The organism is Ruegeria sp. HKCCD7255, assembly GCF_013031565.1.
In the GTDB taxonomy this organism is placed as follows: domain Bacteria; phylum Pseudomonadota; class Alphaproteobacteria; order Rhodobacterales; family Rhodobacteraceae; genus Ruegeria.
On the sequence record NZ_WQAG01000001.1, the window covers coordinates 575331 to 632221 of the forward strand.

Annotated in this window: 55 protein-coding genes and 1 pseudogene (2 of these 56 cut by a window edge); 36 read left to right on the top strand and 20 right to left on the bottom strand. The window is 57.0% G+C overall.

The features are described 5' to 3' along the window. The 3 genes in view from nirB to GOX45_RS02740 are tightly spaced (each overlapping or abutting the next) and all read left to right on the top strand, a layout consistent with a single transcriptional unit that may run on beyond the window. Positions 1 to 2141, top strand: partial view of a nitrite reductase large subunit NirB gene (nirB, locus tag GOX45_RS02730; RefSeq protein WP_171097725.1) — the 3' portion only. The gene continues 295 nt to the left of window position 1, outside the view; only the last 2141 of its 2436 coding nucleotides appear in the window; its start codon lies off the left edge, out of view; the stop codon is at positions 2139 to 2141. Further along, positions 2138 to 2470: a nitrite reductase small subunit NirD gene (nirD, locus tag GOX45_RS02735; RefSeq protein ID WP_171097727.1), complete on the top strand. Its 333-nt coding sequence runs from the start codon at positions 2138 to 2140 to the stop codon at positions 2468 to 2470. Before nirB ends, nirD begins: the two co-directional genes overlap by 4 nt. Continuing rightward, positions 2470 to 5121: a nitrate reductase gene (locus GOX45_RS02740; protein WP_171097729.1), complete on the top strand. Its 2652-nt coding sequence runs from the start codon at positions 2470 to 2472 to the stop codon at positions 5119 to 5121. The genes nirD and GOX45_RS02740 overlap by 1 nt, the downstream gene beginning before the upstream one ends. Before the next feature lie 64 nt (positions 5122 to 5185). Here the strand turns inward: GOX45_RS02740 and GOX45_RS02745 are convergent, their stop codons facing one another. Beyond that, entirely contained in the window at positions 5186 to 6844 is a 1659-nt protein-coding gene (locus GOX45_RS02745) for an LTA synthase family protein (RefSeq protein ID WP_171097731.1), read from the bottom strand. 398 nt (positions 6845 to 7242) lie between these two features. On the opposite strand from GOX45_RS02745, the gene GOX45_RS02750 reads away from it, so the two are divergent. Together GOX45_RS02750 and GOX45_RS02755 are read left to right on the top strand one after the other, a co-directional pair. Next, positions 7243 to 8349 carry a saccharopine dehydrogenase family protein gene (locus tag GOX45_RS02750; protein WP_171097733.1) on the top strand — a complete coding sequence of 369 codons (1107 nt, stop codon included), beginning with the start codon at positions 7243 to 7245 and terminating at the stop codon, positions 8347 to 8349. A gap of 3 nt (positions 8350 to 8352) precedes the next feature. Continuing rightward, a complete protein-coding gene (locus GOX45_RS02755; RefSeq protein WP_171097735.1) occupies positions 8353 to 9864 on the top strand; it encodes an aldehyde dehydrogenase family protein in 1512 nt (503 codons plus the stop codon). 35 nt (positions 9865 to 9899) lie between these two features. Here the strand turns inward: GOX45_RS02755 and GOX45_RS02760 are convergent, their stop codons facing one another. Continuing rightward, positions 9900 to 11477: a DUF5928 domain-containing protein gene (locus GOX45_RS02760; protein WP_171097737.1), complete on the bottom strand. Its 1578-nt coding sequence runs from the start codon at positions 11475 to 11477 to the stop codon at positions 9900 to 9902. Between the two features lie 141 nt (positions 11478 to 11618). On the opposite strand from GOX45_RS02760, the gene GOX45_RS02765 reads away from it, so the two are divergent. Then, entirely contained in the window at positions 11619 to 12437 is an 819-nt protein-coding gene (locus GOX45_RS02765; RefSeq protein WP_171097739.1) for a sulfotransferase family protein, read from the top strand. Positions 12438 to 12868: 431 nt separating this feature from the next. On the opposite strand, the pseudogene GOX45_RS02770 reads toward GOX45_RS02765, so the two are convergent. Next, positions 12869 to 13168 (bottom strand): annotated as a pseudogene (locus tag GOX45_RS02770) (transposase); the annotation flags it as partial. 395 nt (positions 13169 to 13563) lie between these two features. On the opposite strand from GOX45_RS02770, the gene GOX45_RS02775 reads away from it, so the two are divergent. The 12 genes from GOX45_RS02775 to GOX45_RS02830 all read left to right on the top strand — a co-directional run bounded on the left by GOX45_RS02775 (position 13564) and on the right by GOX45_RS02830 (position 24486). Further along, positions 13564 to 13734: a Flp family type IVb pilin gene (locus GOX45_RS02775; RefSeq protein ID WP_171097742.1), complete on the top strand. Its 171-nt coding sequence runs from the start codon at positions 13564 to 13566 to the stop codon at positions 13732 to 13734. Between the two features lie 143 nt (positions 13735 to 13877). Further along, positions 13878 to 14693 (top strand): Flp pilus assembly protein CpaB, encoded by an 816-nt coding sequence (gene cpaB, locus GOX45_RS02780; protein WP_171097744.1) that lies wholly within the window; start codon positions 13878 to 13880, stop codon positions 14691 to 14693. A 23-nt stretch (positions 14694 to 14716) separates the two neighbouring features. Further along, positions 14717 to 16285 carry a Tad domain-containing protein gene (locus GOX45_RS02785; protein ID WP_171097746.1) on the top strand — a complete coding sequence of 523 codons (1569 nt, stop codon included), beginning with the start codon at positions 14717 to 14719 and terminating at the stop codon, positions 16283 to 16285. 5 nt (positions 16286 to 16290) lie between these two features. Then, positions 16291 to 16797 carry a TadE/TadG family type IV pilus assembly protein gene (locus GOX45_RS02790; protein WP_171097747.1) on the top strand — a complete coding sequence of 169 codons (507 nt, stop codon included), beginning with the start codon at positions 16291 to 16293 and terminating at the stop codon, positions 16795 to 16797. Continuing rightward, positions 16794 to 17489 carry a TadE/TadG family type IV pilus assembly protein gene (locus GOX45_RS02795; RefSeq protein WP_171097749.1) on the top strand — a complete coding sequence of 232 codons (696 nt, stop codon included), beginning with the start codon at positions 16794 to 16796 and terminating at the stop codon, positions 17487 to 17489. The genes GOX45_RS02790 and GOX45_RS02795 overlap by 4 nt, the downstream gene beginning before the upstream one ends. A gap of 24 nt (positions 17490 to 17513) precedes the next feature. Beyond that, positions 17514 to 18722: an AAA family ATPase gene (locus GOX45_RS02800; protein ID WP_171097751.1), complete on the top strand. Its 1209-nt coding sequence runs from the start codon at positions 17514 to 17516 to the stop codon at positions 18720 to 18722. A gap of 14 nt (positions 18723 to 18736) precedes the next feature. After that, positions 18737 to 20125 carry a CpaF family protein gene (locus GOX45_RS02805; RefSeq protein ID WP_171097753.1) on the top strand — a complete coding sequence of 463 codons (1389 nt, stop codon included), beginning with the start codon at positions 18737 to 18739 and terminating at the stop codon, positions 20123 to 20125. A 3-nt stretch (positions 20126 to 20128) separates the two neighbouring features. Then, on the top strand, positions 20129 to 21100 hold the full coding sequence (locus GOX45_RS02810) for a type II secretion system F family protein (RefSeq protein WP_171097755.1): 972 nt from the start codon (positions 20129 to 20131) through the stop codon (positions 21098 to 21100). Between the two features lie 10 nt (positions 21101 to 21110). Continuing rightward, positions 21111 to 22112, top strand: coding sequence for a type II secretion system F family protein (locus GOX45_RS02815; protein ID WP_171097757.1), 1002 nt, complete (start codon positions 21111 to 21113; stop codon positions 22110 to 22112). Between the two features lie 235 nt (positions 22113 to 22347). Then, a complete protein-coding gene (locus GOX45_RS02820; protein WP_217350248.1) occupies positions 22348 to 23193 on the top strand; it encodes a LuxR family transcriptional regulator in 846 nt (281 codons plus the stop codon). Next, positions 23183 to 23668: a prepilin peptidase gene (locus tag GOX45_RS02825; protein WP_171097761.1), complete on the top strand. Its 486-nt coding sequence runs from the start codon at positions 23183 to 23185 to the stop codon at positions 23666 to 23668. Before GOX45_RS02820 ends, GOX45_RS02825 begins: the two co-directional genes overlap by 11 nt. A 407-nt stretch (positions 23669 to 24075) precedes the next feature. After that, the gene (locus tag GOX45_RS02830) at positions 24076 to 24486 is read left to right on the top strand and encodes an ester cyclase (RefSeq protein WP_171097763.1); all 411 of its coding nucleotides are present in this window, start codon (positions 24076 to 24078) and stop codon (positions 24484 to 24486) included. A 119-nt stretch (positions 24487 to 24605) separates the two neighbouring features. Here GOX45_RS02830 and ilvD read toward each other — a convergent pair whose 3' ends face one another. Further along, entirely contained in the window at positions 24606 to 26438 is a 1833-nt protein-coding gene (gene ilvD / locus GOX45_RS02835; RefSeq protein ID WP_171097765.1) for a dihydroxy-acid dehydratase, read from the bottom strand. Positions 26439 to 26545: 107 nt separating this feature from the next. Here ilvD and GOX45_RS02840 point away from each other — a divergent pair, with 107 nt between their 5' ends. The 4 genes from GOX45_RS02840 to GOX45_RS02855 all read left to right on the top strand — a co-directional run bounded on the left by GOX45_RS02840 (position 26546) and on the right by GOX45_RS02855 (position 29493). Beyond that, positions 26546 to 27127, top strand: a complete 582-nt coding sequence (locus GOX45_RS02840; protein ID WP_171098144.1) for a helix-turn-helix domain-containing protein — start codon at positions 26546 to 26548, stop codon at positions 27125 to 27127. Next, positions 27111 to 27383, top strand: a complete 273-nt coding sequence (locus GOX45_RS02845) for a hypothetical protein (protein WP_171097768.1) — start codon at positions 27111 to 27113, stop codon at positions 27381 to 27383. Before GOX45_RS02840 ends, GOX45_RS02845 begins: the two co-directional genes overlap by 17 nt. A 71-nt stretch (positions 27384 to 27454) precedes the next feature. After that, on the top strand, positions 27455 to 28309 hold the full coding sequence (gene sseA, locus GOX45_RS02850; protein WP_171097770.1) for a 3-mercaptopyruvate sulfurtransferase: 855 nt from the start codon (positions 27455 to 27457) through the stop codon (positions 28307 to 28309). Beyond that, a complete protein-coding gene (locus GOX45_RS02855; protein WP_171097772.1) occupies positions 28309 to 29493 on the top strand; it encodes an amino acid aminotransferase in 1185 nt (394 codons plus the stop codon). The genes sseA and GOX45_RS02855 overlap by 1 nt, the downstream gene beginning before the upstream one ends. 78 nt (positions 29494 to 29571) lie before the next feature. Here GOX45_RS02855 and GOX45_RS02860 read toward each other — a convergent pair whose 3' ends face one another. The 3 genes from GOX45_RS02860 to GOX45_RS02870 all read right to left on the bottom strand — a co-directional run bounded on the left by GOX45_RS02860 (position 29572) and on the right by GOX45_RS02870 (position 32082). Further along, a complete protein-coding gene (locus tag GOX45_RS02860; RefSeq protein WP_171097774.1) occupies positions 29572 to 30261 on the bottom strand; it encodes an aspartate/glutamate racemase family protein in 690 nt (229 codons plus the stop codon). A gap of 137 nt (positions 30262 to 30398) precedes the next feature. Then, positions 30399 to 31709: an ammonium transporter gene (locus tag GOX45_RS02865; protein ID WP_171097776.1), complete on the bottom strand. Its 1311-nt coding sequence runs from the start codon at positions 31707 to 31709 to the stop codon at positions 30399 to 30401. A gap of 34 nt (positions 31710 to 31743) precedes the next feature. Then, positions 31744 to 32082 carry a P-II family nitrogen regulator gene (locus GOX45_RS02870; protein WP_039525370.1) on the bottom strand — a complete coding sequence of 113 codons (339 nt, stop codon included), beginning with the start codon at positions 32080 to 32082 and terminating at the stop codon, positions 31744 to 31746. 259 nt (positions 32083 to 32341) lie between these two features. Between GOX45_RS02870 and GOX45_RS02875 the strand changes: the two genes are divergently transcribed. Beyond that, positions 32342 to 34525 carry a transglycosylase domain-containing protein gene (locus tag GOX45_RS02875; RefSeq protein WP_171097778.1) on the top strand — a complete coding sequence of 728 codons (2184 nt, stop codon included), beginning with the start codon at positions 32342 to 32344 and terminating at the stop codon, positions 34523 to 34525. A gap of 83 nt (positions 34526 to 34608) precedes the next feature. Here GOX45_RS02875 and leuB read toward each other — a convergent pair whose 3' ends face one another. After that, on the bottom strand, positions 34609 to 35712 hold the full coding sequence (gene leuB, locus GOX45_RS02880) for a 3-isopropylmalate dehydrogenase (RefSeq protein WP_171097780.1): 1104 nt from the start codon (positions 35710 to 35712) through the stop codon (positions 34609 to 34611). Positions 35713 to 35802: 90 nt separating this feature from the next. On the opposite strand from leuB, the gene GOX45_RS02885 reads away from it, so the two are divergent. Further along, positions 35803 to 36330 carry a redoxin domain-containing protein gene (locus GOX45_RS02885; RefSeq protein WP_171097781.1) on the top strand — a complete coding sequence of 176 codons (528 nt, stop codon included), beginning with the start codon at positions 35803 to 35805 and terminating at the stop codon, positions 36328 to 36330. A 74-nt stretch (positions 36331 to 36404) separates the two neighbouring features. Here the strand turns inward: GOX45_RS02885 and GOX45_RS02890 are convergent, their stop codons facing one another. Then, complete coding sequence (locus tag GOX45_RS02890) at positions 36405 to 37340, bottom strand: hydrogen peroxide-inducible genes activator (RefSeq protein WP_171097782.1); 936 nt, start codon at positions 37338 to 37340, stop codon at positions 36405 to 36407. 104 nt (positions 37341 to 37444) lie between these two features. On the opposite strand from GOX45_RS02890, the gene katG reads away from it, so the two are divergent. Next, entirely contained in the window at positions 37445 to 39625 is a 2181-nt protein-coding gene (katG, locus tag GOX45_RS02895) for a catalase/peroxidase HPI (RefSeq protein WP_171097785.1), read from the top strand. 76 nt (positions 39626 to 39701) lie between these two features. On the opposite strand, the gene GOX45_RS02900 is transcribed toward katG, so the two are convergent. The 8 genes from GOX45_RS02900 to GOX45_RS02935 all read right to left on the bottom strand — a co-directional run bounded on the left by GOX45_RS02900 (position 39702) and on the right by GOX45_RS02935 (position 45439). Beyond that, positions 39702 to 40727: an endonuclease/exonuclease/phosphatase family protein gene (locus GOX45_RS02900; protein ID WP_171097787.1), complete on the bottom strand. Its 1026-nt coding sequence runs from the start codon at positions 40725 to 40727 to the stop codon at positions 39702 to 39704. Next, positions 40724 to 41539, bottom strand: coding sequence for a hypothetical protein (locus GOX45_RS02905; protein ID WP_254445910.1), 816 nt, complete (start codon positions 41537 to 41539; stop codon positions 40724 to 40726). Before GOX45_RS02905 ends, GOX45_RS02900 begins: the two co-directional genes overlap by 4 nt. Before the next feature lie 342 nt (positions 41540 to 41881). After that, a complete protein-coding gene (gene leuD / locus GOX45_RS02910; protein ID WP_171097792.1) occupies positions 41882 to 42487 on the bottom strand; it encodes a 3-isopropylmalate dehydratase small subunit in 606 nt (201 codons plus the stop codon). A 42-nt stretch (positions 42488 to 42529) separates the two neighbouring features. Next, the gene (locus tag GOX45_RS02915) at positions 42530 to 43084 is read right to left on the bottom strand and encodes an HdeD family acid-resistance protein (RefSeq protein WP_171097794.1); all 555 of its coding nucleotides are present in this window, start codon (positions 43082 to 43084) and stop codon (positions 42530 to 42532) included. Between the two features lie 36 nt (positions 43085 to 43120). Continuing rightward, entirely contained in the window at positions 43121 to 44524 is a 1404-nt protein-coding gene (gene leuC / locus GOX45_RS02920; protein ID WP_171097796.1) for a 3-isopropylmalate dehydratase large subunit, read from the bottom strand. A gap of 46 nt (positions 44525 to 44570) precedes the next feature. Next, complete coding sequence (locus GOX45_RS02925; protein WP_171097797.1) at positions 44571 to 44678, bottom strand: isopropylmalate isomerase; 108 nt, start codon at positions 44676 to 44678, stop codon at positions 44571 to 44573. Between the two features lie 12 nt (positions 44679 to 44690). Then, positions 44691 to 44933 (bottom strand): helix-turn-helix transcriptional regulator, encoded by a 243-nt coding sequence (locus GOX45_RS02930; RefSeq protein ID WP_171097799.1) that lies wholly within the window; start codon positions 44931 to 44933, stop codon positions 44691 to 44693. Further along, positions 44933 to 45439 carry a DUF2975 domain-containing protein gene (locus GOX45_RS02935; protein WP_171097801.1) on the bottom strand — a complete coding sequence of 169 codons (507 nt, stop codon included), beginning with the start codon at positions 45437 to 45439 and terminating at the stop codon, positions 44933 to 44935. Before GOX45_RS02935 ends, GOX45_RS02930 begins: the two co-directional genes overlap by 1 nt. A gap of 65 nt (positions 45440 to 45504) precedes the next feature. On the opposite strand from GOX45_RS02935, the gene GOX45_RS02940 reads away from it, so the two are divergent. The 4 genes from GOX45_RS02940 to GOX45_RS02955 all read left to right on the top strand — a co-directional run bounded on the left by GOX45_RS02940 (position 45505) and on the right by GOX45_RS02955 (position 47558). Further along, on the top strand, positions 45505 to 46038 hold the full coding sequence (locus GOX45_RS02940) for a hypothetical protein (RefSeq protein WP_171097803.1): 534 nt from the start codon (positions 45505 to 45507) through the stop codon (positions 46036 to 46038). A gap of 155 nt (positions 46039 to 46193) precedes the next feature. Beyond that, complete coding sequence (rsfS, locus tag GOX45_RS02945) at positions 46194 to 46556, top strand: ribosome silencing factor (RefSeq protein WP_171097805.1); 363 nt, start codon at positions 46194 to 46196, stop codon at positions 46554 to 46556. Positions 46557 to 46600: 44 nt separating this feature from the next. Next, on the top strand, positions 46601 to 47071 hold the full coding sequence (rlmH, locus tag GOX45_RS02950; protein ID WP_171097807.1) for a 23S rRNA (pseudouridine(1915)-N(3))-methyltransferase RlmH: 471 nt from the start codon (positions 46601 to 46603) through the stop codon (positions 47069 to 47071). Position 47072: 1 nt separating this feature from the next. Then, positions 47073 to 47558: a flavodoxin family protein gene (locus GOX45_RS02955; protein WP_171097809.1), complete on the top strand. Its 486-nt coding sequence runs from the start codon at positions 47073 to 47075 to the stop codon at positions 47556 to 47558. A gap of 3 nt (positions 47559 to 47561) precedes the next feature. On the opposite strand, the gene GOX45_RS02960 is transcribed toward GOX45_RS02955, so the two are convergent. Together GOX45_RS02960 and GOX45_RS02965 are read right to left on the bottom strand one after the other, a co-directional pair. Further along, the gene (locus tag GOX45_RS02960; protein WP_171097811.1) at positions 47562 to 47909 is read right to left on the bottom strand and encodes a hypothetical protein; all 348 of its coding nucleotides are present in this window, start codon (positions 47907 to 47909) and stop codon (positions 47562 to 47564) included. Positions 47910 to 47944: 35 nt separating this feature from the next. Then, the gene (locus GOX45_RS02965; RefSeq protein ID WP_171097813.1) at positions 47945 to 48655 is read right to left on the bottom strand and encodes a DUF599 domain-containing protein; all 711 of its coding nucleotides are present in this window, start codon (positions 48653 to 48655) and stop codon (positions 47945 to 47947) included. A gap of 82 nt (positions 48656 to 48737) precedes the next feature. Here GOX45_RS02965 and GOX45_RS02970 point away from each other — a divergent pair, with 82 nt between their 5' ends. The 7 genes from GOX45_RS02970 to GOX45_RS03000 all read left to right on the top strand — a co-directional run bounded on the left by GOX45_RS02970 (position 48738) and on the right by GOX45_RS03000 (position 55681). After that, complete coding sequence (locus tag GOX45_RS02970) at positions 48738 to 50177, top strand: FAD-linked oxidase C-terminal domain-containing protein (RefSeq protein WP_171097815.1); 1440 nt, start codon at positions 48738 to 48740, stop codon at positions 50175 to 50177. Positions 50178 to 50240: 63 nt separating this feature from the next. After that, complete coding sequence (glcE, locus tag GOX45_RS02975) at positions 50241 to 51341, top strand: glycolate oxidase subunit GlcE (RefSeq protein ID WP_171097818.1); 1101 nt, start codon at positions 50241 to 50243, stop codon at positions 51339 to 51341. 4 nt (positions 51342 to 51345) lie between these two features. Beyond that, the gene (gene glcF, locus GOX45_RS02980; RefSeq protein ID WP_171097820.1) at positions 51346 to 52668 is read left to right on the top strand and encodes a glycolate oxidase subunit GlcF; all 1323 of its coding nucleotides are present in this window, start codon (positions 51346 to 51348) and stop codon (positions 52666 to 52668) included. A 132-nt stretch (positions 52669 to 52800) separates the two neighbouring features. Then, the gene (locus GOX45_RS02985; protein WP_171097822.1) at positions 52801 to 53541 is read left to right on the top strand and encodes a serine protease; all 741 of its coding nucleotides are present in this window, start codon (positions 52801 to 52803) and stop codon (positions 53539 to 53541) included. A 23-nt stretch (positions 53542 to 53564) separates the two neighbouring features. Further along, the gene (locus GOX45_RS02990; protein WP_254444516.1) at positions 53565 to 54347 is read left to right on the top strand and encodes a serine protease; all 783 of its coding nucleotides are present in this window, start codon (positions 53565 to 53567) and stop codon (positions 54345 to 54347) included. A 121-nt stretch (positions 54348 to 54468) separates the two neighbouring features. Next, a complete protein-coding gene (locus GOX45_RS02995; protein ID WP_171097826.1) occupies positions 54469 to 54936 on the top strand; it encodes an Hsp20 family protein in 468 nt (155 codons plus the stop codon). Positions 54937 to 55243: 307 nt separating this feature from the next. Beyond that, entirely contained in the window at positions 55244 to 55681 is a 438-nt protein-coding gene (locus tag GOX45_RS03000) for a CBS domain-containing protein (protein WP_171097828.1), read from the top strand. On the opposite strand, the gene GOX45_RS03005 is transcribed toward GOX45_RS03000, so the two are convergent. After that, positions 55659 to 56891, bottom strand: partial view of an Hsp70 family protein gene (locus tag GOX45_RS03005; protein WP_371808944.1) — the 3' portion only. Its footprint extends 69 nt past the window's final position; the window shows 1233 of its 1302 coding nt (coding positions 70–1302); its start codon lies beyond the right edge, outside the window; it ends in the stop codon at positions 55659 to 55661. The two genes, GOX45_RS03000 and GOX45_RS03005, sit on opposite strands and share 23 nt — an antisense overlap.

Consider the following 56891-nt stretch of genomic DNA (forward strand, 5'->3'; position numbering starts at 1 on the left):
CCTACGACAAACTGGTGATTGCCACCGGGTCAAACCCGTTCATCATCCCTCTGCCCGGTCATGATCTGGACGGCGTGATTGCCTATCGCGATCTGGAAGATACGCAGCAGATGATGGGTATGGGTCCCGATAACAAGGTTGTCGTGATCGGTGGCGGCTTGCTGGGCCTTGAGGCCGCAGCGGGCATGGCCGCGCATGGGGTGGACGTGACCGTGGTGCACATCATGGGCCACTTGATGGAACGTCAGCTGGATGAGGCCGCCGGTTACCTTCTGAAGAAGTCGCTGGAGGAGAAGGGCATCAAGATCTGCCTGCAGGCGAACTCGAAGGAGATCCTGGGCCAGGACGGCAAAGTACGGGCGTTGCTGTTGGAGGACGGCACGGAATTGCCCTGCGACCTGCTGGTGATGGCGGTGGGTATCCGGCCCAACACCACACTCGCGCAGGAGGCCGGCCTGGCCACGGGGCGTGGTATTCATGTTGATGACCAGATGCTCACCTCGGACCCGGATGTGTATGCGGTGGGCGAATGTGTCGAACATGATGGTGCGGTCTTTGGCCTTGTGGCGCCTCTTTATGATCAGGCGAAGGTGGCCGCGCAGGCTCTGATGGAACAAGACGCCGCGTTTGTTCAGAAGACACTTTCGACCAAGCTGAAGGTCACCGGGTGCGACCTGTTCAGCGCGGGTGATTTTGCCGATGGCCCCGGGCGCGAAGACATCGTGTTCCGCGATCCGTCGCGCGGCGTCTACAAGCGGTTGGTGATCGAAGAGGACCGGCTGGTTGGCGCGGTCATGTATGGCGACACGGCCGATGGCAGCTGGTTCTTTGGCCTGATCAAAGACGGCACAAACATTGACGAAATGCGCGAGACGCTGATCTTCGGCCCGGCTTATCAGGGGGGCGATACCGCGGACCCTCTCTCAGCCGTTGCAGCATTGCCGCCTGAGGCGGAGATTTGCGGCTGCAACGGCGTATGCAAGGGCGAGATTGTCGCAGCGATCACAGCAGGGGCCGGTGATCTGGGCGCGGTGCGGGCCAGCACCAAGGCCAGCGCATCCTGCGGGACATGCACCGGGCTGGTCGAGCAATTGTTGCAGGTTACACTGGGTGATGAGTTCCAGATGCCAGCGGCGCAGCCGGTATGTGGCTGCACTGATCTGACCCACGAGGATGTGCGCCGTCTGATCAAGGGGCAGGAGTTGAAAAGCCAGGCTGCCGTCTGGCAGGAGCTGGGTTGGACAACACCCAATGGCTGTCATATCTGCCGCCCGGCGATCAACTATTACCTGCTGGCCGATTGGCCGCTGGAATATCAGGACGACCCGCAAAGCCGGTTCGTGAACGAACGCAAACACGCCAATATCCAAAAGGACGGTACTTTCAGCGTTGTGCCGCGTATGTGGGGTGGGATCACCACGCCGGATGAGCTGCGTGCCATCGCAGACGCCGCCGACAAATACGATGTGCCCACCGTCAAGGTGACAGGCGGCCAGCGCATCGACTTGCTGGGTGTTAAGGGTGAGGACTTGCCCGCGATCTGGTCGGACCTGAACGATGCGGGTTTGGTCTCGGGCCACGCCTATTCCAAGGGTCTGCGCACGGTGAAAACCTGTGTTGGCACTGATCACTGCCGGTTCGGCACGCAAGACAGCACCGGGCTTGGCATCAAGCTTGAGAAAACCCTGTGGGGGTCCTGGACGCCTCATAAGCTCAAGCTGGCTGTCTCGGGCTGTCCACGCAACTGTGCTGAAGCGACCTGCAAGGATATCGGCGTCGTCTGTGTGGACTCAGGCTATCAGATCAGCATCGGCGGGGCTGCCGGGATGGATGTGAAAGAGACAGAGCTGCTGTGTCAGGTCCCCACCGAGGATGAGGCGATTGAGGTCGTCATGGCCGTCACGCAAGCCTATCGCGAAGGCGGCAAGTATCTGGACCGCCTGTATAAATGGCTGGGCAAGGTCGGCATGGACTGGGTCAAGGCGCAGGTCGTCGACGACCTGGACAACCGCGCCGCACTGGTTGCGCGGTTTGAGCTGTCGCAAAGCATCTACCGCAAGGACCCCTGGGCCGAGCATGTGCGTGACAAGGCCAAGACCTATACACCGATTGCAGATTTCACATTGGAGGCCGCGGAATGAGCTGGATAGACATTGGAAGCCTCGAAGATGTGCCCCTGCGCGGCGCGCGTCTGGTGAAAACCCATATCGGCTGCATCGCGGTGTTTCGCACCGCCGAGGCCGAAGTTTTCGCCGCAACCAACAGCTGCCCGCATAAGGGCGGGCCTTTGTCCGAGGGCATCGTGCACGGGCAATCCGTGACCTGCCCGTTGCACAATTGGGTGTTCGATCTGAACACTGGTCAGGCGCAGGGCTCGGATGAGGGGCGGATCGACACGTATTCGGTACGCATCGAAGACGGCCGCATACTGCTGGACGACAGCGCCGTCACCCGGCGGAGCGCGGCCTGATGGACGGAACCGGCCTGCCCGAGACCCGGTCAACCTGTGCCTATTGCGGTGTCGGCTGTGGCGTCTTGCTGCGCCCGGACGGGGCCGGGGGGCTGGCCGTGCGTGGAGACCCGGAGCATCCGGCAAATTACGGGCGTCTATGCTCGAAAGGCATGGCCTTGGGGGAAACTGTCGGACTGGATCACCGCCTGCTAGCCCCGCGCGTGTCGGGGCAGGACGCCTCATGGGATGACGCGTTGCAACTGGTGGCGGATCGCTTTGCCACAACGATCAGGGATCACGGGCCCGACAGCGTCGCCTTTTATGTCTCGGGCCAGTTGCTGACCGAGGATTACTACGTCGCCAACAAGCTGATGAAAGGGTTCATCGGCTCGGCCAATATCGACACCAATTCGCGGCTTTGCATGGCCTCCACCGTGGCCGGGCACAAACGGGCCTTTGGGACGGATACGGTTCCGGGCACCTACGAGGACCTGGATAAGGCCGACCTGATTGTTCTCGTGGGGTCAAACCTGGCGTGGTGTCACCCGGTTCTCTATCAGCGCGTAGTCGCCGCGCGACAGGCGCGGGGCACCAAGATCGTTGTCATCGACCCGCGCCGGACAGCCAGTTGCAGCCAGGCCGATCTGCACCTTGCCTTGCAGCCCGGCAGCGATGTGGCCTTGTTCAATCACCTGTTGACGCAAATCCATGCAGGCGGGCATGCCGCGCCTGAGTTTCTGGACCACACCGTGGGCTTCGCCGAAGCGCTTGAGGCCGCCCAACGGGATGATCCGGCGGTCACCGGTTTGGACCCTGACGACATCGAACGGTTTTGCACGCTTTGGACCCAAACCGAACGCGTGGTGACGATCTTCAGCCAGGGCGTGAACCAATCCTCCAGCGGAACGGACAAGGTCAACGCGATCCTGAACTGCCATCTGGCGACCGGACGGATCGGGCGCGAAGGCATGGGGCCGTTTTCGGTCACCGGTCAACCCAACGCGATGGGCGGTCGTGAGGTGGGCGGCTTGGCCAATATGCTGGCCTGCCATCTGGACATCGAAAACGAAGACCATCGCGCCGCGGTGCAGGGGTTCTGGAACGCGCCGACTCTGCCGCAAAAACAGGGTCTGAAAGCGGTCGATCTGTTTCGATCAATCGAAGAAGGCAAGGTCAAAGCTCTGTGGGTCATTCACACTAACCCGGCGGTCACCATGCCGGATGCAGACCGGGTCAGCGCGGCGATCAAAGATTGCCCCTTTACGGTGGTCAGCGATCTGACCGCGCAGACAGATACCGCGCGCCTCGCGGATGTGGTTCTGCCTGCGGCAGGCTGGGCTGAGAAATCCGGGACCGTTACCAACTCGGACCGCACGATCAGCCGGCAACGCGCGGTTCTGACGCCACCCGGTCAAGCCCGCGCCGATTGGGACATCCTGGCTGAGGTCGGACGCCGTATGGGCTGGGACGAGGCGTTCAGTTTTGACTCTCTGGCGCAGATCTTTCGCGAATATGCAGCCATGTCGTCGCTCGCGGGGTCTTTCGGCAAGGATTTCGACATTTCTGGCCTCACGGATATCACCGAGGATGACTATGCCGAGCTTGCGCCTACACGCTGGCCCGTATCTGCGAAACGAACCGGTGGACGTTTCTTTGAGGATGGGGCGTTCTTTCACCCCGACGGCAAGGCGCGTCTTCTTCCCGTTTCCCATCGCCCGCCTCAGAAAGCGCCTTCCGAGACCTATCCATTTGCGCTGAACACCGGACGCAACCGCGATCAATGGCACACGATGACCCGATCGGGCCTGTCGCCGCGCTTGTCGGCCCATCTGGCGGAACCTTATGTCGAGGTGAATCCGGAGGACGCGAAGAAATTGGGCCTTGCCCCAGCAGATCTGGTCGAGATCACTAGCGCGGTTGGCAAAGGTATCTTCCGGCTGCGGATCACCGATGCGGTCACGCCGGGGCAGGTCTTTGCCCCCATCCACTGGACGGGTGAAACCGCGCCTGCTGCGCGTGTCGATGCCTTGGTGCCCAGCGTGACAGATCCGATCTCGGGTCAGCCGGAAAGCAAAGCGGCGGCTGTGTCCGTAAAGCCCATGCTAGCGGCATGGTATGGGTTCGCAGTATCGGTTTCGGCGCCTGCTCCATCTTCGGATTATTGGGCTTTGGCAAAAACCGACATCGGGTACAGAACCGAATTGGCGGGATGTCATGTGATCGATGATTGGGAAGGTACCGCACGCGCGTGGTTTGACTTGCACGATGCCACGGCAACCGTGATCGAAGATCCGAAACGCGGCGCGTTTCGGATTGTGTTGTCCAATGAACACGGGGTTTTGGCCGCACTTTATGTCTCGTCGCAACCGATTTCGTTGATGCGGGATTATCTTGCAACCCTGCCAGATGTGGCCCCCTATCAACTGCTGTCGGGACGCGCTGCGCTGGATCAGGTCGATTGCGGGCCGGTTGTCTGTTCATGTTTCGGCGTTGGGCTGAAGACCATCATCAGCGCGATACAAGACGAGCGCCATCTGAGCGTCGCTGAAATCGGCGAAGCGCTTCAAGCAGGCACCAATTGCGGCTCGTGCCGGCCCGAGCTTGCGGATCTGATCACCGAATATTCGACGCCAGAGGCCAAGACCCCAAAACGCCGCGCACAGGTCTGAGGTCTATGGCTTTGGCGCTCAGTTGATCGGCGTGGAGATCTTCCCAACGACATCTAGGCTGCGATCACTGCTGTGAGTTTGCGGCGTCGGCCTGAACACGTTTGAAGTTGAGGAACTGCACGATGTCGGCAGCTTCGTTTTCCTCGAAATCGGCACCCTCAAAATGGGTTCTGTCACCGTTCAACGTAACGACCCCCAACCGATCACCTGAAAAAACGCTGAACTGGTTTCGATGGTCTCCGCGGCGATGCAGCGTGTATTTGGGCGCCGACGCGTTTTCGCCCCAGATCATGCCTCGGACCGGGCTGGTACAGGCTTTGGCATCAGCCAATGCCACGAGGCTGTTGGCAATGTCGACTTGGCTGAATTGCGTATCGACACGTTTAGGCTCGGGGGCAAGAACCGGCCCGATCACAACAGCGGGTATTTGGGTATAGGCTTTTTCGTACCCGTATCTGTCGACCTCTTGGCCGAGTAACGGGCGCATCGCGCGATGATCACCCAAAACTATCAGATGGCCTGTTTCGAAAAAGCCAGCTTCTGAAAGATGGCGGTATAGCGCGCCGATTTGCCGGTCGACATAGCGGATAACCTGTTCTTCCGAGCGGATACCACTGTCTGGCGCGACGAACGGATGATGGCTGGAAGCCGTTTTCGCAAAGATCAACGTTGGCACGGTGGCGCCTTGTATGACGTCGATGATCCGCTCGACCAAAGCGGCATCGGGTGCCGCATCAAAATGATAGCGGGGCCATCCTTCATAGAATTTGGCTTCACTGCCATGGACTGTCTCGAACCCCAATGCGTCGGCCCATTCTCCGGTTGATGAAAACTCGAGATCAGAGGTGGTCAGGAAATAGCTGTCATAATTGTTTGCAGCGTATGCCGATACCACCGAGTCTTTTGCAGCCCAATATCCGGCGAAATGGGTGTTTCCTCCGTCGGTCAGGGTGTTCGGAGGATAGATCGGGTATTCGGCGGTCAACAGCGAAAGCTCGGCATCTTCGGTTGTAAAGCCGTTGGCCAGGAAATTGCCCAAGGCAAGGTTTTCACGCGCCAGTTTGTCAAGCTCTGGTGTCCAGTCATTCAGTCCGCTGAAAAACCCGGAATGATAAGACGAAAGGGATTCGACCATGTAGATAACCAAAGGCCCGGCAAGCCTTGGGGCGTCAGAGCATATCGGTTCGAATGGATCAGAAAGAGTGCCGCGAAACTCGGCACTATAGGCCCGAAACTCGCTGAGATCTGTCTGGTTGTTGGAAATGACGTTCTGGAAAAGACGGTAATGCACATATCCGGTCTCGCGCATGTTCCAGACGAGGATGCCCGCGACCGCGACGACAATCCCCAAAGCTGTTGCCGTATGGTGACTGATCCTAGTACTTTGCAACAGGCGCCAGACACAGAAAACCGCGCAGCAAAACGTCACCAAAGTCGATGCAATCGCGATCAGCGTAAGAGGTTTGAAGTCAAACAGGTAGGTCAGCGAGTAGGAACCAAACTTTCCAATGTCGGATACGGTCAAACGCTGCCCAAATTGCTGCGAGATGAGGACATCGAGGAAGATCAAGCTCAGCAAGAAGATGGCCACCAGAAAGCACCCGACCGCTATGTTTTTCCGCCTCGATGCCGCGGAAACCAGCAGCAAAAGCAAAATCGGCACCAGCAGAATAAAGTCGTTTCGAAGCGTTTCAACGAACGCATGGCGTGGCGTTGAAGTCATGCTGGAAACAAGGAGCTCGACTTCAAGGGCGCGATAAAGGCTTGGGCCAAAGATGGCGCCCAAAACAATAATAATTCTTAACATATTCAGTTTTTTAATTCGATCTAACGTTTGGTTTCTAAAATCTGTGTTGCAATGGGATGCGCCGAAAAAAGACACGTTTACGCAGGGTTAGATTAATCAGGCCACGCATTGGTCAATAGTTAACTTTCAACGATTAGGTGAAAAATTTTTGTGGTGATGTCTTATTGCGATACTTGCGTGACGGCGTAGGCGAGATGACATAAAGTCGAAAAATCCGACATAGTGACGTTATTACCGACCAATTCGTCACTGTGGTCCCTGCACCTCGGACATTTCGCGTCTCATACTGGAGTAAACGCGTAAGGAGGCAGCGCATGACCTGGAATATCTGTGTTCTTGGCGGTGGTAAGATTGGGCAGATGATCGCCACTTTGCTGAAGCAATCCCGCAATTATTCGGTGACGGTGGCAGACCATGATTTGTCGGCGCTTGCGGCGTTCAAAACCATGGGCGTTCCCACTCGCCAGATTGACGCGACGGACGAGACCGGGCTGAAAGCGGCGCTGGAAGGGTTTGACGCGATCATCTCGGCGGCTCCGTTCTTTCTTACTCCGGCCATTGCAGCGGCTGCCAAGGCTGTAGGGGCACATTATTTCGATCTGACCGAAGATGTCGCGGCAACTGCCACCGTGCGCGCGTTGGCCGATGGCAGCAAATCCGCCTTCATGCCGCAATGTGGTCTGGCCCCGGGCTTTGTTGGTATCGCGGGCGCTGCGTTGGCGGCTGAGTTTGACCAGATCGACAGCCTGCATATGCGTGTTGGTGCCTTGCCGATGTTCCCGACCAATGCGTTGAAATACAATCTGACTTGGTCGACAGACGGGTTGATCAATGAATATTGCAACCCGTGCGATGCCATCGTGAATGGTGAACGCGTCAAGACCGCGCCGCTCGAAGATTATGAACGGATCGGTCATGACGGGGTTGAATACGAGTGTTTCAATACTTCGGGCGGGCTCGGGACTTTACCGGAAACGCTGGAAGGAAAGGCGCGGGCGGTGTCCTACCGATCGATCCGCTATCCCGGTCACTGTGATATCCTCAAACTGTTGTTGCATGATCTCGGGCTCGCGCAGCGTCGGGATCTGCTGAAAGGCATATTCGAGACGGCATTGCCACGCACCGATCAAGACGTGGTTCTTGTCTATTGTACGGCCAAAGGCAAAATCGACGGGACCCTGCGCGAAAAGTCTTTGATCAACAAAAGCTTTGCGCGCGACATCCACGGTCAAACCTGGAGCGCCATTCAGATCACAACAGCTGCAGGCGTGCTGGGCGCGGTTGATCTGATGCGCACAGGCAAGCTGCCGCAAAACGGGTTTGTGCGGCAAGAGCAGGTCCGGTTGGACGACTTCCTGAACACCGAATTTGGTCAGCTCTATCGGGCTGGCGCTGTCACCGAACAGAACAAGGCGGCCTAAGCGATGAAAGATGTTGTTATGACGGCAGAGCAGATTTTGCAGAATTTGGGGTTGAGCGCAGCAGAGCTGACGGGTGGAACACTGGCCGTTACCTCTCCGATCGATGGCAGCCTGCTGGGTGAGGTGCATGAAACACCTCTGTCCGAGATAGATGCCGTGTTCGACCGTGCCAAGGCGGCGTTCAAATCCTGGCGCATCGTGCCTGCGCCCCAGCGCGGTGAGCTGATCCGCCTGCTGGGCGAAGAGCTGCGCGTGGCAAAGGATGATCTGGGCGCGCTGGTCAGTTGGGAGGCGGGCAAGATCACCTCGGAAGGTCTGGGCGAAGTGCAAGAGATGATCGACATCTGCGACTTTGCAGTGGGTCTGTCCCGGCAGCTTTATGGCCTGACCATCGCATCTGAACGCCCGGGCCATCGGATGATGGAAACCTGGCACCCTGCCGGGCCGGTTGGTGTGATTTCGGCGTTTAACTTCCCTGTTGCCGTCTGGTCTTGGAACGCGGCGCTGGCGCTTGTCTGCGGGGATCCGGTGATCTGGAAACCGTCAGAAAAGACTCCACTGACGGCGATGGCCTGCCAAAAGATCTTTGAGCGTGCAGTGGCGCGATTCGGCGATGCGCCCGAGGGTCTGCTACAGACACTCATTGGCGGTACGCAACTGGGCGAGGCGTTGGTGGCCAGCGAACATGTCCCGGTGATTTCGGCAACCGGCTCAACCCGGATGGGCCGTGCGGTGGCCCCGGTTGTAGCATCGCGTTTCGGCAAATGCATTCTGGAATTGGGCGGCAACAATGCAATGATCGTCGGCCCCTCGGCTGACCTTGAAATGGCGGTGCGGGCCATTGTGTTCTCGGCGGTTGGTACGGCCGGTCAGCGCTGTACCTCGCTGCGGCGGTTGATCGTCCACAACTCGATCAAGACCGATCTGGTTGCGCGTTTGAAGAAGGCCTATGCCGGATTGCCCATCGGCAACCCGTTGGCCCAGGGCACATTGGTTGGTCCTTTGGTTGACGAGGCCGCAGGAGCCGCGATGACCGCCGCGCTGGAGGCTGCCAAAGCCCAAGGCGGCACCGTTTTTGGCGGCAATCGTGTCACCAGCGGTGTGCCGGACGGGGTCTATATGGAACCTGCGATTGTCGAGATGCCAGGCCAGACCGAAGTGGTTAAGACCGAGACCTTTGCACCGATCCTTTATGTCATGGGCTATGACGATTTCGATCAGGCCATCGACATTCAGAATGACGTACCGCAAGGCCTTTCATCTTGTGTTTTCACCCTGAACATGCGCGAGGCCGAGCAATTCCTGACTGCCGCCGGGTCTGATTGCGGGATTGCCAACGTCAATATTGGTCCATCCGGGGCCGAGATTGGCGGCGCGTTTGGCGGTGAGAAGGAAACTGGCGGGGGACGCGAAAGCGGCTCGGACGCCTGGAAAGCCTATATGCGGCGGCAGACAAATACGGTGAATTATTCAGCCGAACTTCCGCTGGCCCAAGGGGTCAAGTTCGACATCTGAACCAATGGCCCGACCGATTTGGACATGGTCGGGCCTTAGTCGGCAAATAGATAATCCAGGCGCATGATGGCCTGCGCTGTGTCAGATGGCAGGCCCAGAAATCTGGCAACCGCGCGTTCATTCTCGGCGCGATTCGCGGTTTCGCGCAGGCGCAAATAGCCGTCAAACTCGGCTCGCCGGATCAATTCGGATTCGTATGCGATATCGTTGCGCAGTGTCGGCAGCAGGTGGGCCACCGTTTCGGGCCGGCTGTTTTCACCGGTCAAGCCGACCCTTCGGGCATGCCCGGTCAGGTAGTCATCGGAATAGCTGCATTCGACCTCGAGGATATGTGTGCGGACTTGGTCGGCACAAAAGTCCTGAATGACGTCCAGATTGGCGGGATCGAGGCAAATCACCAGTTGATCAGACTTGAAATTCTCAAACAGCATACGCACAACGGCGCGCCGATGCCGCGAGCGTTTCAACAGAGTAGTCTCGATTCCGCCCAGATCGGGTAGGGGCGTTTCCCCTTCGTCGAACAGGTATTCGATACAGGGAATGTTGGTTTCAGAAGCGATCTGATCGACCAGCCTTTTGGCGACGTGCCACTTCTTGCAAACTACAAGATACAGATCCCGTTCGGGCCCGAGTGTGTTGTTCGCTTCCCAGAACCGTTGGCCAAAGCGCCGCCCAACCCTGCCGCGACCGGTAAGAAAGGCGTGTAGATTTCGCCCTTCGTTCGAGATCTGAAAACTGACCCCTTCCTGCGCATAAAGCTGGCCCAACCGTTCTTTCATCTCGCGTGCTTCAGGACTGATCTTTCGGGCGAACAGATAGTCCTGGCTGAGCAGTAAATCGTAGTGATCGTTGTAGAAAGTAACCGGCATACCATAGTCGGAGAACATCAGGAACGTCAGCGTGCGGTTCTCGATTTCCTGTTTCGGAACCTGATGGCGGACCAGGGTTTGAAAAAACGTCTCGTCCGGTATCCAGGTGGTCGAGAAAAAGCGGATGATATCGCGGCGTTCGCGCAGCAGCTTTTGGATCATCTCGATTGTTCGGCGCCGCAGACACCACCATTGGCTGCCAATCATCACTTTCAAATCACCGGGTATTTCACGTGTCAGGCCCAGTTTCTTTTGTGCCTCATAGCTCGCGTAAAACCGGCCTGCTTGTGTTCGTTCGTTGAAGTAGTGGCGATAGATCAGCCGGTCTTCCTTCATTCCGGTCTTGATCCAGTTGCTTTTGAAAAAGTCGTGGCTTTCGATAAAGTCGAGATCGTGCCGGTCCAGAAAATCATGCGTATATTCTGCCGTCTTGATGGCCATGCAATCGCCGGACAACATGTAGAAATGCGTGGCCCGGGGGAACGCTTCGGTCGCCGCATCTATGGCATGAAGCGTGGCTTGTACCAAAGACCACGCGCCCCAGCCGCATTTGATCCGTTTGGCCGCAAACGCAACATTCGGGTTTTCACGCAATGCGTCGCGGATGCGTTGATAATCTTTGGCGGATGCGCGCGCATCGAAATGGATGGAGATGCAGTCCCCCACCGCCGTCAGTTGCTGAGCCTGAGCAATGATAGCGTCGGGGTCTTTGTGGCATAACAAGATAAAGGCAATTTTTGCCATTGGTTTGCGCTATTTCCGTTTCTGCCCGTTTGCACCCGTGATACTGAGGATGAGCGATTGAATAAACAGAATATTTTTGATTTTTTGTGTGTATAGGCCAAGTGTCGGACTGAGATCCGGTGGCATAAGGAGGCGCAGTTAATGGGGTTTCCCGGGACATGGATGACCGAAAGTCAAAGCATGGTCTACCGTGTGGTGCCCAAATGCGCCTGCTCGACCATTGGTCAGATCATGTACTATTCGGATCATGGTGTCTTTTTCGACGGCGACATCCACGATGCATCGGAGGGGCTGCACAAGTGGTCCTTTGAGAACAGCAAATCCCCGATTGCCGAGAATGTCCGTGGGCATAGCTCGTACACATTTACCTGTGTGCGCAATCCCTATACGCGGATCCTGAGTTCGTTCTTCGACAAGATTTGCGGCATTCAGCGCAACGGCAAGCGATACCGGGGCAATCTGGTGCCCAGCCTGATCTATAACTATGGGATTGAGGTTGGCGGGGATGACGGCAAGGGCGAGTTCGACCAGATCGCCAGCTTTCGTCGGTTCCTTCTGTTTGCGCGCGATACCATCCGGTGGCGCCGCCCGATGGATCCCGACATTCATTGGTCGGCCATGTCGGGCCATGTCTCGACGCTGATCGTGAATGGCGGGCGCTATGACCGGATCTTTTGGACTGAAAAGTTCAACGACGGCATGCAGGGCGTTTTGGATCAGGTGCAGACCGAGCATACAATCACCTTGTCAGATGTTCCGCGTTTCAACGAATCCGAAGGTCATGGGCCAAAACGCGCACATCCGGTTGAGGATTTCTTTGACGATCTGTCCATGCATCTGGTCTACGAGATCTACAAACAGGATTTCGAACTGTTCAAATACGATTTCGAAAACCCGGCGAACAAATTGCCAATCGGTGAAATCGACCTGGAAGAGATTCACGCCAAACTGGGGGACTGAGAAGCACTAAGTGTCCGCGGCAGAGATTTATCTGCGTAGAACACGATTTGCAGGTGAGTGTCCGCTTGGAGTCCAGCTTGGCCAATGCTGCGCGATGCCCCAATTACCGCAACGCAGGGGCAAGCAGACTTTGAAAAGCCGACTGCAGACCCAATGCGTCCGGATAGAAAGAGTCATGGATCCGCGTCAGCTCCAACGTTCAATGACATTCGCATCTCGCGTGGCTTTATAAGCTTGAAACTCCCGTAGGCCCGAGAGATGAAACCTGCTTCTTTGAGTTGACCGAGATGCAATGCATTCGTAGACCGCGCAAGGTTCGAAAGGTGAGCGAGGTCGGACCGTGTCGCATCAACTTCGGGCTGCCGATCAAAAGGAATGTCTTTCACACGCACATCTGCGAGCCGCAAGAGAAAATAGTGAGGCGCTGAGTAGATCAGAAGATGCGGCGGGCCGCTTCCCGCCACGATATCGAAGACTCACGTTCAGCGTTCCTTGACGGCGACACAGGGTACAGAAATCAGGCACTGCACAGTCCAAGCCAGTCAGCCGCAGGTGACTACCCACGAAGCTCGTGTTTTGCCTCAGCGGCAACCCGACTAAACTTTTAGGGTCAAACACGCTTGGAATGCGGATTCGCTGAAACTGTGGCGACGGTCGCGCTTGCCTTAAGGTAGCGGTGTCCAATCCACCTCTGGATCAAACCAGATCGAGAGCAATCCTCGTGTTTTCAATGCGGCATTGTACGATGGCCAGTTCCCGGTCTTCTACTTCGACCGGGCCCAACTGGTCGTAGTCTCAGCTATCATGCTGGATTCATGAGGTGAATCCTTCAGCCCATTTGTGCAGCAAAGCAGCTTGGCTCCAGAATTGCGACCCGTCAGTTGGGAGAGAATCACGAATCTAGCCATTCGGATACCAGTAAGGAATCAGGCAATTTCGTGACACAGAATCGACCAAACCGCCAAATCTTTCAATCTAAGCGTGTATTTCTCCGTGGTTTGGAGGATGCGGCGCCCTGATCGCGGGACCTAACCTTGTGGAAGGCTCCGTCGGTATGGAGGGGGTTAGAACGCCGCAAATTTGGGCGGCATCCACGAGTAACTAGTGAGTTAACTAGGAGAGTATGATGTTGAAGCTTTATGTAATGATGAAGACCATGGCACGTGACGAAAACGGCGCGACCATTGTGGAATATGGCGTCGCTCTGACAATCGTCACGGCGATTGCAGTTGCTACCCTGACTGCTTTGGGCAACGACGTTAACGCTCAGTTCACAGACGCTGAAACCCTGATGTAATGAACTGACCGAAGACAAAGCACGCGGTGCGCTCAGCCCCGCGTGCTTATCGTCCCGGAATATTTTCTTGATCCGCTGGCAAAGTGCAACCGCTCAGATCGGTTCATTCGATAAACGCCAGGAAATAGCTGAAGGAGCACCAGATGAGACTCTCTGCCATTTTCACAGCATTGACGGGCCTTGTCGTAGCCGGAGGGTCCGTTTACGTCGCTCGGGATTACATTCAATTCGATACACAGTCCGCAAATGTCGAGGCCGAGAGCGAGATGGTGAGCGTGGTCGTTGCATCGCGCGATATTTCGTTTGGCGAAGAAATCGAGCCCGGCGCGCTGACGACAATTGACTGGCCCCGTGGTGCTTTACCCGTAGGCGTCTTTACAGATTACGACGACCTGATTGCGGCGGCCAGCATGCCGTCGCGTCGCGCCCGTCGCGCAATTGCTCAGGGTGAACTGATCCTGAACAACAAGGTTTCCGACTTTGGTGAAAAGGTCACCATCGTTCAGACGCTGGGTGCAGATCATCGCGCCATGGCCATTGAAGTTGATGCCGAAACCGCCGTCGGAGGCTTTGTCACCCCTGGTGATCGGGTCGATGTGGTAATGACCACCGGCGAAAAAAGAGACATGCACGCCGTCACCATTTTGCAAAACATCAGAGTCATTGGTGTTGATCAGGAATCTGACGAACAGACCGACCAACCCGTTGTTGCGCGCACGGTCACTGTTGCTGTTACCCCGGATCAAGTACAGCGCCTTGCTCTGGCGCAACGTGCCGGTCGGCTGAGCCTAACCTTGCGGTCCATTGATGACACAGAAGACAAGGCGCTGACCATGACGCGGCTGAACGATCTTCTGATTGATGAACCGGTTGTTGCGCAGGACATCAAAGAACCGGTGCGCAAAACGATAATCCGGGTCCGCCGCGGCACCGAAGTGACAGAATCCGTCATCAACTGAATCGACCAAGGAAGGTTTCGACCGTGTCCCTCGCGCAATTCATACGTCAATTCCGTAGCTCCGAAGACGGCGCGATCCTGGTCTTTGTCGCGGTGGCCCTGTCGGTCATGATAGGAATGGCCGCCCTCGCATTCGACATTGGTCGGGTGACCACCACTCAGTCGGAATTGCAGAGCTTTGCGGACAATGTTGCCCTTGCGGCTGCGGGGGAACTCGATGCTCGCCCGGATTCAATCACCCGCGCCACAAATGCGGCTGCAAACATGATCCGCGACCGTCAAAGCTTTGGCGTTCGGAACAAGGATCAGCTATTGTCAGGTGCTACGGATTACCAGCTGCGGTTTTACGAAAACCCGCCAACAACTGCGACTGATCCCGCTCAACCCGCGCAACTGCTGGATTCGACCGATCCGGCCAGCGGACCGAAAGCTGCATTCGTTCGGGTTACCGTCGATACGCACGAGGTCGGTACTCCGCTCGCAGCGGCAGCGGCGGCTTTGTTGGGCAATGCGCAGCCCTTCTCGAGCGTCAATGCCGAGGCTGTGGCAGGGTTCACCCTGATGGCCTGCGACATCACCCCTATGTTCATTTGCCTGCCGCAACCTAGCCTCGATCTGACCGAAGGCCAGTTGGTTCGGATGGTAAGTCAGGGTGGCAATGGCCATTGGGGGCCCGGAAACTTTGGTTTTCTGTCTTCTAATCAGACCCTGGCCATCGACGCGTCTGGTGCCTGCGAACCTGCACCAAACGGTCAGGAAGACTCTTGTGCTCTGGCCGCGTCGCGCGCTGTTTCCATGTGCTTCAGCCAAAGAGGCGTTGAAACCAGACCGGGTCTGAGCGTGGGCAACATGGTGGCTGGTTTTAACACACGTTTCGACCGGTTTGAATCCAGCGCCAAGCAATTCAGCAACGGCGCGCGCTACGACGTCGACAATTTCGCTTCTTCTCCGCATGTCCTGGACGGTTGGATCACAGCAGGTAACGGAAACAACTGCACCAGCCAGCAGTCGCCCACTTATGATGCGAACGGGATCCTTGATCCGGCCGCGACCGTTGGGCTACCGCTTGACGATTGTTTTGCCAGCGGCACTTGCCCGACGCCTCGTATCGGCAACGGCGTGTTCACTACTGGTCTTAACGAATACCTGACGATCAACTATGGCGCAGATTTCAGCGGCCCTGTCCCAACCGGTATTCCGTCATGGTTCCCGACTGGTGGTACCCGCTATGACATCTACAATGCTGAGGTCACCAACCAGGCCGCTCTGGAAGCTATCCTGAACGCCGGTGGTAAAGCTGAAAGCAGCATGCCTTCATGCCAACCGCCTTCTACCGGTCGTGCTGATCCTACGCGCCGTGTCATCACCGTCGCCGGTATCGATTGCGCAACGTTTGCAGACGAGCTTAACGGCGGATCGGGTACGATTCCGGTCACCAGTTTCATAGAGATGTTTCTGATCCGCCCCTCTGAATCCGGCAGCACCGGTGCCAACGCGGTCATCTATGGTGAAGTCATTCAGACCGTATCGGACGGCGTTGGCGGAGCCGGAGTCGGCGGCATCGTTCATGATCTGGTTCAGCTTTACGAGTAATGATCATGTTTGGTGCATCCCGTCATATCAGAATGACCCTCAACCGGTTCCGCAATGACCAGTCCGGCGCTGCGTTGGTCGAATTCGCGATCCTTTTGCCGATCCTGTTAGTGACATTTGCCCTGATCGTCGAAGGGGGACGGATTTTCTGGTCCTATCAAAATGCGATCACGGGGGTTCGGGACACTGCCCGTTATGTTGGCCGGATCGCCCCGTCGGACCTGTGCACTGCTTCGCCAAGCGCTGCTATCGGCGATTTTCAAGCCGCTGTATCAAACACTTTGACGTCGCTTTCGACCACCGACATTGCCGTTGGTCTAGACTCTCTGTCCCTCGAATGCGTTGGCAACGCAGGTGAATACCGCGTTTCGCCCACACCGGTAGCCGTACTGACCGCGTCACTGACGATTTCAAATCTGCCATTCACGCCCCTGTTCCAACTGGTCGGAGGCTCGACAGCAACGCAGATCCAAACCACGATCACAGATCGCAGCCGGGTGTTTGGACCATGACCCGCCGCATTCACAAGATAACCCGCGAAATGTCGCGACTTGGCCGTCAGGAAGATGGGTCGACGATCACTGAGCTTGCCTTTGTCCTGCCGTTGTTCCTTTTGATTTTCCTGGGCCTGATAGACTTCGGCAGATTGGCCTTCCACTATGTGGCTGCCGAAAAAACAGCACAGGTCGCCGCTCGGATGGCCGCAGTGATGCCACCCGCATGTGGCGGTGTTCCAACAACCAACAGCCGCGGCACCTATACCGATATCACCGGCCCGCGCTTCGGAACCAATTGCAGTTTCGCATCGGGCGTTTGTGTTGAACCGGTCGCAACCGTATGCACCGGAGCGGCGCCCGCGAATGCAGCGGCGCAGACCACCGTGACCGACATCTGGAACATGCTTCAGTTTGCCGTTCCCAACGATCCCACCGCAACTTTTGACGAAAGCAACGTCACGTTCACTTACGAGTTCGACCCGGAAATGAATTTCCTGGGTGGCCCTTATGTACCGATGGTCACGGTGACAATCGAAGAACTTCCATTCCGGTTCGTCTCTCCGTTGGGTTCGATCGCAGCGCTGGTTTTGGGCGGCTCAACGCCACAAACCGATGCGCTGACCACCGCGACAACGGGCTTCAAAATATTTTCCGACTTTAGCGCAACCCTTCCTGGTGAAGACCTCGCCAGCGGAGTCAACGGTTGAATTTCTAATCATGGGAGCTGAAGAATGACGCAAAAATCATTAGCCCTAATCTCTGACAATGAGGCGATTAAGAATTCAGTCGCCCAGGCCGTCGACCGGTTCGACGATCTTTCGCTAGAGACACATTCCGGGACCTTGTCTTCGGTAAACGGTCGCGCCTGTGATCTGATGGGTAACAATGACCTGCTGGTGTTCAGCTTTTCAGGCGAATTGGATCTGGAAACTGTCAGCGATCTTCGTCGCAGCGCCGGTTCGCGCGGTACCTTGTTGGCACTTAGCGACGGTGACATCTCATTGACCGAAGCGCGTGCGCTGAACAAATCGGGTGTGGATGAGATTCTGCCCTATCCCATCGGGCAGGACGAACTGGCCGAACAGATTCAACGTCTGACGGTCGACAAGTCTTTGCTGCCGACCATTTACTCGCCGCAACCGCAGCGGCTGGGACAGATCATCAGCGTATGCCCGGCCCGTGGTGGCATCGGTGCGTCGACGTTGTCCATCAACCTGGCCGACCAGTTGCAGGGGTATTCCGGCATCTTCCGGAAAAAGACGCGAAACAAGGTCGCCGTCGTAGATCTGGATTTGCAATTCGGCACGGTCGCGACGTCCTTGGACTTGCAGCCTTCTTCCGGGCTTTTGAGAATGGCCCAGGATGGGGTCATGCCGGACCGGACGTTCCTTCAGCAATCTCTGGTGCAACATGCGTCCGGTTTGGAAGTCCTGAGCGCGCCCGAGGAATTCATTCCTCTGGATGTTCTGACACGCGAACAGGTCAGCGCGTTGATCGAGACTCTGCGTCTGGAATTCGACTTTGTCGTCATCGATCTGCCTCGTGTACTTGTCGATTGGCTGGGCGCAGTTGTGACCGCGTCCGACCGGATGCTGATGGTGGGCGACAGCTCGGTCTCTTCGGTGCGTCAAGCCTGCCGTTTGATTGAATTCTTCTCAAAAGAGCGGCTCGAACCTCCGGTTGAGATCGTCATAAGCCAGGAAACAAAACCGACATTCCGATCAAGCCAACATGTCGAGGCCCAAAAGGCGCTGGAACGCGAATTGGGCTTTTGGCTGCCAAGCGACGCGCGCCACGCAAAGCAGGCGCTAGATCGGGGTCAACTGCTATCGCAGGCCTCAGGCAGCTGTGCCTTGTCCAAGGCGATCCGCACAATGGGTCGGAAAATCATGAATGAAGCCATGGTCAGCAAAACCGACCTCAAAAACAACGCAGCCTAATTGGAGTCAAAGGGATGTTTGAAAAGTTTACACGCGCCGGGCGAACCAATGAGGCCGAAGTCATTCAGCTGAACCAGCATGCTGATCAAATGGCCAAGGACATTCAGCCAGACACCACAACGGAAGATACCGAACTCGCAGACTGGCTTGAGCTAAAAAGCACGTTGCACGAGGCTTTGCTGGAACGGTTGAACCTTTCCGTGATAGAAAAGGTTGAAAAGGACGTGCTACGGCGCGAAGTCGCCGGGGTCGTTGGAGGTGCTCTGTCCCAAACTGGCAGGCCGCTGAATACCGAAGACTTCAACCGCATCGTCGAAGAACTTCTGGACGAAATTCTGGGTTTTGGCCCATTGGAGCCGTTGCTGGCCGATCCAACGATCAATGACATTCTGGTTAACGGTTATCAGACGGTCTATGTCGAACGCTCTGGCCTGCTGGAACGCGTGCCGGTGCGGTTCCGCGATGAAAAGCACCTGCTGCGGGTTATCGACAAGATCGTCAGCAAGATCGGGCGGCGTGTCGATGAACGGCAGCCTTGGGTGGATGCCCGGCTGGAAGATGGCAGCCGTGTCAACGCAATCATCCGCCCTTGTTCGATTGATGGCCCCAGCGTTTCAATCCGTAAATTCGCGCAGTCAAAACTGACGATGGAAAAGCTGGTCGCAAGTGGGGCTCTGAACGATGCCGCCGCGCGGTTCCTGCAAGCGCTGGTATACGCGCGCCTGAACGTTCTGATCGCCGGCGGGACGGGGTCGGGGAAGACAACGATGTTGAACGCCCTGTCTTCGTATATCGACCATGGCGAGCGTGTTGTCACCATTGAAGACGCAGCAGAGCTGCAACTCCAGCAGGAGCACGTTGTGCGACTGGAAACACGCCCGCCATCTCCGTCTGGCGACGGCCAGGTCATTCAGCGTGATCTGGTGCGCAACGCGCTGCGTATGCGCCCCGACAGGATTATTGTCGGTGAGGTTCGCGGAGCGGAGACATTCGACATGCTTCAGGCCATGAATACGGGGCATGACGGCTCGATGACGACTGTACATGCGAACTCGGCACGCGATTCATTGGGCCGCTTGGAGCAGATGGTCACGATGACGGGTATCGAATTTCCCGCCGCAGCCATTCGATCCCAGATCGCGTCGGGGCTGCACTTTATTGTGCATCTGTCGCGGTTGGCGGATGGGTCGCGCCGCGTCACCAGCATTTCGGAAATAACCGGGATGGAAGGTGAGATCATCACGATGCAAGACATCTTCGTGTTCCAGAAGGAAGGCCGCGCGGAAAGCGGCGAGGTACTTGGTCGGTTTGTTCCCACCGGGATTCGCCCGAAATGCTATGACATGCTCACAGCTGCTGGTGTCGATCTCGAACCCGAGACTTTCCGAGTATCAGGAGGCTGAAGCATGACCAGTATTAACACAGCCGAACTTCTTAACTATCTGACGCTGGCTTGCGTCTTCGTCGGAATGTTCATGCTGATTACCGGTGTGTTCCACTTTGCCCGTCGCGGTGAAAATCACGCCGAGGCCCGCAACCGACGAATGCGCATGGTCCGGCAAGGCGTTACTGATGAAGATCGGCTCGCCTTGCTCCTTCCCGAGACCCAGACAGGGTTTTTTGCGAAGATCCCGTTTTTTGGGAACTTGCCGGATACACTAGTTCAGGCGGGACTGCATGTTTCAGCTAAGAATTTTGTGCTGCTTTGCCTGTTTGGCACCTTGGCGATCGCAACCGTCGGTATGATGTTTCTGCCGCCCTGGCAGGCGGCCCCGATCGCACTCATCATAGGTGTGCTTATGCCTGCTTTGGTGGTGAAATCGCGACAGACTGAACGCCAAAAAGCTTTGACCAGTCAGTTGCCCGATGCGCTAGAGCTAATGGCGCGAGGCCTGAAAATTGGCCACCCGGTCAACACCTCGATCAAAGCCGTTGCGGACGAGATGCAAGACCCTATCGGGACCGAGTTCGGCATCATTTTCGACCAGATCAGTTTTGGCGACGAATTGCCCGACGCGGTTCAAGACTTTGCTGACCGAGTCGGTTCGGAAGATGCACAATACCTGGCGGCAAGCATGGCAATCCAACACGGCACAGGTGGCGATCTGGAGCGGATCGTGTCCGTTCTGGCCACCGTTGTCAGACGGCGCATTGCATTGCGTGCGCGGATAAAGGCTATTTCCGCAGAAGGGCGCCTGTCCGGGTTTCTTCTGTCGATCATTCCGCTGGTGATCATGGGGGTAATGTCGATCAACGCACCGGGATATTACACCGATATCAGTGACGATCCCGCATTCATCAAACTTGCTGTGCTGGTTGTCGTTCTGATGGTCTCGAACGTAATCATCCTGCACAAACTCGTCAATTTCCGTATCTGAGGGCAGTTTCATGGAACATATGCTGGAAATCATGTCGTTGCGTTTCGGTCTTCCAGCCGAAACAATTCTGCTGACCATCTTTGGCCTTGGTGTGTTGCTGGTATTCGTTGCCGTAACCTCGGCACTAAGCCGCCGCCATCCTGCGGCTGTCCGCATCGCCAATCTGCGTGCCCAAAGATATGGGGCACGCAATGATCGTGGACTGTTGCGGGAAACCATTGCTACCCCAAAAGGCCTTTTTAAAGCAGCGCTGCCGAGCAAAGAGTCTGAGCGGCGCAAGATCGAGGAGCAGCTTATTCAGGCCGGGCTGACCGGCCGGAATGCCCTGCGGATCTATACGCTGACGCGAGTATGGCTTGGGATTTTCGTGCCGATGATTCTAGGTCTGCTTATTGTTGCCTCAAGAACTCCTGGCATTCCCGTTCCCAGTGCGATTACAGGCGTTTTTGAATCCATCAGCAAAGCCAACGCCATACAGCTTATCGGTGTGCTGACGGCCGTCGGATATTTCCTGCCAGCAGCCTGGCTGAAGCATCGCCGTAAGGAGCGTCAGCAGCGTATCCGCGACGCGTTTCCAAATGCCCTCGACTTGTTGCAGATTTCGCTTCACTCCGGATTGGGCTTTGATGCAGCTATGACCCGGGTCGGAAACGAACTCGCGCTGGCCTCCCCTGATCTGGCATTTGAGTTTCTGAACACACAGCACGAGATTCAGGCTGGGCGTCCCCGCGCAACCGCGCTGTCTGACATGGCGCGACGTACAGGGGTTGATGAAATCCAGTCATTTGCCACAGTCGTCCAGCAATCCATTCGCTACGGAACGAGCATGTCCGAAGCCCTGACCACCTATGCATCTGAAATGCGGGATTCCCGTGAAACCAGGGCGCAGGAGCTGGCAAATCAGTTACCAGTAAAGATGTCGGCCGTTCTGGCTGCACTGATGCTGCCGACGCTGATAATCATCACCGCCGCACCTTCGATGATTCGATACTTCCGGGGCTTTGGGGCGTAGAATTCGTGCTCGGTTCCACTGCAATAACGTATTCAAACAGGCCGTGTTTCCAAAATGAGAACAAACAGAGCTCTTGTCGTGGAACTTTTTTGCTCGACTTAGGCTGATATGGCTAAACTTTTAAGCAGTTAAGTGGAGTCCGGCCACACAAAAAAATCGAGACACAATCGACGGGTGGGGGCGCTTGTCGAAAGGGTTGATCGGGTTTCGGTCAATGTTAAACGGTATGAATGGTATGTTTTCGGCGCATCGTTTCGCGCCAGATGCAATGGCACCGACTTCAGAACTTCTTAAAGTCGTAGCGGTCCTTTGCCAGGCCTCTCAGGGGAAAGTTCCATTGCTAAACGCATTGCGTGAAACGGCTCGCGCGATTGATGCCGAAGTGGTTGCAATCAGCCGGGTCGACCTGCAAGGCAATCAGAATTCGGCAAAAGTGCTGAGCTACGACGCCAATCACAAGACGCCGGAAAGTTTCAGCGGCTTCGATTTCTGCATCGCGCCTGCGATCTGCGGCGACAACATGAGCCGGGCCAAACTCGGGTCGGCTTGGTTCGGCAAGCTCGATGACCTTTCCGAATACGAACATCTGTCAGAGTTCTATGAGTTCCGCAGATTTTACGAGTCTGTATCCATTTTGCTGGAAAGACAAAATGGTGTCGCCGACTTTCTGGAATTGCATTTTAACCACCCCATCTCTTCGGCTCTGGTAGATATTCTGAGCGTTCTGGGCCCTGTTCTGTCGGATTGCTGGAAGAAAAGATCTCTTGGTCGGTTTTCCGAAGCGAAGCTGAAGAACACACGCCGAAAGCTTATCAAGAAAGAACCAAAAAGCATTTTGTCTATGGACAACCCTTGTCGGCTGAGTCGCTCGGAGTATCGGGTTTGCCTGTTACTGGCGCGGGGACTGAACAACAACGCCTTGTTGTCCGAGTTGTCGATTTCAATTTCGACACTGCGTACGCATCTTCGCAATATCTACGTCAAAACAGAAACATCCTCTCAAGCCGAATTGATCCATGATTTGTTGACCCCGATGGTCAAGCGCCAATCGCCGACTGCGAGTAGCAAAAATGTCGCCTGAAGTCGCGCAGTTCGTCCCTTTGATCGTCATCACCCCGCTTTTGGCTGCAATGGCATGGAATGACCTGAAGAACCTCAAGATATCCAATAGGCTGGTGCTGACTATGCTCGCCGCTTTTGTCCTCTCCACGCCCGTGTTTCTATCCTTCCACGAGACGTTATACCGCGCGGTCTTCGGCGTCGGCGTATTTGTCGTTGGTTTTGTTGGTTTCACGCTGCGCCTGTGGGGTGGAGGCGACGTAAAGGCAATCGCCGCGCTGATATTGTTTGTGCCCAGCTACTTTCTTTTGCTGTTCTTTTATACTTTCACCCTGTCCATGGTCGTAGGCATGCTGTTTGTGATCACAACCCGCTCGATAATTGGATTTCCGGAATGCCGCTGGCTCGCATTGCGACCAAAAGCCAGCTATCCGATGGGTGTGTCGATAGCCATGTCGGGTGTGTTATTGCCCTTGGTTGCGATGGGTTTGGGGTAGAACTCTTAGGGTGGTCTTAGGCCTCATAGCCAATAAAAACGGTTGCTGGACTGCTATGGCGGAAAGGAAGGCTCTCCAATTTGCGTCTGCAAAGAATATCCGGTTGCCGCCCTCGCGCCGGATGCCGGGCATCAATTCAATGGCTGCAAAGGGGCTTAACGTCGTCATTAGGTGCTTGGGCGCCAACAGCTGCTTAGTCCGCAAACCGGACATTCGCCGCGATTTGGCGAACGTTTACACGAGCCCAAAGCGGTCTTTGCAATGTTCAGATTGGAACCTTTCCCATCGGCACGTTAGCAATGTGTAGCCTCTAGTTTTTGGGCATACGACCGACTTTCGTGTACACTCGCCACACTGCTCTGTCGAAAAGCTGAATAAAGCAATCAACTTCCTTGGGGGGAGAAACTATGTCAATCGAAACGACCGCACGAGAATTTTTTGAGGCTTGCGAGACTGGTAAGGGTTGGGAAGGGTGCAAAGGCTATTGCCATGAAGACGCTACATTCTCTGCTCAGGCAGATGCGTTAGCTGACGTACCTACGCTGGAGGGGTATGCGGAGTGGATGAAGGGTTTGCTGACACCCGTCCCAGATGGTCACTACGAGTTGAAGTCATTCTCGACCGATGCAGATCGTGGCGTTGTAACAGCATTTGCCGTGTTTCACGGAACCCACTCGGTAGACGGGCCAGTGCCCGCGACCGGAAATAAGGTTGCGGCAGATTACGTCTATGCGATGGAGTTTGACGGTGACAAAATTAAGCACATGACCAAGATTTGGAATGACGTTCACTCGTTAAAGCAACTCGGCTGGGCATAACCGTTGTAGGATGATTTGTGCGTAAGCGGCCTGAATTGGCGGTGGCCCCTTTGTCCGCACAGCAGAACAAAAAACAGCCCACCGGGTAGGTGGGCTGTTTTTGTTGAGCGGTTTCTTACTCAAAGTTGACGCACGGCTCCTTTCGCGGCGCTGGTGGTCAACTTGGCGTAGGCTTTCAGCGCTGTCGACACTTTGCGCTTGCGGGGCTCTGCCGGTTCCCAGCCTTTTGCGTCCTGCTCGGCGCGGCGGGTGGCCAGCTCTTCCTCGGACACCGCCAAGTGGATCGTGCGGTTGGGGATGTCGATCTCGATCCGGTCGCCGTTTTTGACCAACCCGATCTCACCGCCTTCGGCCGCCTCGGGTGAGACATGGCCGATCGACAGGCCCGATGTACCCCCCGAGAAACGCCCATCCGTCAGTAGGGCACAGGCTTTGCCCAGGCCTTTGGATTTCAGGTATGACGTCGGATACAGCATTTCCTGCATCCCCGGACCACCGCGTGGGCCCTCATAGCGGATCACCACCACGTCGCCCTCTTTGACCTTGCCGGTCAGGATGTCATTGACGGCCTGGTCCTGGCTTTCGCACACATAGGCCGAGCCGGTAAATTTCAGGATGTTCTCATCCACGCCTGCGGTTTTCACGATACAGCCGTCGCGCGCGATATTGCCGAAGAGAACCGCCAGACCGCCATCCTGGCTGAAAGCGTGTTCTTTCGCCCGGATCACACCGGTTTCGCGGTCTGTATCCAGCTCTTTGTATCGGTTCGACTGGCTGAAGGCCTGCGTTGTCCGCACACCACCGGGCGCGGCTTTGAACAGATCCTGCGCCTTTGGGTTGTTGGCAACCTTGATGTCCCAATTGGCAATCGCCTCACCCATGGTAGCCGAATGGACGGTGCAGCAGTCTTCATGCAGAAGGCCTGCGCGGCTCAGTTCACCTAGGATCGAGAAAATGCCGCCAGCGCGGTGGACGTCTTCCATATGTACGTTCTCGGTATTGGGTGCGACCTTGCAGAGGCACGGAACCTGTCGGCTGAGCCGGTCCATATCGGACATGGTGAAATCGACACCGCCCTCGCTGGCGATGGCCAGAAGGTGCAGCACCGTGTTGGTTGATCCACCCATGGCGATATCCAGGCTCATTGCGTTTTCAAACGCGTCAAACGTGGCGATCTCGCGGGGCAGGAACCCTTTTTCGTCCAGCTCATAATGCCGCTTGGTGATCTCGACGATGCGGCGACCGGCCTCCAGGAACAGTTCTTTGCGGTCCGAATGCGTCGCCAGGGTCGAGCCGTTGCCGGGCAGCGCGAGACCCAGCGCCTCGGCCAGACAGTTCATTGAGTTCGCCGTGAACATGCCCGAGCATGAGCCGCAAGTCGGGCAGGCGTTTTCTTCGATATGTTTGACCTGTTCGTCGGTGTATTTGTCATCCGCTGCGGCGACCATCGCGTCGACCAGATCGATCTTTTTGACGTCCAGATCGGCGATGTCGATCTTGCCCGCCTCCATCGGCCCGCCCGAGACAAAAATGGCCGGAATGTTCAGCCGCATGGCGGCCATCAACATACCCGGTGTGATCTTGTCGCAGTTCGAGATACAGACCATCGCATCAGCACAATGGGCGTTGACCATATATTCGACCGAATCCGCGATCACTTCCCGCGAGGGTAGGGAATAGAGCATACCGTCATGGCCCATGGCGATCCCGTCATCCACCGCAATCGTGTTGAATTCCTTGGCCACACCGCCTGCGGCTTCAACCTCGCGCGCGACCATCTGGCCCAGATCTTTCAGGTGCACGTGACCGGGGACAAATTGGGTGAACGAGTTGACGATAGCGATGATCGGCTTGCCGAAATCGTCATCGCCCATACCAGTGGCGCGCCACAGGCCACGCGCGCCCGCCATGTTGCGGCCATGGGTAGAGGTTCTGGATCTGTACAATGGCATGATGCTGTTTCCCTTTTGCCTCGGGTTGCATGTTCGAAGGATTGTGCGTTATAGCGCACGTATCACATGTGCGCTATAACGCACAAGAGGATTCGGAAGGCCGGGATATGGCACCAGACGAGATTACGCTGAAACTTCGGGAAGTGCGCGCCGCGTCGGGTCTGAGCTTGTCGAAAGTGGCCGAGATGACGGGTGTCAGCAAAGCGATGCTAGGCCAGATCGAACGCGGTGAATCCAGCCCGACGATTGCGACGCTTTGGAAGATTGCCAAAGGGTTTCAACTGCCGCTGAGCGCTTTGATCGGGCCATCGGCGCTGCGTGATCCGGCCAATTCGGGCGTGTTCCAGACAGTGACCTTCCCCGGCAGTATCGAGGTCAAGATCGTCTTTCCTTTTGATCCCGCACTTGGCGCCGAAACCTTTCACGTCCAGCTTGCTCCGAACCAAAGCCACGAGTCGCCGCCTCATGCAGCAGGGGTGACCGAAGAGGTCTTTGTGCTGAGCGGTCACCTGGAAATCCTGCGCAATGGCGACTGGCTGCCCTTGCAAACCGGCCAGGGCCTGCGCTTTGCCGCAGATCAACCGCATGGCTACCGCGCCGGATCAGACGGGGCTGCGTTCCTCAACATGCATCACTATGCTCAAAACCCTGAGGTTTCTGAACGGGTATCCCATGACCGCACTGCTTGACAGCCTGACTATCGTGGACGCCATCGGCTCTTTCGGGGCGCTGATTGTGGTTGCAGCCTATTTCGCGACGCAGATGCGGATGATGAACTCCGACGATCTGGCCTTTCCGGTGGTGAATCTGCTGGGCTCGGTGATGATCGTCTATTCGCTGGTCTACAACTTCAATCTGGCCTCGATGCTGATCGAAGGGTTCTGGATTTTGATCAGCATTGTCGGGATCGTGCAGCATATCAGGTTGCGCCGGTCGGCAGAATAGGCGCTATCCAGCCTTGAACCGCCATGCTGCCGGGTATAGGGAAAATTCAAGCTCGCTTAGGAGATGCTAAGATGCAGGATGATCCCAAAACCCTTGTATCCACGGATTGGCTGGCCGCTCATATGAAAGACCCGGATCTGCGGATTTTGGATGGGTCGTGGTACCTGCCGTCGCAGAACCGTGACGCCAAAGCCGAATATGATGCGGGCCATATCCCGGGTGCGCGGTTTTTTGATATCGACGATATATCCGACCACCGTTCGGACCTGCCGCATATGGCGCCACCGGTGGAAAAGTTCATGTCGCGGCTGCGCGCGATGGGTGTGGGCGACGGGCATCAGGTGGTGGTCTATGACGGGGCTGGGCTGATGTCAGCTGCGCGGGTTTGGTGGTTGTTCCGCCTGATGGGGCAGGAGAACATTGCTGTTCTTGATGGCGGGCTGCCCAAATGGCAAGCTGAGGGGCGTGAGATCGAAGATCTGCCGCCCGTTATCCGCGACCGCCACATGACGGTGCGGGTTCAAAACCATCTGGTGCGCGATGTCACTCAGGTCTCGGCTGCGTCCAAACTGGCGGATCACGAGATCATCGATGCGCGCGCCGCCGCGCGTTTTGCCGGTACCACGCCCGAGCCGCGCGAAGGGTTGCGTTCGGGCCATATTCCCGGGTCACGCAACGTACCCTTTACCGATTTGCTGAATAAGGACGCGACGATGAAGTCGCCCGACGCGTGCCGCGCCGTTTTTGAGGCTGCTGGCGTTGATCTGTCAAAACCCGCCATCACCTCTTGCGGGTCGGGCGTGACCGCCGCGATCCTCAGCCTTGCGCTGGAACGCATGGGCAAGAAAGACCATTCGCTTTATGACGGCTCCTGGGCGGAATGGGGTGCCTTCCCGACCCTGCCCGTCGCAACCGGAGAGACCTGATGTTCGAGAACCTCAAACCGCAGCCCGCCGACAAGATCCTGGCTTTGATGCAGATGTATCGCGAAGACCCGCGAGACCAGAAGATTGATCTGGGTGTTGGTGTCTACAAAAACGCCGAGGGCGTGACCCCGGTGATGCGCGCGGTCAAAGCCGCCGAGAAACATATTTGGGAAGAGCAGGACAGCAAAGCCTATACCGGTCTGGCCGGTGATCCGGCTTTTGCAGACGCAATGATCGGCCTGATCCTGGGCAGCGCGGTTCCGCGCGCCAATATCGCCGCTGTGGCCACCCCCGGCGGCACCGGCGCCTGTCGTCAGGCGTTCGAGATGATCCGGATGGCCAACCCGTCTGCGCGCGTCTTTGTCTCGAACCCGACATGGCCCAACCACCTTTCGATCCTGAACTATCTGGGTATCGAGACGGTTCAGTACCGCTATTTCGACAGCGAAACCCGCGGCGTTGATTTCGACGGTATGATTGCCGATCTGAAGACGGCCAAGCCCGGCGACGTGGTCCTGCTTCATGGATGCTGCCACAACCCTACGGGTGCCAACCTGAACATGGTGCAGTGGCAAGAAGTTGTGAACATCATCAACGCGCAAGGCCTCGTGGCGATGATCGACATCGCCTATCAAGGCTTTGGCGACGGGCTGGAGGAAGACGCGCAAGCAACCCGTCTGGTGGCCTCATCCGTCAGCCGCTGCCTGATCGCGGCGTCCTGTTCGAAGAACTTTGGCGTCTACTGTGAGCGCACGGGTCTGTTGATGGCCATCAGCGACAAAGCCGAAGAAACAGCGCTGAATCAAGGCACGCTGGCGTTTCTCAACCGCCAGAATTATTCCTTCCCGCCCGATCACGGCGCACGGGTTGTGACCACGATCCTGAACGATGATGCCTTGCGCGCCGACTGGGCTACTGAGCTGGAAGAGGTGCGTCTTTCCATGCTGGGGCTGCGTCAGCAACTGGCCGATGAGCTGCAACATCTCAGCGGGTCCGACCGGTTTGGTTTTGTCGCCCAACATCGCGGCATGTTCTCACGCCTCGGTGCAGCCCCGGAACTGGTTGAGCAGCTGCGTAACGAACATGGTATCTACATGGTCGGCGACAGCCGGTTGAACATCGCGGGGCTGAACGCCACCACCGTGCCGATACTGGCGCAGGCGATTGTCGACGTCGGCGTCTGAGGCACTGGCGAGAAACACAAAAAGGCTGCGCGAAACCCGCAGCCTTTTTTTTTGTCGCGATAAGATGAAGACCTGATCCTAGGCCAAGGCCATTTCCAAGGCCTTTGCGCAGTGAATGCGCGTGGTGTCGAAAACCGGGTAGGAAACGTTTTCGGGGTTCAGCAGCATTCCAACTTCGGTACAGCCAAGGATCAGGCTGTCTGCTCCGGCGTCAGACAGACGTCGCGCAATCTCGACATAGGCTGTTTTGCTGTCCTCTGTAACAATGTCTTTGCACAGCTCTTCGTAAATGATGCGGTGCGTGGTGATTTGATCGGCTTCGGTGGGCAAAACTGGCGTCAACCCGGCCGCATGCAGACGATCGGTGTAAAAACTCTGTTGCATTGTGAAGGCCGTTGCCATCAGGCCAGGAGACGTCAGGCCCGCGGATTGGATGGCGTCCGCTGTGGCGTCGGCAATATGCACAAAGGGAATTGAAACGCTGTCCATCATCTGATCGGCCAGCTTGTGCATCGTGTTGGTTGCAAGCACCAGAAGATCTGCACCACCCCCTTCCAGTGCCAGGGCTTCGCGGTTCAGAATGCTACCGGCGCTGTTCCAGTCGCCCTTGCTTTGCAGAACCGCAATTTCAGCGAAATCCAGTGACCGGATCAAAAGCTGAGGGGAATGCAGACCACCAAGACGCTGCCGGGTTAGATCGCAGAGCACGCGATAGTAGATTTGTGTCGAGGCAGCGGACATGCCGCCGAGAATACCGATTGTTTTCACCCAGACCTCCCGAACCCGCACAATCGCGGTACTTCTGAGATGTCGCGGACTGCTGATCCGGTCAAGCAGCAGTATTGTATCAAACACAAAAAAGCCGGGCGCGAACGCCCGGCTTTCGGATCTTGATGGATCAGCTCTTAGCCTTTGGAGAACTCGGGGTAGGCTTCCATACCCAGCTCTGCCATATCCAGACCGTTGATCTCGTCCTCTTCGCTGACGCGGATGCCCATTGTCGCCTTCAGGATGGTCCACAGGATCAGTGCACCGACAAAGGTGAAGACACCGTATGCAACGATACCGGTCAGCTGCGTAACCAGGCTGGCTTCGCCATAGAAGATCACGGCGATGGTGCCCCAGATACCGGCACACAGGTGAACCGGGATCGCGCCCACAACGTCGTCGATCTTGAACTTGTCCAGCATCGGGACCGCGAGGACCACGATGATACCGCCCACAGCACCGATCCACAGTGCACCGAACAGGGTCGGGGCAAGCGGTTCAGCTGTGATCGAAACCAGGCCAGCCAGTGCTCCGTTCAGCACCATGGTGAGGTCAGGCTTTTTGTACATGATCTGGGTCATCAGCAGGGCTGCAACAGCACCGGATGCGGCAGCCATGTTGGTGTTGGCAAAGATGCGCGACACGTCGGATACGTCACCCACTGTGCCCATCGCCAGCTGCGAGCCGCCGTTGAAGCCGAACCAACCCAGCCACAAGATGAATGTACCCAGTGTGGCCAGTGCCAGGTTCGAACCGGGCATCGGGTGTACTTTGCCGTCTTTGTACTTGCCGATGCGCGGGCCAAGGATCAGACAGCCCGCCAGAGCCGCCCAGCCGCCGACCGAGTGCACGATGGTCGAACCGGCGAAATCCGAGAAGCCAGCTTCGGACAGCCAGCCACCGCCCCACTGCCAGGAGCCCGAGATCGGGTACATGATGCCTGTCAGCACAACGACGAAGATCAGGAAGGGCCACAGCTTGATACGCTCGGCCACGGCACCCGATACGATCGACGCGGTTGCAGCGACAAAGACCAGCTGGAAGAAAAAGTCCGAGCCGATCGAAGCGTAGTCCAGAGCAGCCTCGGCAGGGTCAACACCAACTGGATCAAGCACGGTTGGACCGCCAAGGGCAAAGAACCCGTTGAAGTCGCCCGGATACATCGTGTTGAAGCCGACCAGCCAGTACATGATGGCGGCAATGGAAAACAGCGCGATGTTCTTGGTCATCTGCATGGCCACGTTCTTGGAACGCACCAAGCCACCTTCCAGCATGGCAAAGCCTGCCGCCATGAAGAAGACCAGGAAACCCGCCATCAGGAACAGCAGGGTGGTAAAGATATATTGGGTATGCAGCGCGGCCTCGCCCTCGGTAGCCTCTTGCGCCAGACCCATCTGCGGCAGCGCAACGATCGCAGCGGCAGGGATGAGTGATTTCATCAGGTTCATTGTCAATCCTCGAATGATGTGAGTTCGGGGCGCTTTACAGCGCTTCCTCGTTGGTTTCCCCGGTCCGCACGCGCAGCGCCTGCTCGACATCGAGGACAAAAATCTTGCCGTCGCCGATCTTGCCGGTCTTGGCGGTGTTGGTGATGGTCTCGACGATCTGGTCGGCCATGGTCGCGGGTACCACGATTTCGAGTTTGATCTTCGGCACGAAATTCACAGCGTATTCAGCGCCGCGATAGATTTCGGTGTGACCGGATTGCGAGCCAAAGCCCTTAATCTCGGTCACCATCATGCCGCGCACGCCCGCTTCGGTCAGTGCTTCGCGCACCTCCTCGAGCTTGAACGGCTTGATTGTCGCAATGATGAGTTTCACGTTCGTCCCCTCTGCTTCCCCGGTTAGACCGGCCTATTTGCACCTGCAGAAAAAGACCGTAACGAAAGGACCATGGGAACGATTCCGGGCCTGAAACCTCTGGGAAAATCCTAAGAAGTTGCACATTTTTTGCACAAATCGGGGTGTTTGATTAAATATTAGTCAAATTGAAGAGTGGAGATTTCCGAATTTCACACCTCTACATGACATTGAGGGCAGGCTATGGTGTGGCAAAAGAAAAAACGGGCAGAGTTAAAGCATGGCTGAGTCCAAGCGCCGAAAGTCGCCGCTGGTTGCGGACAAGCGCTATCCGTCGAAGGGGCGAAAGCCTTCGGCGAAAAAGCGCGTTGCAAAACCGGCGGGCAAGAAGGCGACAGCGCGAAAAACGATAACGCGGCGTAGCAGGCGCAAGCGATCCACCCGCAAACGTGGAGGCGGCGGTGGCTTTTTCCGTCGCCTGTTCCGCTGGATTTGGCGGGTGATCTGGGGTCTAACCTGGCGCGTTGGAGCGGTATCGGCCTTGCTGCTGGCCCTGGCTGTTGGTGTCGTCTATTCCTCTTTGCCCGAAGTCGACGCGCTGATGGATGGCCGCGCGAAAGGCTCGGTGACGCTATTGGACCGGGACGGCAAGGTCTTCGCCTGGCGCGGGGACCAGTTTGGTGGGGTTATCACCGCTGACACGGTCTCACCCCATCTGAAACACGCGGTCGTCGCAACTGAGGATAAACGCTTTTATCGTCATTTCGGGGTAAGCCCCCGCGGTGTGGCAAGCGCGGTGCGCATCAACCTGCGAGAAGGACGCGGGCCGCTTTCGGGCCATGGTGGATCGACGATTTCGCAACAAACCGCCAAGCTGCTGTGCCTTGGAGTGGTTTATGAGCCGGACCAATGGGAATCCGAGGCTGCGTATGAGGCCGATTGCCGACAGGGGTCTTTGTGGCGCAAGGCGAAAGAGGCGATCTATGCGATAGCGATGGAGGTCAAGTACTCCAAGGACGAGATTCTGACGATTTATCTGAACCGGGCCTATCTGGGCTCGGGCGCGCGTGGGTTCGAAGCTGCGAGCCAAAGGTATTTCGGCAAATCCGCCGCCGAAGTTGCCCCTGCCGAGGCGGCCATGTTGGCCGGGTTGCTGGTGGCACCGACGCGGTTTGCGCCAACGAACAATCTGCAACGCTCGCAGGATCGGGCGCGGCTGGTAGTTGGGCTGATGGAGGAACAGGGTTATCTGTCCGCAGCGCAGGCCAGCGAGGCGCGCAGCCGTCCGGCGCAACTGTCCGAGGCCGCGGCGGCGCGGGCGGGCGGGTATTTCGCCGATTGGGTTATGGCCAGCGGGCCCGAGTTCTTCACGCGCAACACCACCGAAGATGTGGTGATCCGCACAACGCTGGACCAACGCTTGCAAAGTTCGGCAGAAGACGCGTTGAAATACATCTTTGAGGAAAAGGTGCGCGAGGGCTCCAAAGCGCAGGCCGCGATCGTGGTGATGTCTGCCGATGGTGCGGTTCGGGCAATGGTCGGCGGGCGCAAGACCCGCGTTTCCGGCGCATTCAACCGTGCCACCCAGGCGCTGCGCCAGACCGGGTCTTCGTTCAAACCGTTTGTTTATGCCACGGCTCTTGAACTGGGCTATTCGCCTCTGGATACCGTGATGGACGAGCCCTATTGCGTCGACATCCCCGGCTCGGGCCAGTGGTGCCCCAAGAACTATACCAACAAGTTCTACGGCCGCGTGACGCTGGCGGATGCGCTGATGAACTCTTTGAACATTCCAGCGGTAAAAGTGGCCGAGATTTCGGGGCTTGAGAATGTGCGCACCGTGGCCAGTGGATTTGGCATCGCCAGCGATCTGGCCCAGGGACCAGCGTTGGCGCTGGGTGCGTCGGAAAGCACGCTGATCGAGATGACGGGCGCCTATGCCGGTATCTTGAACGGCGGGTCTGCGGTTGAACCTTATGGACTGACTGAGTTGAAGCTGCTCGGGGACGAAACCCCCGTCATGGTGACCACAACCGGGATCGGTGAGCGGGTGATCAACGACAAAGCCGCCCGCGAACTCACCTGGATGATGGAGCGCGTGGTGTCGGAAGGCACCGGCGGTCGCGCCAAATTGCCGGGTTGGCAGGTTGCGGGCAAAACCGGCACCACGCAGGCCGCACGGGATGCCTGGTTCATCGGGTTTACCGCGGACTACGTGGCCGGTGTCTGGATGGGTTATGACGACAACACGCCGCTGTCAGGCGTCACAGGCGGCGGTCTGCCCGCCGAGATCTGGCGCGAAACTATGTTGCGTATCACCGATGGGATGACACCTACTCCCTTGCCCATGTCAGCACCCGAACCTCCGGTTCAAACGGCTCAGCCGCAACGACAACAGCGTCGCCAGCAAGGCGGTTTCGCGCAGGACATCAACAACCTGTTGAACAGTATTTTTGGGAACTGATTGGGTCCGATGTCGGTTTTCGACAAACGATCATTAGAAGCAAAGACCCCACCAATCTGCCGATCGGTGGGGTCCTTTTACGTTCAGAGGCTTTCGTCCAGCGCTTTCAGGATCGCGTCGCCCATTTCTGTTGTCGAGACGGGTGTGACACCTTCGTCTGCCAGCAGATCTCCGGTGCGAACGCCGTCAGCCAGAACCTTTTCAATCGCGGCTTCCAGGCGGTCAGCTTCGGCGCCTTGGTCAAAGCTGTAGCGCAGCGCCATGGCGAAGCTGAGGATACACGCAATCGGGTTGGCCTTGCCCTGACCCGCGATGTCAGGGGCCGAGCCGTGGACGGGTTCATACATGGCCTTGGGGCGACCATTCTCCATCGGTGCACCCAGGCTGGCCGAAGGCAGCATACCCAGCGACCCGGTCAGCATCGCGGCACAGTCGGACAGGATATCGCCGAACAGGTTGTCGGTCACGATGACGTCAAACTGTTTCGGAGCCCGCACCAGCTGCATCGCGCCGTTGTCGGCATACATATGCGTCACTTCAACCTCGGGATAGTCCTTGGCCACACGATCCACGACCTCGCGCCAGAGGATGCCCGATTCCATGACGTTGGCTTTCTCCATCGAGCACAGCTTTTTGTTCCGGCGCATCGCCAGTTCAAATGCTGAGCGCGCAGCGCGTTCGATCTCGGATTCGGTATAGCGTTGGGTGTTGATCCCCACGCGCTCGTTGCCTTCTTGGTGAATGCCGCGCGGCTCGCCGAAGTAGACGCCCGAGGTCAGTTCGCGCACGATCATGATGTCGAGGCCGGCCACGATATCCTTTTTCAGCGACGAAAAATCGGCCAGTGCGTCGAAGCATTGTGCCGGGCGCAGGTTGGAATACAGATCCATTTCCTTGCGCAATCGCAGCAGCCCGCGTTCGGGTTTCAGGCTGAAATCCAGATCGTCGTATTTCGGGCCGCCAACAGCGCCCAGCAGAACGGCATCTGCCGCTTGCGCTTTGGCCATGGTTTCATCCGAAAGCGGTTTGCCATGGGCGTCGTAAGCCGCACCGCCTACCAGATCCTCGCTCACGTCAAAGTGAAGGTCCCGGTTCGCACCGAACCAATCGATGATTCTGCGCACTTCGGCCATAACTTCCGGGCCAATTCCGTCTCCGGGCAGGATAAGGAGCGAAGGGTTGGACATGAAGGATCTCCTTGCGTTTCGTTGCACAGGCCCTAGCGTTTGCGGCGCATCGGGTCAATGAGATGGCCCTTCAATCCATAAGGAAAACACATGCTGACACCTGGAAATCCGGTTCCCGCGTTGAAAATCGATACTGTCGCTCATGGCAGCTTCAATCTGGATGCCGACAAGGGCGAAAATGGAACGTTGGTGATTCAATACCGCGGGTTGCATTGCCCCATTTGTCTAAAGCAAATGGCCGAAGTCGAAGGGGTGCTGGATGAGTTCGCCGAACTTGGGATCGAAGTGATCATGATCACCACAGATACTGCCGAGCGAACCGCAGAGGCAGTGGAGAAAGCAGGGGTCTCGCGTCTGCGGGTTGGGCATGGTCTGCCAATGTCTGAAGCACGCGACGCCTGGGGCTTGCAGATCTCAACCGCGCGCGACGGCAGCGCCGAGCCGGACTTCTTCGCCGAACCCGGGCATTTCTACGTGGCTCCGGACCGGACGCTTTATTACGCTTGGCAGCAAACCACCCCGTTCGGGCGTCCTGCGATGTCAGATATTATTGGTGGTCTGAAATTCACACAGAACAACAATTACCCGCCGCGCGGCACCTATACCGGCGCGTTGTAACGCCAAATTCCCGGCGATGCGCTGAACAGAGCGTCATGCGCATCGCCGCTTTGGTTTGGCATGGCCCGACTCTGTTACAGGCTCCGCGCCCAGCCGTTTTGATCGGCATGCAAGGCAAGATGTGCCTCGGCTGTTTTGCGGATGACCGCCCCGATCTGCAGGATCTCAGCGCTGAGCGGGCTGCTTTTGCGCCAGATTAGTCCCACACTGCGCGACGGTGCTGGAGAAGGAAACCGGGCCACGGACACCTCGGCCGAGCGGATTTCCAGCGACAGCGCCATTTCGGGGATCAAAGTGATGCCGATCCCGGCGCCCACCATTTGCACCAGTGTCGAAAGCGAACTGCCCTCCATGATCTGCTTGGGTCGGGCATTTGCCGGGTCGCAAAACGACAAAGCTTGATCGCGGAAACAGTGCCCTTCCTCTAGCAGCAGCAGATCCATGGCAGACAGTTGCGACGGGCTGGGGATCGGGTTGCCAGCATCCCTGGCGGAGCGGACCAACAGAAACTCTTCTTCAAACAGCGCAAATTCCTGCAACGCGGGTTCCGAGATCGGAAGCGCGACGATGGCCAGGTCCAGTTTCGACGCGGTCATTTCGCTAAGCAGTGTCTCGGTTACCGTCTCTTTGGGTTCCAGTGTCAGATTCGGGAACCGGGCCGCCAGTGCCTGAATGACTGTCGGTAGCAAATAGGGCGCGATGGTCGGGATCATCCCGATCCGCAAGCGCCCAGAAAAGGGCGCAGCTGCCCTGCGCGACAGGTTTCCCAGGTCGTCCACGCGTTCCAAAATATCCTGCGCCCGTTCCAATATATCCTCACCAAACGCGGTCAGGCGGATCTCGCGCGCAGCACGTTCGACCAGGGGGCGGCCCATGATTGCCTCCATTTCTTTGATCTGAACGGACAGTGCGGGTTGCGAGATTGAACAGGCATCAGCCGCGCGCCCGAAATGCCCATGAGAGGCCAATGCGGTGAAATATCGAAGGTGTTTCAGGGTCAGGCTTTTCATAGCTAGAGATTATCAAAACTATTAGAAGTTCCAATTGGAATTTATAATAGAAACGTTCTAAGTTCTGCCCATAAACCCCTCAGACACGACTCAGGAGAATTCAGATGGATGGAAATCCGACAAACCACAAAACAGGTGGTTGCCCGGTCATGCATGGTGGAAACACCGGTATGGACAATTCCGTTACCAAATGGTGGCCGGATGCTTTGAACCTCGACATTCTGGCGCAGCATGACACGCGCACCAATCCAATGGATGCGGATTACAATCACCGCGATGCCGTCAAAGGCCTGGATTTCGCTGCGGTTCGCGCTGACGTCGAAAAGGTTCTGACCGAAAGCAAAGATTGGTGGCCTGCGGACTGGGGTCACTATGGTGGTCTGATGGTTCGTTTGGCCTGGCACTCTGCCGGGTCTTACCGGTTGGGTGACGGCCGTGGTGGCGGTGGTAAGGGCAACATCCGCTTCGCGCCTTTGAACTCATGGCCGGACAACGCCAGCCTGGACAAAGCCCGCCGCCTGTTGTGGCCGGTCAAAAAGAAATACGGAAACGCACTGTCGTGGGCTGACCTGATCTTGCTGTCGGGCACGATGGCTTACGAGTCGATGGGCTTGAAGACATTTGGGTTTGGTTTCGGTCGCGAAGATATCTGGGGTCCTGAGAAAGACGTCTATTGGGGATCGGAAAGCCAGTGGCTGGCGCCGTCCGAGAACCGTTATGGCGATCTGGAAACGCCCGAAACGCTGGAAAACCCGCTGGGCGCGGTCCATATGGGCCTGATCTATGTGAACCCGGAAGGTGTCAACGGCAACCCGGACCCCGCAAAAACCGCTTTGCACATCCGCGAGACTTTTGGTCGGATGGCGATGAATGACGAAGAGACCGCAGCCTTGACCTGCGGCGGTCACACTGTCGGTAAAGCGCACGGTGCGATGGCCGGCGACAATATCGGCGCCGAGCCCGAGGGCTGCCCAGTTACAGGGCAGGGCCTGGGTTGGTCCAACCCCGACCAGCATGGTAAAGCGACCAACGCTTTCACCTCGGGTATCGAAGGCGCTTGGACCAAAGAGCCGCTGAAATGGGATATGGGCTATTTCGACTATCTGTTTGGCTATGAGTGGGAGCTGGGCAAGTCCCCGGCGGGCGCACATCAGTGGCAGCCGATTGATATGCCAGAAGACGAAAAGCCGGTTGATCCCACCGATCCGTCGGTACGCCGCATGCCTGTGATGACCGATGCCGATATGGCGATGAAGGTTGACCCGATCTACAATGAGATCTGCCAAAAGTTCATCGCTGATCCCGACTATTTCGCCGATACCTTTGCCCGCGCCTGGTTCAAGCTGACCCACCGCGACATGGGCCCTCGGGCGAACTATTTCGGCCCGGACGTTCCGGCAGAAGATCTGATCTGGCAGGATCCGATCCCGGCTGGTGCAACCGATTATGACGTGGATGCGGTCAAAGCCAAAATCGCCGCAAGCGGGTTGAGCGCGGTCGAGATGATCACCACCGCCTGGGACAGCGCGCGGACTTTCCGTGGCTCGGACAATCGCGGAGGGGCCAATGGTGCCCGCATCCGCCTGGCGCCGCAGAAGGACTGGGCCGGGAACGAGCCCGAGCGTCTGGCCAAGGTTCTGGGTGTCCTGGAGCCGATTGCTGCCGAAAGCGGCGCATCGATTGCTGATGTGATCGTTCTGGCTGGTAATGTCGGTCTTGAACAGTCGATCAAGGCAGCCGGGTTCGACGTTGAGGTTCCGTTTGCACCGGGTCGTGGTGACGCGACCGATGAGCAAACCGATGCGGACAGCTTCTCGGTGCTGGAGCCGCTCGCAGACGGGTTCCGCAACTGGCAGCTCAAGCCCTACGCTGTATCGCCCGAAGCGATGATGCTGGACCGCGCGCAGTTGCTGGGTCTGACCGCATCCGAAATGACCGTACTGGTCGGCGGTTTGCGGGTTCTGGGTGCAAACCATGGCGGTTCGCAGCACGGTGTCTTTACGGATCGTGTGGGCCAGTTGACGACAGACTTCTTCGTCAACCTGACCGATATGGATCTGGCCTGGGCGCCTGCTGACGATGGCACCTATGAGTTGAAAGACCGCGCTTCGGGTGAGGTCAAGTTCACCGCAACCAGCGCGGATCTGGTGTTCGGCTCGAACTCGATCCTGCGAGCCTATGCCGAGGTCTATGCTCAGGACGACAACGCCGAGAAGTTCGTGCGTGACTTTGTGGCCGCCTGGGACAAGGTCATGATGAACGACCGGTTCGATTTGCTGGCCTAAGCCGGTTCGAACGCAATGATATGGCCGGGCAAGGGTATCCTTGCCCGGCTTATTTGTGCCTTGAGGCTCAAAAGCGCTATTTGGTCAGATCAACCCAAACAAGCCGATGGCGGCTGGCTGCCCTTGCCGCGTCACCGGGGGCAGTGTCTGGTGCGGGCCAGTGAACACCCGCATCCAGAACGGTCCAGTCGGTGGATGGCAGCACATAATCCACACGCATCTCTCCGACCGCTTTCCACTCGACAGTGGCGGTGTCGCCTTCAGGTGTTCTGGGCAGAGGGTCTTGCAGATCTGGGTGGTCCAACAGATCGCGCATGGCCTGCCTGAGCCCGTCGCCTGCGTTCGGGTCCAGATTGGCATCACCCGCGATCACAAACGGAGCTGCGGGCGGCTCCCCGAATTCTCCGTCCAACAGCACCGACCACAGCCGGGTTTCGTCACGATTGCGCAGCCCGTTGCGATCTTCGGGGCCGTCAAAAACCGGCGGTGTGGCATGGTAGGTCAAAAGATTGATCCGCCCCAATGGCGTGTCGATCGGTACGATCCAATGGGCGGAAGAAGACAGGCGTTGTATTTCCTGTGCTTGGGCCGAAGGAAAGGGCATTCCATCTTGCGTTGGCAGGGCCGCGCGGGGAAGATCCTTCCACAACAGGTCCGAGAAATCGCGGATCTCTTCGGTTTGGATCGGGTGGCGCGACAGGACGGCCAGCCCTCCGTTTCCGGTAAACCGCCCCCATCCTTGTGCATCCCCGGGCTGCTGCATACGCCCGTCGCCATCCATGTCCAGATCGGTCGCCATCCCGGAATTGGGCTGCGCACTGAACCAATGCGGATAGGACAGGCCATCTGAGCCGAGCGTATCAATCAGGGCTTGTACTGCCAGCCCGTCCAGATCCCAGTCGATGCCCTGCAGTGCGACGATGTCGGGTTTTGTTTCCACAAGAACAGCGACAATAGCCGCAACCTGGGGATCCTGCCGCTGGATGTCTCTCAGCAACAGGCCCGGCCCTTCCCGGCTGAGCTCGGTGTTGAAACTGGCAACCCGGATCGCCTCTGCCTGTGCCGCAAATGGCAAAAGCAGCAGGGCAAGGCTGCGGATCATGCGGTTTGAGTGGTCTCGGATGTGGTGTAGGCGCGCCGCTTGTCGACGATCAGAGCGGCGATGCGCAGTGTGGCCATGCCCCGCATGATCATACTGGCAGGAAGAAAGGCCCAGGCGCTTAGCGTCCAGATCAGCGTCTGGGGATTGGCCAGGCTGATCGGCATGACGAAAGACGAAAGCAGCTTGATCATCGCAGGGATCAGGAAGGGCAGCAAAATACCGATTGAGATGTTCAGACGTCCGTCGCGCTGCAAACGTGTGACCACATCAACGCCTTTGGTGGGATCAAACAGCGGCAGGTTGGTCCAGACATTGAACGCACCGTTTCCGGTCGGCCAGCCGCGCATTTTCACCGCGTAGAAGAAGCTGGCGATTGTGACCAGTGCTGCGACATAGGCGATACTGGCACAGATCCGGACAAGTTCGATAAGCGCGACACTCGCGTCGCTGGGCAGCACCAGAACAACCAAACGCACCGGCGAATAGGGGAAATCAGCCACGTTGGCGACCGCGAGCCCCATCGCGTAAAACAGATTTGTCAATTCGGTCGGGCTGTACATGTCCTTGCAGATCAGCGTCAGGAACGTCACCATCGAGGTGAGCCCAACAAAGCGCAGGCGGTTCACCGGCGGCGCGTCACGGAATTCAATAAAGCTTGGGAACGCCGAGTTGTACTCGGAGAAGGTCAGAATAAAGGCCAGAATCGCCAAGAAAACGACGATCTCGGTGCCGTTCAGCGTCGAAACCGGAAGATACAATGCAGGGGTGAGCACCATGAGCGCCACCAATAATCCCCGAATTGCCGCTCCCATCGTGCGTGCAATCACTATCCGTACCCTTTTTCAAACCGGATTAGTCGATTCTACGCCGACCTAATTCCAACTTGTGCCAGCCGCTCTTCTTTGACCGATGCCTCATTCGGATCAACAGTGGCGGCATTGAACTGACTGCTCAAGCCAAGCTGCAGAAAACATGTCGTTTAGGGCAAAAAGATGGCGAAACTGGTGCGGCTTTGCATCATTTCCGACGCAAATTCGACGTGTATCTTAATCCACACGCTACATGTTGTGGTTGCTGAGCTTGATGCACCTATAAATTTAATAAGGGGTGCTGCGACACCCCTTTAAGTTGATTCGCACAGAATCACTCTGAGCCTAGACCCAGGGCCGTGCCTGACTCGCGTGTTCCTCGAACTTGTCGATGTGATGATCCTTTTCCATCGTCAGCCCGATATCGTCCAAACCGTTCAGCAGGCAATGCTTGCGGTGCGGGTCGATGTCGAACGCGATTTCCACGCCATCCGAGGTGGTAATCGTCTGATCTTCGAGATGCACGGTCATGCGGGCGTTTTCACCCTTGTGTGCGTCTTCCATGAGAACAGCGTGATGCTCTTCTTCAACGACGATGGGCAGGATGCCGTTCTTGAAGCAGTTGTTGAAGAAGATGTCGGCAAAGCTGGTCGAGATCACAACCTTGATGCCAAAATCCTTGATTGCCCAAGGCGCGTGTTCACGCGACGAACCGCAGCCGAAATTGTCGCCAGCGACCAGGATCTCGGTATTGCGATATGCTGGCTTGTTCAGAACGAACTCTTCGTTTTCTCCGCCATGATCGTGATAGCGCATCTCGTCAAACAGCACGACGCCCAGGCCGGACCGTTTGATTGTTTTCAGGTGTACTTTGGGGATGATCATATCGGTGTCGATATTGATCAATGGCATTGGGGCGGCCACCCCGTGGACTTTTTCAAACTTTTCCATGTCTACACTCCTGCGAGAGAGGGCCGCGCCCAAGTCCCACGTTTAAGCTTCTTTCGCTTCGGTTGTTTCGTCCTTGGGTGCGTTCTTGACGAAGAACGCCATGAAGACCAATCCAAACCCGTTGAACAGCATCTCGATGCCCAGGAAAATCCCCAGAATGCTCAGCAGAGCAGCCGGCTCTTTGCCCACATAGGTCCAGATGATACCGGCGAGGATGATCGACAAGATGCCCGAGATCATCGTGGGCCAGAAAAACTGTGTTCCTTTCATCTGGAACGACAGAATGACCCGCGCAATGCCGCCTGCCATGAACAGGATCAGCATCACGGTCGCCAAGGTCAGCGTGCCTTGCAACGGGTGATCCAGGAAGGACCAGCCCAGGAACAGCATGACCGCACCCATGATGAGTGACAGGATCTTGTTACCGGCGCCTTCAACAGTGAAGCCACCAACAATCTGCAACCCGCCCGCAATGAGCAGCAACACACCGGTCACCACTGTTAGGGCAACGGATGCAACCACCGGTGCGCCCAGCACAAATATGCCGAACGCTATGGATAGAAGCCCCAGCAGAAGCCATTTGATCCAGTCACTCATGATTCAATCCCTCAAATATCTAGATATGAGCGGACCTTACATCAATTCACGCACGTCTGTCAGCCGTCCTGTGATTGCCGCTGCGGCAGCCATCGCCGGGCTGAGCAGATGGGTGCGCCCGCCGCGGCCCTGACGACCTTCAAAGTTGCGGTTCGAAGTCGCGGCACAGCGCTCACCCGGCTGCAACTGGTCGGGGTTCATCGCCAGACACATCGAGCAGCCCGCCAGACGCCATTCGAAACCGGCTTCTTTGAAGATATCGGCCAGGCCTTCCTCTTCGGCCTGAAGCCGCACAAGGCCCGAGCCGGGAACGACCATCGCGCGCATGCCGTCCTTGATCTTTTTGCCCTTCAAGATCTGGGCCGCGGCACGCAGATCTTCGATGCGCCCATTGGTGCAGGACCCGATAAAGACGGTGTCGATCTCGACGTCGCTCAGCTTTTGGCCGGCCTCAAGCCCCATATACTCAATAGACCGACGGGCCGCGTCGACCTTACCGCCTTCGAAATCTTCCGGATGTGGCACGGTTGCGGTGATCGGCAGAACATCCTCGGGGCTGGTGCCCCAGGTCACGACAGGGGCGATATCTTCGCCTCGGATGGTGACAACCTTGTCGAAATGCGCTCCTTCGTCAGTATAGAGCGTCTTCCACCATTCCATCGCCGCTTCCCATTGTGCACCTTTCGGAGCGTGCGGGCGGCCTTTGACATATTCGAACGTGGTCTCATCCGGGGCAATCAGGCCCGCACGTGCACCGCCTTCGATGGCCATGTTGCACACGGTCATGCGGCCTTCCATCGACAGGTTGCGGATTGCCTCGCCGCAGTACTCGATGACATAACCGGTGCCACCAGCGGTGCCGGTTTCACCAATCACGGCCAAGGTGATGTCTTTGGCGGTCACACCGGGCTGCAGCTTGCCGGTGATCTCGACCTTCATGTTCTTTGATTTCTTCTGGATCAGAGTCTGCGTGGCCAGCACATGCTCGACCTCTGATGTCCCGATGCCGTGGGCAAGCGCGCCAAACGCGCCATGGGTGGCTGTGTGGCTGTCGCCGCAAACCACAGTCATGCCAGGCAGGGTCCAGCCCTGTTCCGGACCGACGATATGCACGATGCCCTGGCGCACGTCATGCACCGGGTAATAGTGAATGCCGAAATCCTTGGCGTTTTTGTCCAGCGCTTCGACCTGGATGCGCGATTCCGGGTTTTCGATGCCGTTCACGCGGTCAGCCGTAGTGGGCACGTTGTGATCCGGTACAGCGATGGTTTTTTCAGGTGCGCGCACTTTGCGACCCGCCATGCGCAGCCCTTCAAAGGCCTGCGGGCTGGTCACTTCATGTACCAGATGGCGGTCGATATACAGCAGGCTGGTGCCATCTTCGGCCTCGTGGGCGACATGGGCATCCCAGATCTTGTCATAGAGTGTTTTGGGGGACATGTGTCCTCTCCCGTTTTTTGGAATGAGAATTGGCTGGCGAGGTGGCTTAGGCCGCGGATAGGCGGGCCAGAACAGTGCGGGCAGCCCCATAGAACCGTTCACGCAAGCGCGCGCGATCTTCAAGGTTCTGAATCTGGGCCACTGAGAGTCTCATGGCCCCCAGATACTATCCGTTGGTGCTTGGTTCAAGGGAAATGGGTGGGTCGTCTGGGACGGCCTCGAGCAAGTCGGAAGGTTGGCAGTCCAAGGCTTCGCACAGCTTGGCGAGAGTTTCGAATCGAACACCTTTGACTTTTCCTGACTTCAGCAAGCTCAAATTTTGCTCGGTGATGCCGATCGAATGCGCCAGGTCTTTGCCTTTGATTTTGCGTCTAGCCATCATGACATCCAACCGAACTACGATCTGCATCATACGAATTCCCGGTTCTCGCGATCTATCAACACGGCTTCAGCAAAGATCCAACCAATCAGATAAACCAACCCTGCGCAAAGCAGCATAAGCAAGTCTGATGAGCCAATACTGATAACGAGGCTGCGTTCGCCCTGGGCTTTTCCAATATTTTCGGCAAGGCCGATCAGCGTATCGTCTAGGGTTTGAAAGGCAGCAAGCGCAAGAACGACTTTGCCCAGCCGCTGAATGTTCTTTGCTGTTTCGGGAACAAGCACAGCACCACCCGCGCAATCTTTTAGGATCGTGCGCAGGATCCAAAGCACCCAAATCAGCAGGGCCAGACCAAGCATCGCGATAAGAGTGAGTGCAATCGTACCGCTGAGCGGCATGTTGGATGAAGATATCGCAAACGCAGGGACTTCGCCGCTGAGTATTGCATAAACTACGAGCGTTGGAATGATAACCACGGCACCGGTGGTGAACCAATAGAGCCGTTTCGACATTTGAATAATGCGTTGCTTCATATCATTGCCTTTCTGCAATTAATAATTATTGTATAACAATAATAAATGATTCTAAAGGGTGAATAATGAAATTTGTAGCTCCAGTGGTTTTCCTGCTCTTCATAGGGTGTAATAGCGTTGTTCCAGGCACTGTTCGGCAACTGACGGATGTCGATCCGTTAACGGCTCGCCCATCCGACATTGCCCTGAAGCTCGAATTGCCAAGCGCGTTGGGTGTCCGACCGGATTCTGGGCGCATTGAACTTTCAGGACATGGGGCCGATGGCTCTATTTCTGAGCGTTTCGTGCTGCATGAGGTTGATGACGGTGTTTTTCTGATTGCGGATCAGGACAGAGAAAGGTTCCAGTCCGTGCAACAGGAGATCAGCAGGATGAAAATGGAGGACCCGGAAGGGACAAAAGGCAGCTTGTCATTGAGCTTTGGTCCCTGCCTAAATCACCCAACCGATATTGATCAGGAACGACTGACCGTAGCCATTCGACTGAGCCAAGAAGGTGAATTCCTGCCATTACTTGTAGATGTTCCAGCGCGGACTGTTATGAACAATGTCGTTTCCTCGGAGCTTCCGGAGTGCGCCGATGCATCAACCAAAATTTGATCTGGGGTCACTGCTGCGTCTTCATTGAAATGTCATAAGGTGCTTGTTACTTTATATATACCCCTGCGCCGGGGATGTGGCGGCGCGCAACAAAGGAGGACTATGTCCTGTCTCTACATACCCAGGCGGGTTTGCCCGCCGATGACCGGGCCAGCATGATGGCCCACTCTCAGTCCATCAGCGACAAGCTGCTTGAACGAATCCTTTCCTCACTTTCCGACGATAAGGCCGAAGATGTCGTGCAGATTAACCTGCAGGGCAAATCCTCGGTTGCTGATCACATGGTGATTGCGTCGGGTCGCTCGACCCGTCAGGTCTCGGCCATGGCGGAAAAGCTGACGGATCGCATCAAGCAGGAATTCGGGTTCACCTCGAAGGTCGAAGGCAAGGATGCCGGCGACTGGGTGTTGATTGATACGGGCGACGTGATCGTTCATATCTTCCGCCCCGAAGTGCGTGAATTCTATCAGCTGGAAAAGATGTGGCTGCCTGCGGGCGGCAGCGCCTCGGCGAACTGAGGCGCTATTCCGGCCTGTATTGAAAGGTCGGAGGCGAGAGACATATGCGTATCAGCATAGTTGCGGTCGGGCGATTGCGCGCCGGACCCGAGAAGTCACTGCTTGACGACTACCTGACCCGTTTTGACCGGACCGGCCGTGGCCTGGGCCTGGGTCCTGCGCGGGTGATCGAGGTTGAGGACAAGAAGAACGCAGGCATGGGCGCCGAAGCCGCGCTGCTGCGCAGAGCCCTGCCCAGAGCGGCGGTGATCTGTACACTGGATGAGCGCGGGCGGATGATGTCCTCTCCTGATTTCGCGCAGAAACTTGGCGGGTGGCGCGACGCCGGGCGACAGGATCTGGCGTTGATCATTGGCGGTGCGGACGGAATAGACCCTAATCTGCGGGCCGAGGCGGATTTTTCCATCTCCTTCGGTGCAATGGTCTGGCCCCATATGCTGGTCCGTGTGATGCTGGCTGAACAGCTTTACCGGGCCGCAACAATCCTGTCGGGCGGCCCATATCACCGGGTCTGACATGGCGCAGCTTTTTATCGTTTACCATTCGCGCACCGGCGGGGCCCGGCAAATGGCCGAGGCCGCCGCTGAGGCGGGGCGCGACGAGGCTGATGTCGTCTTGAAACCGGCGGATCAGGCAGGGCCTACGGATTTGCTCGCGGCAGATGGCTATATCTTTTGTGCGCCCGAAAATCTGGCGGCACTTTCGGGTCTGATGAAGGAGTTCTTTGACCGGTCCTATTACCCGGTGCTGGGCAAGATCGAAGGTCGCCCCTATGCGCAGATGGTTTGTGCCGGGTCAGACGGCGAAAACGCGGCGCGCCAAATGGCCCGGATCGCCACAGGCTGGCGGTTGAAAGAAGTGCAGCCGCCCTTGATCCTGTGCACCCATGCGCAGACACCCGAAGCGATTCTGGCCGAAAAGACCATCCCAAATGACCAGCTTGAGCAATGCCGTGAGATCGGCGCTGCCATGGCTGCCGGACTAAGCCTTGGGGTGTTCTGACCCTCAGTTCAGATCAAATATCGTGGTGTCGTCGCTCCACCCGCCCACATTGTCACGGGCCTGGATCTGCACCTGCGTCGTCCCGGCGGGTATCACCACACCACCCAGCGAACGGGTAAAGGGTTGTTCATCCACATGCGGGTGATGCAGCACGCGCATGCCCAGTTCATTGCCGTCCAAATCCAGCACCCGCCAGCCGTCGGCATAGTCATCCCAGCCGGTGTCGGGGTGGCGAATCGTGACGTCGAACCGCCAGGTGTCGCCGCTGCGACTCGCCGCGATATTTTCGATGGTGGGCGGATCGGCCAGCACAGGCGTGGCCAGAAAAGCAAAGAGAATCAGATAACGCATAGAGAAACCATAGAATGCCAGAGTTTGAATTGGGATCACGTCTTGGTGTCGCCGGGCAGGGTTAGCAGGATTGACCGCGATTGCGATGCAAACTCGCGCCGATATAGCACGCCAAAGGTGATCGCCGCACCAAGGATCAAGGTGATCGGCCCAAGAAACCAAGCCAAAGAGGCCAGCGCGAAATAGGTCGCCCGCAGCGCCCTGTTGAAACTGCGCGCGGCGGTGACGCAGATTTCGCCAGCTTGGGCGGCGCGGGGATAGGCTTGGGGGTCTTCGGGCTCATTGGGAACAGCTGCCATCAGTACAGCGCAATACCCAAACAGGCGATGGGCCCAAACATATTTCAGGAAGGAATTGGCCAACAGCAGTATGACGACCAGGATCTTGATCTCCCACACCAAAGCGGGGGCCATGCCGATAGCCAGATCGCTGGCGACACCTGCCAGTTTCTCGGTATTGCCCAGTAAGGCCAAACCGCCGCCAATGGCAATCATGGTGGTCGAGGCAAAAAAGGTGCTGCCTTGACGCATCGCACCCACCACCTGCGCATCAAATACACGTGGTTGCCGCGTCACCATCTCGCGCATCCAGCCGCGGCGGTATTCATCCATCAGCATTGCAACCGACGGGCGTTTTCGTGACGGATGTTCGATCATCCAGCCAATGGCCTGCCACGCACCGATCAACACGAGGACGGCAACAAAATCCAGGGGAGAGAAAACCAGAGCGCGATCAATCCAAGTCATGGCCGCGACATTAGAGCCCGTTTAGAGGACTTGCCAGACTGAAGAATTGGTAATATTATTTTACCAAATTGGAGGATCAGCAATGGAAATGCCACGGCCAAATCCCGATGTGCTTGCGAAAAAGCGCAATGTCATGACGCGATTGCAGCAGGTCCTGCCTGCTGATGCGGTGATTGATGATCCCGCCGAGACGCGCGCTTACGAATGCGATGCGCTGACAGCCTATCGCTGCCCACCCATGCTGGCGGTGCTGCCTGCCTCGACGCAGGAGGTGTCGGACGTTTTACGCATCTGCCACGAAGAGGGCGTGCCGGTGGTTCCGCGCGGTTCGGGCACGTCATTGGCCGGTGGCGCTTTGCCGACGGCGGATTGTGTCATCCTTGGCATTGCCCGCATGAATGACGTGCTTGAGACGGATTACGACAACCGGTTTATCCGCGTCCAAACCGGGCGCACCAATCTGAGCGTAACCGGAGCCGTCGAAGAAGAAGACTTTTTCTATGCGCCGGATCCCTCATCTCAGCTGGCCTGTGCCATCGCCGGCAATATCGCGATGAATTCCGGCGGGGCGCATTGTTTGAAATATGGCGTGACCACGAACAACTTGCTGGGCGTAACCATGGTCATGATGGATGGCAGCATTGTCGAGATTGGCGGCGCCTATCTGGATTCAGGCGGGTTGGACCTTTTGGGCGTCATTTGCGGCTCGGAAGGTCAATTGGGCGTGGTGACCGAAGCCACCTTGCGCATTCTGCGTAAGCCCGAGGGTGCGCGTCCGGTTCTGATGGGGTTCGATGACAATGAGGTGGCCGGGCAATGTGTCTCTGACATTATCAAATCTGGTATTTTGCCCGTTGCGATCGAGTTTATGGACAAGCTGTGTATTCAAACCTGCGAGAACTTTGCGCAGGCCGGGTATCCCGATTGCGAAGCGCTGCTGATTGTCGAGGTCGAAGGGTCAGAGGCCGAAATTGACAGTCAACTGGCCAAGATCGTCGAGATCGCCAAGCGCCACAACCCGATTGAGTTGCGCGAAAGCCAGTCGCCCGAGGAAAGCGCCCGGATCTGGTTGGGTCGCAAGTCGGCCTTTGGGGCGATGGGTCAGCTGAACGACTATATGTGTCTGGACGGAACAATCCCTGTCTCGGCTCTGCCTGCGGTTTTGCGCCGGATTGGTGAGCTGAGTGCAGAATATGGCCTGCCAGTTGGCAATGTGTTCCACGCCGGTGACGGCAATATGCACCCGCTGATCCTGTTTGATGCCAACAAACCGGGTGATCTTGAGAAATGTGAGGCGTTTGGGGCGGAGATCCTGAAGCTTTGTGTGGATGAAGGCGGTTGTTTGACTGGCGAGCATGGGGTTGGCATCGAAAAGCGCGACCTGATGCATCATCAGTACACACCAGCCGATCTTGAAGCGCAAATGGTGGTCAAGGATGTGTTTGATCCAAGCTGGTTGCTGAACCCGGCAAAAGTGTTCCCCCTGGACGTGTCCGAGAGGCGGCGGATAGCGGCGGAATAGGGGGCTCTGCCCCCGTCGCGCAGGCGCGACTCCCCCGAGGTATTTTTGAACAGAAGAAGAGATATGGACCCTCAAACAGAAGCGGAACTGGCCGAACGGGTGGCCGGGTTGCAGGATCCGGTGCGGATTGTTGGCGGTGGAACGCGCGGCATCGACGGGCCTGAGACGGAGTTGAGCACGCGTGGCCTGAGCGGGATCACCCTTTATGAGCCTGGTGCGCTGACACTTGTGGCAAAAGCCGGGACACCGGTGGCCGAGATTGAGGCTGCGCTGGATGCGGAAGGGCAGCAATTGGCATTTGAGCCAATGGATCATCGCGGAGTGTTGGGCACGCGAGGAGAACCTACGATCGGTGGCGTAGTTGCCGCGAACATTTCGGGCCCGCGCCGCATTCATGCCGGGGCGTGCCGCGATTTCCTTTTGGGGGTGCGTTTTGTCGATGGTCGCGGTCAGGTAATCAAAAACGGCGGGCGGGTGATGAAGAATGTCACCGGCTATGATCTCGTCAAGCTGATGGCCGGGTCCTGGGGGACTTTGGGGGTTTTGACCGAAGTGTCGTTGAAGGTTTTGCCCAAGCCCGAGGCCGTGACGAGCCTGTCGCTTGCCATCTCTGATGCGGCAACGGCCGTCTCGGCCATGTCGCAAGCGCTGAGATCTCCGTATGAAGTGAACGGAGCCGCTTTTGATCCAACCGCACAAAAAGCCTTGTTTAGGGTCGAAGGGTTCGCGGATTCAGTTGCCTATCGCACCGATCAGCTTGCTGAGACGCTCAGGGGATTTGGTACACTTGTCGAAGAGCCAGATGCTGTATCCACTTGGGCAGAGATCCGCGATGTTCGGGCCTTTGGCCAAGGCGGGGGTGATGTTTGGCGGCTTTCGGTCAAGCCCAGCGATGCGCCGGATATTGCCGACAAAGCCGGGGCTGATCAGCTTTTGTTCGATTGGGGCGGGGGGCTGGTGTGGCTGCGGGTTCCGGCGGGCACAGATTTGCGCCAAAGACTTGGTACCTATTCAGGTCACGCGACACTTGTGCGCGCAGAGCGTTCGACCATTGACGCGCTCGGTCGTTTTCAGCCTGAAAATGCAGCAATTGCGGCTCTGACACAGGGGCTTCGCGCCAAATTCGACCCGCGCGGGCTGTTTAATCCGGGGCTCATGAGGTAAAGCAATGCAGACGACATTTACCGAAAAACAGTTGCAGAATCCGGCAATCCAGCGCTCGAATGAGATTTTGCGCAGTTGTGTGCATTGCGGGTTTTGTACCGCGACCTGCCCGACCTATCAGGTCTTGGGCGATGAGTTGGACAGTCCCCGCGGGCGTATCTATCTGATCAAAGACATGCTGGAGAATGAGCGTGTGCCCGACAAAAAGACGGTCAAACATATTGATCGCTGCCTTTCGTGTCTGGCTTGTATGACAACCTGCCCTTCGGGTGTGCATTACATGCATCTCGTGGATCACGCGCGCGAGTATATCGAGGCGAACTACAAGCGCCCCTTGACCGACCGTGTCTTGCGGTGGGTATTGGCGCAAATACTGCCCTATCCGATGCGGTTTCGCTGGGCGTTGATCGGGGCCAAGCTGGGGCGACCGTTCAAGTTTTTGATGCCCGATGCACGATTGCGGGCGATGCTGGACATGGCGCCAAAATACATTCCTCCGGTCAGCCGCAACGATGATCCGCAGAGCTTTCCGCCCAAGGGGCAGCGGAAAAAGCGGGTCGCGTTGATGACGGGTTGCGCTCAAAAGGCGCTGAATACCGATATCAACGATGCCACGATCCGCTTGCTGACGCGGTTGGGATGCGAGGTTGTAGTGGCTGAAGGGGCAGGATGTTGCGGTGCACTGACCCATCATATGGGCAAGACAGCGCAAAGCCATGCAACGGCGGCCGCGAATATCAAAGCCTGGACGCGCGAGATGGATGATGACGGGCTGGATGCGATTGTGATCAATACATCAGGCTGCGGCACCACGGTGAAGGACTATGGCCATATGTTCCGCAACGAAGCTTTGGCCAAAGACGCTGCGCGTGTATCCGAGATCGCCATGGATATCAGCGAGCTACTGATGCAGTTGGATCTGCCTGATGGCGCTCAGAAGGATATGGTTGTGGCCTATCACGCAGCCTGTTCCCTACAGCACGGTCAGAAGATCAAAACCTATCCCAAAGACTTGTTGAAAAAGGCTGGATTCACCGTGTTAGAGCCTACTGACAGCCATCTGTGCTGTGGCAGTGCCGGTACCTATAACCTGATGCAACCCGAGATCTCTGCCAATCTCAAGCAGAGGAAAGTTCAGACGTTGGAGGCGAAGAAACCCGACGTGATCGCAGCGGGAAATATCGGCTGCATGATGCAGATTGGGTCGGGTACAAAACTTCCTGTTGTCCATACTGTCGAACTGTTGGATTGGGCGACCGGCGGGCCCGAGCCGCGCAGTTTGAAAGAAGACACAATGCCAGGGTCTGCGGTTCCGATCCTGCGTTAACGCTAAGGTACCGTTTTTGCCCTAATTTCGACAAACGCACGGCTTACCACCTGTGTCCGGGGTGGAGAGCCGGAGTTACGCGTGCGCAGTTGGATTTTCTCATTTATTTGTGCGGTTCTACCCGCGGCCGTCATGGCGCAGGACACAGGGTTGAAGCGTCTGGATACAACGGATGCCGGGCGTCAGTGGATGGCGGTCGGGCGGCTGGATATCAAGGGCGCGGGGTTTTGCACCGGCACGCTGATTTCCCCAACACATGTGCTGACTGCCGCGCATTGTCTTTTTGACAAGGCGACACAAACGCGGATTGATCCGGCGCGCATTCAGTTTCTCGCAGGTTGGCGATTGGGCCGCGCTTCGGCATATCGGGCTGCGCGCCAGACCGTTATTCATCCCGACTATGAATACCACCACGAAACGACCGCTGCGCGGGTCCAAAATGACATCGCCTTGATCGAGCTTTGGCAACCGGTTCGCAATACAGCGGTTACACCCTTTGATACCGGTCAACGTCCTGCGCAGGGTCAAGAAGTTGGCGTTGTCTCTTATGCTCAGGACCGCGCTGAAACACCCTCATTGCAAGAAGTGTGTTCGGTCATGAGCGGGTTGGGGGGCATTCTTGTTATGTCCTGTGACGTGGAGCTGGGCGCGTCGGGTGCGCCGGTGTTCTCGTTTTTGGGTGAGCAGCCGCAGATTGTCTCGATCGTCGCGGCCAAAGCCGAAATCAGAGGACAGCGTGTTGCTCTGGCGACCCCGGTCGACGACGCGTTGGAGGTCTTGCACGATGAATTGTCGGCTGGCCGGGGTTTGAAAGCATCATCCCAAGGTTCTGAAACTGACCGGAATATCGGAGCGAGGTTTATTCGACCGTGATAAGATTTCTTTTTTCCATTTTGTTGACCCTGAACGCTTCAATTGCTTTGGCCCAAAGCGACAAGCGCAAGCTGACCGATCGGAGCGACCTTTACGGATGGGAAGCTGTCGGTCGGTTGGATATTGGCACTCGCTCGTTCTGCACCGGTACGTTAATCGCGCAGGATCTGGTTTTGACCGCTGCACATTGCGCTTTGGATCGTAAGACTGGAAATCCTTATTTGCCCGGTGAAGTTACCTTTCGCGCAGGGCTTAGCAATGGATCGGCGCTTGCGGATCGTAAGGTCGTGCAAATTGTTGCGCACCCCGACTATGGAACAAATGCACCGCTTTCGCCCGCAAGTGTTCGTACGGATGTGGCTCTGATGCGGTTGGATGAGCCAATTCCCTATTCAATTGCAAATCCGTTTGCACTGCATGATGGGCAGGCGTTGTCGGATGAAGTCAGCATCGCCTCGTATGGCCGCGGACGCGCCGACGCGATAACGCGCGAAAGGTCATGCAACATATTGGACCGAGTACAGGGCCTGATCCTGTTCAATTGTGACATTACCTTCGGGTCTTCCGGTTCTGCGCTTTTGGCGCGCAAGGGATCGCGTTGGCAGATCCTGTCAGTTGTGTCGGCTGTCAGTGTAGATGAACGTGGCAAGATTGGATTTGGGATGGAGTTATCGGGCATTGTATCGGAATTGCGCAGCACCATGCGCAAACGGGCGCCGCAGCCCAAGGCCGAAATTCGTCGTTTGCGTGTCGGCTCAGGCAAGTCAGGTTCGGGTGCCAAATTCATTCGTCCGGACGGGTCTTGAACACACCACAAAGGCTTCCCATCTGAAACCTACCGGATCGCCACAACGGGGTCCGGAACACTCAATCGCCTGTCCGAATGGAGGGCTTCGACATAAATCGCTCTGAAAGAGGATTGCACCTATGCGTACATTTGACTTTGCACCGCTGCATCGCGCCACCATTGGTTTTGACCAGATCGCCGACGTGATGGATCGTGTGTTGACCAAAGATGTGGCTCAGCCCACATACCCGCCCTACAACATCGAAAAGACCGACGCTGACACCTATCGTATTTCGGTGGCTGTTGCCGGGTTTTCGGAAAATGATCTGTCGGTCGAAGTGAAAGAGAATTCACTGGTCGTCTCTGGCAAGAAAGCGGCGGACGAAAAAGAACGCAGCTATCTGCACCGTGGCATCGCCACCCGCGCATTCGAGCGCCGTTTTGCACTGGCGGATCATGTGCGTGTCACCGGCGCTAGCCATGAGAACGGCATGCTGAACATCGACCTGAAGCGGGAAGTGCCCGAAGCGCTGAAACCGCGCCGGATCGAGATCTCTTCGTCCAAAGCGATCGAAAAAGACGTCGTTGACGCCAAGGCCGTAAACTAAGGCCCTTTTGAACCCGCGATAATCTCCTCCTCCCGTATTATCGCACCACACGCCCCGCGTTCCTCCAGACGCGGGGCGTTGTGATTTTAGAGCACCCCGTAGAATCAGAGCGGGATCGCCGCTGCGTTGAAGCGCAGAAACGGAGACAACATCTCTGGTTGAGCGGTACTTTCCTGTGCAAAAAAGCGGATTGTTTCGCGTTTTTAGGAAATTCTGGGGCTGTAAACGGCTCGATCTGTGAACCAGTTCACTCAAGCCACCTCATTTCCATGCTAGCCCGGAAGAGTTTTGTTTTAGGGGGTAATACATGGTTGTTCATTCGGTTGCAGAAATTGTAAAGACGCGCACGCTTCCACAAAGCGGTCCTGACATTACGGTCAGCGAGGCCTGTGGTGTTTTGGATGACCTTAATGTGGGCGCCTTGGTTGTCATCGAAGACGATGCGCTGATCGGCATTCTGAGTGAACGCGATGTAATCGAGAAATGTATATATCCGAAGAAATCGACCGGTCAGACTCGCGTGCGTGAAATCATGACGCCCAGCCCGTCAGTCGCTCATGCGGCCTGCAGCCCTGCAGAGGCCATGAAGCTGATGGTCGAGGGCGGGTTCAAACATTTGCCGGTCGTCGATGGGCCGCGGGTTGTCGGGCTGTTATCGATGCAAGATGTACCGTCCGAGTATCAAGTGATGCTGGAACAGTTCACCGAAGCGCAATCTGCCCCTAGCTACGGTTTGCAGCAATAGACAGGCCGTCAGCTACAGCGGTGAACACCTCCGAAAATCGGTGCTCTGCGTCAGGAAAAACCGACTTCATGGATGCTGTCACAGTGCTCATCAGGCTTGATCCGCCAACATAGACCATACAATCCACCTTATTCGTGGCGATGCACCCCTGTTTCAGTGTCTCGCGTGCGGCCTCTGACAGTTTGTGCTCAAACGGGTTGAGCGACGGAGCCAAGCGCGTCATCGATACCGGGACACACAAGTCGCGTTCTATTTGAGCCAGCGAGATTTCGGCGTCAGAGCTTTGCGTGTTGGCCGCGATCTTGCCGCGTTCGACCGCGAAGGCCAGATCGTGGCCCAGCTCGTCATGCAGAACTGTTGACAGCCGCGCCAGCTTCTTGGGCTCTTCCGCCATGCGCGCCATTTCGTCGACCATCCGTCGATTTTGTGGCGTATAGAGGAACGGGATCTTTTCCCAAGTCGCCAAGTCGTTGAAAATTGCTGCAGGCGTTGGTGAGGTGCCGGGGCCCATCACTTTGCGCAGTTTGGTGCCTTTGCCCAATAGGGGCATCACCAAATCCACGTTGATGGCTCGGTCGAAATCCGTGCCACCAATACGCACCCCGTGATTGGCCAAAATCTCAACCTGCGCCGCGTGGGTCCGAAACAGCGAAAAATCCGAGGTTCCGCCGCCGATATCAACGATCAACCCGATTTGATCCGTCTGCCCCAATGCCCCGCTGGAAATCGCCGCCGCGACGGGTTCGGGCATGAAATCCACTTGGCTAAACCCGGCCGCCAAATAGCATGCGCGCAGGTCGGCCTCGGCCTGTTCTTCGCGTGGGTCTGCGGTGGCGTGAAACACGACGGGGCGACCTGACAAAGCTTGATCAATTGTTGCCCCGCACTGTGTTTCGGCCCGCTCTTTGATGCGGGCCAGAAAGCGCGAGATGATATCGACGAAGGTTACGCTTTCATTCAGGATCTGACGCTTCTCATGCATCAGACTGGTGCCCAATACCCGTTTCAGCGCCCGCATGAATCGCCCCTCGGCCCCGTTCAACAGCGCCGTGTTTGCGGGCTCGCCAATCAGGGTCTCGCGGGTGTCGAAGTCGAAGAAGAATGTGGTGGGCGGGGTTGTTTGCCCGGGCGCCATCTCGACCAGCTTGGGCTTTCCGTTTTCCAGAAACCCGGCAGCGGAGTTTGACGTGCCGAAATCAATACCGAATAC

Bases quoted from the DNA above. Each gene is read 5' to 3' on its own strand.
- nirD (WP_171097727.1), top strand. From the start codon at position 2,138: ATGAGCTGGATAGACATTGGAAGCCTCGAAGATGTGCCCCTGCGCGGC.
- GOX45_RS02740 (WP_171097729.1), top strand. From the start codon at position 2,470: ATGGACGGAACCGGCCTGCCCGAGACCCGGTCAACCTGTGCCTATTGC.
- GOX45_RS02745 (WP_171097731.1), bottom strand. From the start codon at position 6,844: ATGACTTCAACGCCACGCCATGCGTTCGTTGAAACGCTTCGAAACGAC.
- GOX45_RS02750 (WP_171097733.1), top strand. From the start codon at position 7,243: ATGACCTGGAATATCTGTGTTCTTGGCGGTGGTAAGATTGGGCAGATG.
- GOX45_RS02755 (WP_171097735.1), top strand. From the start codon at position 8,353: ATGAAAGATGTTGTTATGACGGCAGAGCAGATTTTGCAGAATTTGGGG.
- GOX45_RS02760 (WP_171097737.1), bottom strand. From the start codon at position 11,477: ATGGCAAAAATTGCCTTTATCTTGTTATGCCACAAAGACCCCGACGCT.
- GOX45_RS02765 (WP_171097739.1), top strand. From the start codon at position 11,619: ATGGGGTTTCCCGGGACATGGATGACCGAAAGTCAAAGCATGGTCTAC.
- GOX45_RS02775 (WP_171097742.1), top strand. From the start codon at position 13,564: ATGTTGAAGCTTTATGTAATGATGAAGACCATGGCACGTGACGAAAAC.
- cpaB (WP_171097744.1), top strand. From the start codon at position 13,878: ATGAGACTCTCTGCCATTTTCACAGCATTGACGGGCCTTGTCGTAGCC.
- GOX45_RS02790 (WP_171097747.1), top strand. From the start codon at position 16,291: ATGTTTGGTGCATCCCGTCATATCAGAATGACCCTCAACCGGTTCCGC.
- GOX45_RS02795 (WP_171097749.1), top strand. From the start codon at position 16,794: ATGACCCGCCGCATTCACAAGATAACCCGCGAAATGTCGCGACTTGGC.
- GOX45_RS02800 (WP_171097751.1), top strand. From the start codon at position 17,514: ATGACGCAAAAATCATTAGCCCTAATCTCTGACAATGAGGCGATTAAG.
- GOX45_RS02805 (WP_171097753.1), top strand. From the start codon at position 18,737: ATGTTTGAAAAGTTTACACGCGCCGGGCGAACCAATGAGGCCGAAGTC.
- GOX45_RS02810 (WP_171097755.1), top strand. From the start codon at position 20,129: ATGACCAGTATTAACACAGCCGAACTTCTTAACTATCTGACGCTGGCT.
- GOX45_RS02815 (WP_171097757.1), top strand. From the start codon at position 21,111: ATGGAACATATGCTGGAAATCATGTCGTTGCGTTTCGGTCTTCCAGCC.
- GOX45_RS02820 (WP_217350248.1), top strand. From the start codon at position 22,348: ATGTTTTCGGCGCATCGTTTCGCGCCAGATGCAATGGCACCGACTTCA.
- GOX45_RS02825 (WP_171097761.1), top strand. From the start codon at position 23,183: ATGTCGCCTGAAGTCGCGCAGTTCGTCCCTTTGATCGTCATCACCCCG.
- GOX45_RS02830 (WP_171097763.1), top strand. From the start codon at position 24,076: ATGTCAATCGAAACGACCGCACGAGAATTTTTTGAGGCTTGCGAGACT.
- ilvD (WP_171097765.1), bottom strand. From the start codon at position 26,438: ATGCCATTGTACAGATCCAGAACCTCTACCCATGGCCGCAACATGGCG.
- GOX45_RS02840 (WP_171098144.1), top strand. From the start codon at position 26,546: ATGGCACCAGACGAGATTACGCTGAAACTTCGGGAAGTGCGCGCCGCG.
- GOX45_RS02845 (WP_171097768.1), top strand. From the start codon at position 27,111: ATGACCGCACTGCTTGACAGCCTGACTATCGTGGACGCCATCGGCTCT.
- sseA (WP_171097770.1), top strand. From the start codon at position 27,455: ATGCAGGATGATCCCAAAACCCTTGTATCCACGGATTGGCTGGCCGCT.
- GOX45_RS02855 (WP_171097772.1), top strand. From the start codon at position 28,309: ATGTTCGAGAACCTCAAACCGCAGCCCGCCGACAAGATCCTGGCTTTG.
- GOX45_RS02865 (WP_171097776.1), bottom strand. From the start codon at position 31,709: ATGAACCTGATGAAATCACTCATCCCTGCCGCTGCGATCGTTGCGCTG.
- GOX45_RS02875 (WP_171097778.1), top strand. From the start codon at position 32,342: ATGGCTGAGTCCAAGCGCCGAAAGTCGCCGCTGGTTGCGGACAAGCGC.
- leuB (WP_171097780.1), bottom strand. From the start codon at position 35,712: ATGTCCAACCCTTCGCTCCTTATCCTGCCCGGAGACGGAATTGGCCCG.
- GOX45_RS02885 (WP_171097781.1), top strand. From the start codon at position 35,803: ATGCTGACACCTGGAAATCCGGTTCCCGCGTTGAAAATCGATACTGTC.
- GOX45_RS02890 (WP_171097782.1), bottom strand. From the start codon at position 37,340: ATGAAAAGCCTGACCCTGAAACACCTTCGATATTTCACCGCATTGGCC.
- katG (WP_171097785.1), top strand. From the start codon at position 37,445: ATGGATGGAAATCCGACAAACCACAAAACAGGTGGTTGCCCGGTCATG.
- GOX45_RS02900 (WP_171097787.1), bottom strand. From the start codon at position 40,727: ATGATCCGCAGCCTTGCCCTGCTGCTTTTGCCATTTGCGGCACAGGCA.
- GOX45_RS02905 (WP_254445910.1), bottom strand. From the start codon at position 41,539: ATGGGAGCGGCAATTCGGGGATTATTGGTGGCGCTCATGGTGCTCACC.
- leuD (WP_171097792.1), bottom strand. From the start codon at position 42,487: ATGGAAAAGTTTGAAAAAGTCCACGGGGTGGCCGCCCCAATGCCATTG.
- GOX45_RS02915 (WP_171097794.1), bottom strand. From the start codon at position 43,084: ATGAGTGACTGGATCAAATGGCTTCTGCTGGGGCTTCTATCCATAGCG.
- leuC (WP_171097796.1), bottom strand. From the start codon at position 44,524: ATGTCCCCCAAAACACTCTATGACAAGATCTGGGATGCCCATGTCGCC.
- GOX45_RS02925 (WP_171097797.1), bottom strand. From the start codon at position 44,678: ATGAGACTCTCAGTGGCCCAGATTCAGAACCTTGAAGATCGCGCGCGC.
- GOX45_RS02930 (WP_171097799.1), bottom strand. From the start codon at position 44,933: ATGCAGATCGTAGTTCGGTTGGATGTCATGATGGCTAGACGCAAAATC.
- GOX45_RS02935 (WP_171097801.1), bottom strand. From the start codon at position 45,439: ATGAAGCAACGCATTATTCAAATGTCGAAACGGCTCTATTGGTTCACC.
- GOX45_RS02940 (WP_171097803.1), top strand. From the start codon at position 45,505: ATGAAATTTGTAGCTCCAGTGGTTTTCCTGCTCTTCATAGGGTGTAAT.
- rsfS (WP_171097805.1), top strand. From the start codon at position 46,194: ATGATGGCCCACTCTCAGTCCATCAGCGACAAGCTGCTTGAACGAATC.
- rlmH (WP_171097807.1), top strand. From the start codon at position 46,601: ATGCGTATCAGCATAGTTGCGGTCGGGCGATTGCGCGCCGGACCCGAG.
- GOX45_RS02955 (WP_171097809.1), top strand. From the start codon at position 47,073: ATGGCGCAGCTTTTTATCGTTTACCATTCGCGCACCGGCGGGGCCCGG.
- GOX45_RS02960 (WP_171097811.1), bottom strand. From the start codon at position 47,909: ATGCGTTATCTGATTCTCTTTGCTTTTCTGGCCACGCCTGTGCTGGCC.
- GOX45_RS02965 (WP_171097813.1), bottom strand. From the start codon at position 48,655: ATGACTTGGATTGATCGCGCTCTGGTTTTCTCTCCCCTGGATTTTGTT.
- GOX45_RS02970 (WP_171097815.1), top strand. From the start codon at position 48,738: ATGGAAATGCCACGGCCAAATCCCGATGTGCTTGCGAAAAAGCGCAAT.
- glcE (WP_171097818.1), top strand. From the start codon at position 50,241: ATGGACCCTCAAACAGAAGCGGAACTGGCCGAACGGGTGGCCGGGTTG.
- glcF (WP_171097820.1), top strand. From the start codon at position 51,346: ATGCAGACGACATTTACCGAAAAACAGTTGCAGAATCCGGCAATCCAG.
- GOX45_RS02985 (WP_171097822.1), top strand. From the start codon at position 52,801: ATGGCGCAGGACACAGGGTTGAAGCGTCTGGATACAACGGATGCCGGG.
- GOX45_RS02995 (WP_171097826.1), top strand. From the start codon at position 54,469: ATGCGTACATTTGACTTTGCACCGCTGCATCGCGCCACCATTGGTTTT.
- GOX45_RS03000 (WP_171097828.1), top strand. From the start codon at position 55,244: ATGGTTGTTCATTCGGTTGCAGAAATTGTAAAGACGCGCACGCTTCCA.